The organism is Pseudomonas tremae (genome assembly GCF_023278125.1).
Taxonomy (GTDB): Bacteria; Pseudomonadota; Gammaproteobacteria; order Pseudomonadales; family Pseudomonadaceae; genus Aquipseudomonas; species Aquipseudomonas tremae.
Map to the genome: position 1 here is coordinate 4749563 of NZ_CP066270.1, position 57671 is coordinate 4807233.

Annotated in this window: 43 protein-coding genes, 3 pseudogenes and 1 riboswitch (1 of these 47 cut by a window edge); of the genes and pseudogenes, 14 read left to right on the top strand and 32 right to left on the bottom strand. The window is 59.1% G+C overall.

Annotation, left to right across the window (positions count from 1 at the left end; translation table 11 throughout):
• Positions 1–19: 19 nt before the first annotated feature.
• Positions 20–1051 (top strand): small ribosomal subunit biogenesis GTPase RsgA, encoded by a 1032-nt coding sequence (gene rsgA, locus I9H09_RS21485; RefSeq protein ID WP_122347885.1) that lies wholly within the window; start codon positions 20–22, stop codon positions 1049–1051.
• Positions 1052–1112: 61 nt separating this feature from the next.
• Here rsgA and motB read toward each other — a convergent pair whose 3' ends face one another.
• Both motB and motA read right to left on the bottom strand, forming a co-directional pair.
• Positions 1113–2162 (bottom strand): flagellar motor protein MotB, encoded by a 1050-nt coding sequence (gene motB, locus I9H09_RS21490; RefSeq protein WP_122347884.1) that lies wholly within the window; start codon positions 2160–2162, stop codon positions 1113–1115.
• A gap of 3 nt (positions 2163–2165) precedes the next feature.
• Positions 2166–3017 (bottom strand): flagellar motor stator protein MotA, encoded by an 852-nt coding sequence (motA, locus tag I9H09_RS21495; RefSeq protein WP_005888494.1) that lies wholly within the window; start codon positions 3015–3017, stop codon positions 2166–2168.
• Between the two features lie 209 nt (positions 3018–3226).
• Here motA and I9H09_RS21500 point away from each other — a divergent pair, with 209 nt between their 5' ends.
• The 4 genes and pseudogenes from I9H09_RS21500 to I9H09_RS21515 all read left to right on the top strand — a co-directional run bounded on the left by I9H09_RS21500 (position 3227) and on the right by I9H09_RS21515 (position 8694).
• Complete coding sequence (locus I9H09_RS21500) at positions 3227–4762, top strand: HDOD domain-containing protein (protein ID WP_005888492.1); 1536 nt, start codon at positions 3227–3229, stop codon at positions 4760–4762.
• Positions 4763–4807: 45 nt separating this feature from the next.
• Positions 4808–5620: pseudogene (locus I9H09_RS21505) on the top strand (rhodanese-like domain-containing protein); the annotation flags it as partial.
• Positions 5621–5785: 165 nt separating this feature from the next.
• The gene (gene asd / locus I9H09_RS21510) at positions 5786–6649 is read left to right on the top strand and encodes an archaetidylserine decarboxylase (protein WP_235662989.1); all 864 of its coding nucleotides are present in this window, start codon (positions 5786–5788) and stop codon (positions 6647–6649) included.
• Positions 6650–6909: 260 nt separating this feature from the next.
• The gene (locus I9H09_RS21515) at positions 6910–8694 is read left to right on the top strand and encodes a molecular chaperone (RefSeq protein WP_122347882.1); all 1785 of its coding nucleotides are present in this window, start codon (positions 6910–6912) and stop codon (positions 8692–8694) included.
• A 45-nt stretch (positions 8695–8739) separates the two neighbouring features.
• On the opposite strand, the gene serB is transcribed toward I9H09_RS21515, so the two are convergent.
• Positions 8740–9954 carry a phosphoserine phosphatase SerB gene (gene serB, locus I9H09_RS21520; protein WP_005888487.1) on the bottom strand — a complete coding sequence of 405 codons (1215 nt, stop codon included), beginning with the start codon at positions 9952–9954 and terminating at the stop codon, positions 8740–8742.
• Positions 9955–10084: 130 nt separating this feature from the next.
• Here serB and I9H09_RS21525 point away from each other — a divergent pair, with 130 nt between their 5' ends.
• Positions 10085–11629, top strand: a complete 1545-nt coding sequence (locus tag I9H09_RS21525; protein WP_122312927.1) for a HAMP domain-containing protein — start codon at positions 10085–10087, stop codon at positions 11627–11629.
• Between the two features lie 272 nt (positions 11630–11901).
• On the opposite strand, the gene I9H09_RS21530 is transcribed toward I9H09_RS21525, so the two are convergent.
• The 14 genes and pseudogenes from I9H09_RS21530 to I9H09_RS21595 all read right to left on the bottom strand — a co-directional run bounded on the left by I9H09_RS21530 (position 11902) and on the right by I9H09_RS21595 (position 25100).
• Positions 11902–12597: a PqiC family protein gene (locus I9H09_RS21530; protein WP_024670392.1), complete on the bottom strand. Its 696-nt coding sequence runs from the start codon at positions 12595–12597 to the stop codon at positions 11902–11904.
• A gap of 183 nt (positions 12598–12780) precedes the next feature.
• The gene (gene parC, locus I9H09_RS21535; RefSeq protein WP_005888481.1) at positions 12781–15036 is read right to left on the bottom strand and encodes a DNA topoisomerase IV subunit A; all 2256 of its coding nucleotides are present in this window, start codon (positions 15034–15036) and stop codon (positions 12781–12783) included.
• 10 nt (positions 15037–15046) lie between these two features.
• Positions 15047–15526 (bottom strand): retropepsin-like aspartic protease family protein, encoded by a 480-nt coding sequence (locus tag I9H09_RS21540; RefSeq protein ID WP_162235245.1) that lies wholly within the window; start codon positions 15524–15526, stop codon positions 15047–15049.
• 38 nt (positions 15527–15564) lie between these two features.
• Complete coding sequence (locus I9H09_RS21545) at positions 15565–16539, bottom strand: esterase-like activity of phytase family protein (protein WP_183136765.1); 975 nt, start codon at positions 16537–16539, stop codon at positions 15565–15567.
• Positions 16539–18443, bottom strand: coding sequence for a DNA topoisomerase IV subunit B (gene parE / locus I9H09_RS21550; protein WP_005888477.1), 1905 nt, complete (start codon positions 18441–18443; stop codon positions 16539–16541). Before parE ends, I9H09_RS21545 begins: the two co-directional genes overlap by 1 nt.
• A 75-nt stretch (positions 18444–18518) precedes the next feature.
• A complete protein-coding gene (locus tag I9H09_RS21555) occupies positions 18519–19136 on the bottom strand; it encodes a YqiA/YcfP family alpha/beta fold hydrolase (RefSeq protein ID WP_122347251.1) in 618 nt (205 codons plus the stop codon).
• Between the two features lie 91 nt (positions 19137–19227).
• Positions 19228–20034, bottom strand: a complete 807-nt coding sequence (gene cpdA, locus I9H09_RS21560; protein WP_122347250.1) for a 3',5'-cyclic-AMP phosphodiesterase — start codon at positions 20032–20034, stop codon at positions 19228–19230.
• 87 nt (positions 20035–20121) lie between these two features.
• Positions 20122–20483: pseudogene (locus I9H09_RS21565) on the bottom strand (hypothetical protein).
• Between the two features lie 274 nt (positions 20484–20757).
• Positions 20758–21204, bottom strand: coding sequence for a hypothetical protein (locus I9H09_RS21570; RefSeq protein WP_122347249.1), 447 nt, complete (start codon positions 21202–21204; stop codon positions 20758–20760).
• Between the two features lie 351 nt (positions 21205–21555).
• Positions 21556–21753: pseudogene (locus I9H09_RS21575) on the bottom strand (DUF1249 domain-containing protein); the annotation flags it as partial.
• A gap of 201 nt (positions 21754–21954) precedes the next feature.
• Positions 21955–22404, bottom strand: a complete 450-nt coding sequence (locus I9H09_RS21580; RefSeq protein WP_005888472.1) for a hypothetical protein — start codon at positions 22402–22404, stop codon at positions 21955–21957.
• Between the two features lie 2 nt (positions 22405–22406).
• Positions 22407–23780, bottom strand: coding sequence for a polymorphic toxin type 24 domain-containing protein (locus tag I9H09_RS21585; RefSeq protein WP_122347248.1), 1374 nt, complete (start codon positions 23778–23780; stop codon positions 22407–22409).
• Between the two features lie 259 nt (positions 23781–24039).
• The gene (locus tag I9H09_RS21590; RefSeq protein WP_024670395.1) at positions 24040–24492 is read right to left on the bottom strand and encodes a DUF1249 domain-containing protein; all 453 of its coding nucleotides are present in this window, start codon (positions 24490–24492) and stop codon (positions 24040–24042) included.
• The gene (locus I9H09_RS21595; RefSeq protein WP_005888467.1) at positions 24483–25100 is read right to left on the bottom strand and encodes an NUDIX domain-containing protein; all 618 of its coding nucleotides are present in this window, start codon (positions 25098–25100) and stop codon (positions 24483–24485) included. Before I9H09_RS21595 ends, I9H09_RS21590 begins: the two co-directional genes overlap by 10 nt.
• A gap of 208 nt (positions 25101–25308) precedes the next feature.
• Here I9H09_RS21595 and I9H09_RS21600 point away from each other — a divergent pair, with 208 nt between their 5' ends.
• Positions 25309–26055, top strand: coding sequence for an RsiV family protein (locus tag I9H09_RS21600; RefSeq protein ID WP_005888466.1), 747 nt, complete (start codon positions 25309–25311; stop codon positions 26053–26055).
• Here I9H09_RS21600 and cytX read toward each other — a convergent pair.
• Positions 26024–27313, bottom strand: a complete 1290-nt coding sequence (gene cytX, locus I9H09_RS21605; protein ID WP_122347247.1) for a putative hydroxymethylpyrimidine transporter CytX — start codon at positions 27311–27313, stop codon at positions 26024–26026. The two genes, I9H09_RS21600 and cytX, sit on opposite strands and share 32 nt — an antisense overlap.
• A gap of 276 nt (positions 27314–27589) precedes the next feature.
• Positions 27590–29479: a phosphomethylpyrimidine synthase ThiC gene (thiC, locus tag I9H09_RS21610; RefSeq protein ID WP_005888462.1), complete on the bottom strand. Its 1890-nt coding sequence runs from the start codon at positions 29477–29479 to the stop codon at positions 27590–27592.
• A 156-nt stretch (positions 29480–29635) separates the two neighbouring features.
• Positions 29636–29740, bottom strand: a riboswitch (TPP riboswitch).
• Between the two features lie 162 nt (positions 29741–29902).
• Between thiC and I9H09_RS21615 the strand changes: the two genes are divergently transcribed.
• A complete protein-coding gene (locus tag I9H09_RS21615; protein ID WP_024668688.1) occupies positions 29903–31342 on the top strand; it encodes a TolC family outer membrane protein in 1440 nt (479 codons plus the stop codon).
• Positions 31343–31463: 121 nt separating this feature from the next.
• On the opposite strand, the gene waaA is transcribed toward I9H09_RS21615, so the two are convergent.
• Complete coding sequence (waaA, locus tag I9H09_RS21620) at positions 31464–32744, bottom strand: lipid IV(A) 3-deoxy-D-manno-octulosonic acid transferase (protein WP_122347246.1); 1281 nt, start codon at positions 32742–32744, stop codon at positions 31464–31466.
• Between the two features lie 68 nt (positions 32745–32812).
• Here waaA and I9H09_RS21625 point away from each other — a divergent pair, with 68 nt between their 5' ends.
• From I9H09_RS21625 to I9H09_RS21640, 4 genes are read left to right on the top strand one after another with little or no spacing between them, the layout of a single operon-like run.
• The gene (locus I9H09_RS21625) at positions 32813–33145 is read left to right on the top strand and encodes an SMR family transporter (RefSeq protein ID WP_005888457.1); all 333 of its coding nucleotides are present in this window, start codon (positions 32813–32815) and stop codon (positions 33143–33145) included.
• 48 nt (positions 33146–33193) lie between these two features.
• Positions 33194–34369: an NAD(P)/FAD-dependent oxidoreductase gene (locus tag I9H09_RS21630; protein ID WP_122347245.1), complete on the top strand. Its 1176-nt coding sequence runs from the start codon at positions 33194–33196 to the stop codon at positions 34367–34369.
• Entirely contained in the window at positions 34366–35181 is an 816-nt protein-coding gene (locus I9H09_RS21635; protein ID WP_236502251.1) for an aldo/keto reductase, read from the top strand. The genes I9H09_RS21630 and I9H09_RS21635 overlap by 4 nt, the downstream gene beginning before the upstream one ends.
• A 37-nt stretch (positions 35182–35218) precedes the next feature.
• Complete coding sequence (locus I9H09_RS21640) at positions 35219–36181, top strand: hypothetical protein (RefSeq protein WP_055002358.1); 963 nt, start codon at positions 35219–35221, stop codon at positions 36179–36181.
• 34 nt (positions 36182–36215) lie between these two features.
• On the opposite strand, the gene hldE is transcribed toward I9H09_RS21640, so the two are convergent.
• Together hldE and msbA are read right to left on the bottom strand one after the other, a co-directional pair.
• Complete coding sequence (gene hldE, locus I9H09_RS21645; RefSeq protein WP_024668649.1) at positions 36216–37637, bottom strand: bifunctional D-glycero-beta-D-manno-heptose-7-phosphate kinase/D-glycero-beta-D-manno-heptose 1-phosphate adenylyltransferase HldE; 1422 nt, start codon at positions 37635–37637, stop codon at positions 36216–36218.
• A 124-nt stretch (positions 37638–37761) separates the two neighbouring features.
• The gene (msbA, locus tag I9H09_RS21650) at positions 37762–39564 is read right to left on the bottom strand and encodes a lipid A export permease/ATP-binding protein MsbA (RefSeq protein WP_053479884.1); all 1803 of its coding nucleotides are present in this window, start codon (positions 39562–39564) and stop codon (positions 37762–37764) included.
• 211 nt (positions 39565–39775) lie between these two features.
• Here msbA and I9H09_RS21655 point away from each other — a divergent pair, with 211 nt between their 5' ends.
• Positions 39776–40414 carry a BUD32 family EKC/KEOPS complex subunit gene (locus tag I9H09_RS21655; RefSeq protein ID WP_005888443.1) on the top strand — a complete coding sequence of 213 codons (639 nt, stop codon included), beginning with the start codon at positions 39776–39778 and terminating at the stop codon, positions 40412–40414.
• 46 nt (positions 40415–40460) lie between these two features.
• On the opposite strand, the gene I9H09_RS21660 is transcribed toward I9H09_RS21655, so the two are convergent.
• The 7 genes from I9H09_RS21660 to I9H09_RS21690 are packed head-to-tail and all read right to left on the bottom strand — an operon-like array spanning position 40461 to position 48591.
• Positions 40461–41636: a membrane protein gene (locus I9H09_RS21660; RefSeq protein ID WP_024690415.1), complete on the bottom strand. Its 1176-nt coding sequence runs from the start codon at positions 41634–41636 to the stop codon at positions 40461–40463.
• Positions 41626–42399 (bottom strand): hypothetical protein, encoded by a 774-nt coding sequence (locus I9H09_RS21665; protein WP_005888439.1) that lies wholly within the window; start codon positions 42397–42399, stop codon positions 41626–41628. Before I9H09_RS21665 ends, I9H09_RS21660 begins: the two co-directional genes overlap by 11 nt.
• Before the next feature lie 31 nt (positions 42400–42430).
• Positions 42431–43387, bottom strand: a complete 957-nt coding sequence (locus tag I9H09_RS21670; protein ID WP_122347243.1) for a glycosyltransferase family protein — start codon at positions 43385–43387, stop codon at positions 42431–42433.
• 30 nt (positions 43388–43417) lie between these two features.
• Positions 43418–44827 carry a PIG-L family deacetylase gene (locus I9H09_RS21675; protein ID WP_122347242.1) on the bottom strand — a complete coding sequence of 470 codons (1410 nt, stop codon included), beginning with the start codon at positions 44825–44827 and terminating at the stop codon, positions 43418–43420.
• Positions 44824–45720, bottom strand: coding sequence for an antimicrobial resistance protein Mig-14 (locus tag I9H09_RS21680; RefSeq protein WP_024690411.1), 897 nt, complete (start codon positions 45718–45720; stop codon positions 44824–44826). Before I9H09_RS21680 ends, I9H09_RS21675 begins: the two co-directional genes overlap by 4 nt.
• Positions 45720–46850 (bottom strand): glycosyltransferase, encoded by a 1131-nt coding sequence (locus I9H09_RS21685; protein ID WP_005888429.1) that lies wholly within the window; start codon positions 46848–46850, stop codon positions 45720–45722. The genes I9H09_RS21680 and I9H09_RS21685 overlap by 1 nt, the downstream gene beginning before the upstream one ends.
• Positions 46834–48591, bottom strand: a complete 1758-nt coding sequence (locus I9H09_RS21690; RefSeq protein ID WP_005888427.1) for a carbamoyltransferase family protein — start codon at positions 48589–48591, stop codon at positions 46834–46836. The genes I9H09_RS21685 and I9H09_RS21690 overlap by 17 nt, the downstream gene beginning before the upstream one ends.
• Positions 48592–48892: 301 nt before the next feature.
• Here I9H09_RS21690 and I9H09_RS21695 point away from each other — a divergent pair, with 301 nt between their 5' ends.
• The gene (locus tag I9H09_RS21695; RefSeq protein ID WP_236502252.1) at positions 48893–55018 is read left to right on the top strand and encodes a membrane-targeted effector domain-containing toxin; all 6126 of its coding nucleotides are present in this window, start codon (positions 48893–48895) and stop codon (positions 55016–55018) included.
• A gap of 29 nt (positions 55019–55047) precedes the next feature.
• On the opposite strand, the gene I9H09_RS21700 is transcribed toward I9H09_RS21695, so the two are convergent.
• The 3 genes in view from I9H09_RS21700 to I9H09_RS21710 are tightly spaced (each overlapping or abutting the next) and all read right to left on the bottom strand, a layout consistent with a single transcriptional unit that may run on beyond the window.
• Positions 55048–56493, bottom strand: a complete 1446-nt coding sequence (locus I9H09_RS21700; protein ID WP_122347240.1) for a lipopolysaccharide kinase InaA family protein — start codon at positions 56491–56493, stop codon at positions 55048–55050.
• On the bottom strand, positions 56493–57272 hold the full coding sequence (locus I9H09_RS21705; protein ID WP_122347239.1) for a lipopolysaccharide kinase InaA family protein: 780 nt from the start codon (positions 57270–57272) through the stop codon (positions 56493–56495). Before I9H09_RS21705 ends, I9H09_RS21700 begins: the two co-directional genes overlap by 1 nt.
• Positions 57269–57671: the 3' portion of a lipopolysaccharide kinase InaA family protein gene (locus I9H09_RS21710; RefSeq protein ID WP_122347238.1), read on the bottom strand. Its footprint extends 332 nt past the window's final position; the window shows 403 of its 735 coding nt (coding positions 333–735); the start codon falls outside the window, past its right edge — the gene reads right to left on this strand; its stop codon occupies positions 57269–57271. The genes I9H09_RS21705 and I9H09_RS21710 overlap by 4 nt, the downstream gene beginning before the upstream one ends.

Below are 57671 nucleotides of genomic sequence, written 5' to 3' on the forward strand. Positions count from 1 at the left end.
ACATCACATCGGAACACCCATGGCCAAACGCCAACTCAATCGACGTCAGAACTGGCGCATCGAAAAAATTCAGGGCGAGCGTGCTGCACGTGCAGCAAAACGCGAGTCCGTTACACTCGAAACACTGGAAGGCGGCGACCTCGGTCCCGAGCAGACAGGCCTGGTCATTGCCCACTTCGGCGTACAGGTTGAAGTAGAGGCCCAGGAAAGCGAGACAGCCGGCCAGGTATTCCGCTGTCACCTGCGTGCCAACCTGCCTGCATTGGTTACTGGCGATCGCGTGGTCTGGCGGGCCGGCAATCAGGGCATCGGCGTGATCGTCGCGCAACTGCCCCGCTCCACCGAACTGCGCCGTCCGGATTCCCGCGGGCAGCTCAAGCCCGTGGCCGCCAACGTCGATCTGATTGTGATCGTCTTTGCGCCGATGCCCGAGCCGCATGCCAACCTGATTGACCGTTACCTTGTCGCCGCCGAGCATGCCGGGATTCATCCGCTGCTGCTGCTAAACAAAGCCGACCTCATCGACGAGCAGAACGCGCCGGCGCTGAATGCGCTGCTCGCGGTCTATCGCACGCTGGGCTACCCAGTGCTGGAAGTGTCCGCGCACCAAGGCGATGGCATGCAGAAGCTGCAAAGCCAGCTTGATGGCCATATCAGCGTATTCGTCGGGCAGTCCGGTGTCGGCAAGTCCTCGCTGGTCAACAGCCTGCTGCCGGAAACCGATACGCGGGTCGGGCCTTTGTCCGAGGTGTCCGGTCAGGGCACGCACACGACCACCACCGCACGCCTGTTTCACTTCCCGCGTGGTGGCGACTTGATCGACTCACCCGGTATTCGTGAGTTTGGCCTGGGCCACGTCAGCCGAGCCGACGTCGAAGCCGGTTTCATCGAGTTCAATGACCTGATCGGCACCTGCCGCTTCCGCGACTGCAAGCATGACCGCGAACCGGGTTGTGCCTTGCTCAAGGGTCTGGAAGACGGCCGCGTGCAACAGCAGCGCATGAACAGCTATCGCTCGATCATTGCCAGCCTGCCGCAAGACAGTTACTGACGGCTGAAACCGCACACACAAAAACGCCGCGATGATCGCGGCGTCTTTGTATCTGTGCGGCTCAGTTCTGGGCCGGCTCTACTCGCAGCTTGCCATCATCGAAAATGTTCAGCTTCTGCCGAATCTCGTGCGGCTGAGCATACGCCTGCGGGTCGGCCGGTGTTGCTGTGGAAGCACCCGGAATACCCGGAATACCCGGAGCAGCAGGCGCTGCGGGCGTAACCGGTGCTGCTGGCGCAGGCTTGGTTGGCGCTCCACCGGAGTTCTGATCGCCTTCGATACGGTGCTGGGCCTTTTTGGTCAGGACCACGATATCGATGCGGCGGTTGACCGGATTGGTTGGGTTCTCGTGGTCATAAAGCGCCGACGAGGCATAACCCACCACCCTTGCCACCTGTGCATCCGGGTACGTCCCGGCGACCAATGCCCGGCGTGCAGCGTTCGCGCGGTTGGCCGACAGCTCCCAGTTGCCGAAGCCGCCACTGCCCACAAAAGGCGTTGCATCTGTATGACCGCTGATACTGACCTTGTTCGGCACGCTTTTGATGGTGTCGGCCAGCGCCAGCAGAATGTCCTCGAAATACGGTTTGAGCCGGGCGCTACCCGAGTCGAACATGGGCCGATTTTCGGCATCCATGATCTGGATACGCAAGCCGTCCTGCGTGATCTCGAACAGAATCTGGTCTTTGAACTTCTGCAGTTGCGGGTTTTCCTCGACCTTGTTCTGCAGTTCCTGCAGCAGCATCTCCAGACGCTCCTGCTCGACCGCTTCGGCCTTGGTCTCGGATGTCTCTGCCTCAATGGGCACAGTGTCCGGTGAAGGCGTGGTCTGCACCTCGGGATTGAGGGTCTGGTTCGGCGACATTTCCGGCGAACCACCCAGGTCGATCACATAGGGCGAACCACTGTCCGAGAAGCCGACCGGGTCCTTGAAGTAGCCAGCGACCGCGAGCAATTGCTCGGGCGTGGCAGACGACATCAGCCACAGCACCAGAAAGAACGCCATCATCGCAGTCGCGAAGTCGGCAAAGGCGATTTTCCAGGCGCCGCCGTGATGTCCGCCACCGAAGCGCTTTACGCGCTTGATGATAATCGGCTGATTATTTTCCATGACTTAGCGACCGCGAACCGCTTGTTCCAGCTCGCTGAAGCTGGGGCGATGCAGTGGATAAAGAACCTTGCGACCGAACTCGACGGCCAGCGAAGGCGGCATGCCGGAAGCCGAAGCCACCAGCGACGCCTTGATGCTTTCATAGACGTTCATTTCTTCCTTGGCATCGTGCGCAAGGCTGGTGGCCAGCGGACCGAAGAAGCCGTAAGCCGCAAGAATACCGAAGAATGTACCGACCAGCGCCGCACCTACGTGCATACCGATCGCAGCCTTGTCGCCCGAACCCAGCGACGCCATCGTTACTACGATACCCAGTACTGCCGCCACGATACCGAAACCGGGCATGCCATCTGCGACACCGGTGACGGCATGGGATGGATGCTCGAGCTCTTCTTTCATGCTCAGCAGTTCCATGTCGAACAGGCCCTCCAGCTCGTGGGGCGCCATGTTGCCGGACGACATGATGCGCAGGTAATCGCAGATGTACGCGGTCATGCGCTCATCTTTCAGGACACCCGGGTATTTGGTGAAAATCGGGCTGGAGGCGGCGTCTTCGATATCCCCTTCAATCGCCATCATGCCTTCACGACGGCTCTTGTTGAGGATCTCGTAGACCAGACCCAGCACCTCAAGGTAATAGGCGTGAGTGAAGCGACTGCCGAACATCTTCAGCGACTTCTTGAACACGTGCATGAACATGTAGCCAGGGTTGGCCTGGAGGAATGCGCCCAGCGCAGCACCGCCGATGATCAAGACCTCATAGGGCTGGAACAGCGCCATGATCTTGCCATGGGACAGCACGTATCCGCCGAGGATGCTCGCGATTACGACAATGATGCCGATGATTTTAGCCATAGGAGAAAATACTTTACTAAGAGTCGGGTTCAGGGACAGTGCGGAAGTTCATGAATCTCTTCTTCTCCTTATCGGCCCATCTGGGCCAGACTATAGCCGGTTCTCGTGAAAAACCCATTTCGCCTGCCGAATCAACAGGTGAAAATGGCCGTTCCACCCAGCACACTGGCAGTCTTCCCGCCCGGATAATCAGTCGCACAGGCCATCCAATGCCGACAGCACATACATCGCATCATCTTGTTCCGAAGACGCTCGACGCCTGGGTCAAACAGCTTGACGGTATCGCGTTGCCAGTCCCTGCCGCCAATCACGCGCATGTGCGTTCCGCACTCAACGACAGCCGCCGTTCACTGCGTGACATTGCCGAGATGATGCAGGAAAGTCCTGCACTGGTGCTGAGCGTGATGCGCGAGGCAAACCATCACACGCACGGCATGACCGAGCAGGCCGAGAGCCTGGAAATCGCGATCAACCGTCTGGGCCTGGCGCGCACCGAAGTCCTTTTAGGCCGCCTGCCGGCCAAACCACCTGAAGAGATTCCTGCCGCTTACCGCCAACTGATACTGGTCAGCCAACACGCCACGCAACAGGCCAACGGGCTGTTTGCCAGCCGTCTTGCGCGGCTGTGGCAGGACATCCATCTGGGCAGCCTGCTATTTCTCGCGCCGCTCTGGCCAATGGCATTGGCGTACCCGAAACTGCTGGAAGAGCTTGAGTTGCGAGTTATCCACAAGGGGCACTCCAGCGTTGCAGTAGAAAAAGAGCTGTTCGGCGTCAACTTGCTGGAACTGTGTCTGGCGCTGGCCGAATTCTGGCGCCTGCCGGTGTGGGTCACACGTGGCTACAAGTTGCTGATCAACGAACGTCACGAACTGGCCAGAGCGCTGCGCATTGCGCGCGAGGGCCGCAGCCCGCTGGAACAGCAACAGCTGATGGACGCCGACCCCAATCTTCGACGCTGGCTTAATCAGCCCGCCAATACCGTGCTGCTCGGCAACGGCCTGGCGCTGGCAGCACAACAGGCCTGGAACAGTCCGCATTGCCTGCGCTGGGAGCGCCTGACCAGCCTTTATCTGCAACAACCGCTCGATGAGGTGCAGCAACAGGCGCACCAGAACGCGGCTGGCAGTGCCCGCATTCATGCGGAGAACGATCTATGGCACCCTGCCGAATCATTGATCTGGCCCTGGGATGCGCGTCGCGTGAGACGCGATAACGAGCCCGCCCCGCCGCCCTCGGCAGACGCCTTGCAATTGTGGCGCAAGAACTGCGCAGAACTGCTCCAGGAACCGACGCCGTTCATTAACGCCATGCACCTGACAACCTCGGCTCGCGATGCATTCATGGCCTGCGGCATGGAGCGCGTCATGCTGTTGATGCTGGACAAGACGTCATCAGTGCTGCGCGTCAATCAACTTGCCGGCCTGCCCCAGGAAACAGCCGCCTTGCAGCTTTTCGTCAAGGAAAGCACGGTGTTACAACGCCTGTTGACTCAGCCGACGCAACTGCGCATGACTCCTGCCAACAATGCCCAATTCGCAGCGCTGCTGCCTGCATCGCTCAAGGCATTGTTCAACGGCCAGCACTGGTTGATTCGTTCGCTGAGCAACAATGGCAAAGTCATGCTGCTGGTCGTGGCCGATCAGGGCGGCGGCGCGCTGTCGGAAATTTCCGTTCAGGCGTTCGGAAAAACCGCGCAATGTATTGAACGGGCTCTTGGCATCTTTAGTCATCGCAAAGCATGAGGCCTGGCGTACAATTCGCGTCTTTCTATTCATCGGAGGCTGCAAATGTCCGAATTCACTGGCTTGTCGCTGGTCATCGAACCCAACGATCTGCTTGAGCGTCTCGACGCCCCAGAACTGATTCTCGTGGATCTGACCAGCAGCGCTCGCTACGAAGCCGGGCATATTCGCGGTGCTCGCTTCGTCGACCCCAAACGCACCCAACTGGGCAAACCGCCCGCCCCCGGTCTGCTGCCTGACACGGCCGGGCTGGAGCAGTTGTTCGGCGAGCTGGGGCACAATCCCGATGCGGTCTATGTCGTCTACGATGACGAAGGCGGCGGCTGGGCCGGCCGTTTCATCTGGCTCCTTGATGTCATTGGCCATCATCGCTATCACTACCTGGACGGTGGCGTTCTGGCCTGGGAAGCAGAATCGCTGCCCATGAGCACCGAGACTCCGCCTGCCGCAGGCGGCCCGGTCACACTGACGCTGCACGATGAGCCAACCGCCACCCGCGAATACCTGCAGAGTCGCCTTGGTGCAGACGACCTGGCGATCTGGGACGCGCGCGCGCCCACCGAGTATTCGGGCGAAAAAGTGGTCGCAGCCAGAGGCGGCCACATACCTGGCGCAGTCAATTTTGAATGGACCGCCGGCATGGACAAGGCGCGCAACCTGCGTATTCGTCAGGACATGCCGCAAATCCTGCGTGATCTGGGCATCACTCCCGACAAGGAAGTGATTACCCATTGCCAGACCCACCACCGGTCGGGCTTTACCTATCTGGTGGCAAAAGCGCTTGGCTATCCGAGGGTCAAGGCCTACGCAGGCTCTTGGGGAGAGTGGGGCAACCTGGCAGACACGCCGGTCGAAGTGCCAAACGCGGTTTCGGCGCCCCTTGACACAATTGATCTCACCAAACCAGCGGCACCTGTGCAGCCAGCCGAAACCGTCGAGCCTGTGCGCTCCAGTGAACCGGGCCGGACCTCTCAGAAATTTTCAGGGCATTCCTCTTCAGGACACTCTTCTTCAGGGCTATCAATGAAAGACCGTTTGTTTATTCTCAGTCAGTACCTGCTGCCACATCATTTGTTGTCCCGACTGGCCGGCTGCGTTGCCGAATGCCGTGTGCGCTGGTTCAAGAATGCCTTCACCGCCTGGTTCGCCCGCCGCTATCAAGTCGACATGTCACAGACGCTGGTCGAGGACTTGACGTCGTACGAGCACTTCAATGCCTTCTTCACCCGTGCACTGAAAGCCGATGCCCGTCCACTGGACACCACACCCGGCGCGATTCTTTCCCCGGCCGACGGGGCAATCAGCCAACTGGGCCCGATCGACCACGGTCGCATCTTCCAGGCCAAGGGCCACAGCTACAGTGTCCTCGAGCTACTGGGCGGCGATCCAAAACTGTCTGCGCCTTTCATGGGCGGTGAGTTCGCCACTGTTTATCTGTCGCCGAAGGATTACCACCGCGTACACATGCCGCTGTCCGGCACGCTGCGCGAAATGATCTACGTCCCGGGCCGAATCTTTTCGGTCAACCAGACCACTGCTGAAAACGTTCCTGAGCTGTTCGCCCGTAACGAGCGCGTGGTTTGCCTGTTCGATACCGAGCGCGGGCCTATGGCTGTAGTGCTTGTGGGCGCGATGATTGTGGCATCGGTCGAAACGGTCTGGGCCGGTTTGGTGACGCCGCCCAAGCGCGAATTGAAGACATTCAGCTACGATGAAGCAGCGCGTGCACCTATCCATCTGAAGACTGGCGAAGAAATGGGCCGCTTCAAACTTGGCTCCACGGTCATCGTGCTGTTTGGACCAGACCAGGTGAAATGGGCAGAACAACTGAAGGCCACTTCCAAAGTGCAGATGGGTCAGGCACTGGCGTTCCCAAAGCAAGCCTGATACCTGGCACCTGCCTGGAACTGAAAAATACATGGGCGCTGTCTGGACGGCAGCCCCATGCAAGGTCAGACTGGAAAGGGTGGCACAAAGCCACGCCTACTGCGCGACTGCAATGATGCTGGTAAAGTCACTCATTCGGTGCTGTAGGATACCTCGCACAATTGTGGCGTACCTCTGACATATCTGTGCGGCACGATGATGTCGCTTGCCCACTTTTTGTCGCCGCCCGTTCCAGTGAGTCGTTGGAGTCAGCCTTTCACATGAGTAATTTTAGCCTCCCACTGTCGTTGCGTGCCCCCACGCCAGCGCAGTCGAGCCTGACATTCTGTGAAGCCACGCCCCGCGACCTCAAACGCTGGATATCCAGGCTGCCCAAGGCAAACCTGGGGGAAATGGCACGTCAGCTCTATCAAGGGCTGACCGAGCTGAACCAGTTGATCACACCGAGCGAGAACCGTCTGCAGTTGCTGGAGCTGCTGCGGCCCGAGGTGTATTTCGTCTGTAAACACCTCGAACGTCATTTTCTCAATCAGGCCATCGTGCTCGACGAACGGCCACGCAAGGTCGCCAACCTCTGCCAGGCCCTGCAAAACCATCTGGCCACCGGTTACAAACAGATCATCCAGCAGGTAGCGTCTCGCTACACAAAAGATCAAGCCACACTGTTCGGCACCGCGCTGCAAAGAGCACTGCACGGGCTCAACGGGCCGTTGATTCGCGCCAATCAGCTTTACTGTCCGGTTCAGGACGGCCTCTGGCTCGAGCTGCATCAGATCTACCAGATCGCTCGCCAATACCAGTTGCACAACACGCTGATCGACGAACCGCTGGCGCATCACACCAAAGCATTGAGCGTCGAGCAGACGTATGTAATCGCGCTGCTGATGGGCTGCTCGCGCTGTAATCAGATGCGCCAATTGAACATTGGCAAACTGGCCGACGCGCTGGAGGCCTGGAGCCCGCTGGTCAGGCTGCAATCGCCTGCGCAGGAAAGCAGTCTGTTCGCACTCGACCCGACGGTCGACAAGCCGCCGTTGTACCGCACCCTGTTCACGGACGAGCAATCCCAAGGGCTGCTGGGCATCAACACTCAGGCGCTGGCGGAAGCGATCAACCAGTACCTGGCCCTGCCCGACGACCAGCGCTCCCCTTCCAGGCTGCTGATCCCGACCGGTATCAATACCGACCTGTTGCAGCATCTGGCGGCGGCATGGGGTGACGTGGCAGAGCGTACGTTTCAGCGCACCGCAGGTCAGGGTACGCTCAAGCTGTGTATAGGCATGAGCGCGCTGCATTTTTATGTCGCAGGCCAAAAGTCATTCAGCGAACTGCTGCAACTGAGCAATACCACCAGTGCTGCGGACTTTTCGCTGAAGATTGTCAACGAGGCCGAGGAAGATCCCTGGTCTTCCGCTTTTGACACGCAGCGAGGCAATACCTCATCCGTCCTGTTGCCATACGAAGAGATCGAGTACCCGAAAAACGACGGCGACAGCGAATCCTCGTCCAACAGCCAGCACTCATTCCCCACGTACGACCTGAATATCGTCAACCATAGCCCGGGCGGTTATTGTCTGGCGTGGCAGAGAGAGGTGCCGCAACAGTTGCAGGCTGGCGAGCTGGTGGGTATTCAGGATGATTCGGGCCATGGCTGGAGCATCGCCATCGTGCGCTGGGTTCGCCAGGTGCGTAGCGGCGGCACGCAAATGGGCATCGAGCTGATCGCCCCGTTCGCCCAGCCATGCGGCATGCAACTGATTCGCGAGCAGCAGAACAGCCAGTACCTGCGGACCCTTATGCTGCCGGAAGTGCGCGCCATGGAAAAACCGCCCACCGTACTCGCACCGCGCCTGCCGTTTATGGAAGGCAGCAAGGTGATGATCAACGTCAACGGTGAAGAGCGCCGTGCCTCACTGAGCAACCGGCGCATCAGCAGCGCCAGTTACAACCAGTTCGAGTATCAGATTTACGAGGCGCCCAAGGCAGCCGTCAACGAGAAGTCGAAGCCCGGCCAAGAGTTCGACTCGTTATGGGGCACGCTGTAATCGTCGCAACCTGTTGCGGTGTCACGACGATCTTCGGCGCCCGACTCAGCGCCGCCCTTCGCGATCGCGAAAGCCCAGTAGGTACAGCACCCCGTCAAGCCCCAGTGTCGAGATTGCCTGCCTGGCCGACTGTTTGACCAGCGGCTTGGCCCGGAAGGCCACACCCAGCCCGGCAATCGCCAGCATAGGCAAATCATTGGCCCCGTCGCCGACCGCGATGGTCTGCTCCAGGCTCAGGCCTTCCTTGTGCGCCAGCTCGCGCAGCAAGTCTGCCTTGCGCTGGGCATCGACGATGGGCTCGATAGCAACCCCGGTGACTTTGCCGTCGACCACTTCAAGTTCGTTGGCATACACATAATCGATGCCCAGCTTCGCCTGCAATTGTTTGGCGAAGTAGGTAAACCCACCTGACAGAATCGCTGTTTTATAACCCAGACGCTTGAGCTCGGCGAACAGGGTTTCAGCGCCTTCGGTCAGCCGCAGCGAAGCGCCGATGTCATCCAGCACGCTGACATCCAGCCCCTTGAGCAGCGCCAGGCGCTCCTTGAAGCTTGCGCTGAAATCCAGCTCGCCGCGCATCGCTCGCTCGGTAATCTCGGAAACCTGTTCGCCGACGCCGGCGGCCTTGGCCAGTTCGTCGATCACTTCAGCTTCGATCAGGGTCGAGTCCATGTCGAACACCGCCAGACGGCGGTTGCGACGGAACAGGGAGTCCTGCTGGAAGGCGATATCGACGTTCAGCGCCTGTGCCACCGCCAGAAACTCAGCCTGCATGGCTTTCGGATCGGCCGGCTCGCCGCGCACCGTGAACTCGATGCAGCCCTTGCCTTTGTCGGCAGGCGTATCGAGCGGCATGCGACCGGACAGGCGATCGATCTGATCGATGTTCAGCCCGTACTTTGCCGTGATGGCGCTGACAGACTGCAATTGCTCGGCAGTCACTTTGCGGGTCAGCAGCGTCACGATATGGCGCGCCTTGCCCTGGCCGTCGACCCAGTGCTGGTAATCCTTTTCGGACACCGCGGTGAAACGCACCTGCTGATCCAGCTTGTAGGCTGTGAACAGGATGTCCTTGAGCACGGAAGAACCTTCGACGGTATCCGGAATTTCAACCAGGATGCCGAAAGACAGAGCGTCGTGGATCACCGCCTGACCAATATCGAGAATGTTCACGCCACCCTGAGCGAGGACGCCGGTAATGGCAGCGGTGAGACCGGGACGGTCTGCACCAGTGATGTTAATCAGGACGATTTCGCGCAAGGCGCACCCCCGCAGTGGAAAAAAACCGCATTCTAACCACTTTCAACGACCATCGGGCACAGGCAGCGCTTTGCCGCCACTGGGTCGCTCGTTATACTGCGCGACAACTTCACCGAAAGAGCCGTGCTCTGTGAACCGGCCCACGCCTGTTAAAACCGATAATTTCTTCCTGCTCATCTTTCGTGCCCTGCGTCATCGCCGTGTACCGATCGCTTTGCGCATTGCCAGCCATAACGTGATCCTGGTCGCTTTGGCGTTGGTGATCTACGCCGGTGTCATGGGTCTGCAGTTCAAGCAGGCCATGCATGAGCAGGCTGACGCACTGGGGCAGGCCCTGACCACGCAGACGGCCACGTCGGCTACCGAACTGCTGGTGTCAAACGACATCCTCAGTCTCAACGTGCTGCTGGGCAATCTGGTCAAAAACCCGCTGGTGGCGCATGCCGCCATCTACAGCGTGGATAACCGCATTCTTGCGGAAGCCGGCCAGCGCCCGAAAAACGGGATTCTGGGTGAGGCTCAGGGCCTGTATGAAATCAAGATCACGTTCCAGGATGTGATGGCAGGGCACCTGCGCATCAGCCTCGACATGTCGCAGTTCCAGCAGCCAATGACCATCAGCCTGCAAAGCATGGGCATTCTGGCCGGTATTCTGCTGGCACTGGCGCTGGCCCTGAGCCTGCGTCTTGGCCGTCATATCTCTACGCCATTGATGCAGATGCGTATCTGGTTGCGCAACATTGACCCGTACACGCCGGCTACCGATCGTCAGGATGAAATCGGCGATCTGGCCCGGCAGTTGCGCAGTTCGTTCGCGCCACCGGAACCCGAACCCGAACCGGTGCCTGAACCCGAGTACGACGAAGACGAAGGCGACGACCCGTATCTGGAGCCTGAAGAAAGACCTGCACCGCCAGTGACGACACGCACCTCGACAGTCAGCGAGCCAAAGCCTCGTTTGCCGGCGCCGCCCGTGCAGCGCCGCATCGTTGCCGAGGAGGATGAAGAGGACGAGGAAGACCCGTTCGCAGACCTGCGCGACACGTCCGGCAATTCGCCAACAGAGCGTCCGGCGGCTGCTCCGGTTGTTCAGCGAGAACCACATGACAGCGCCGTGCTGGCCGTGCAGCTTGGCTCACAGGATCAACTGCGCCGCCTGCCTCGTGCGCGACTGAGCGAATTGCTGCAACGTTACCGCGACTGCCTCGATCAGGCCGCCTCGGTGTATGAGGGTGAGCTGCACACCTTGAATGACGGCAGCACCTTGATGCTGTTCCACAGCCATGAAAGCGGCGACGATTACCTGACCAATGCAATCTGCTGCGGTGAGTTGCTGCGGGCACTGAGTCACGCCTTGCAGATCGAAGTGGCGGACAGCGGCATCACTCTGCAATTGCAGCTGGGCCTGACCCTGGGTGAAAACCTGAGCGACCTGAGTCAGATCGACCTGTTGCTGACCGAAACCGCGCAGGACGCATTGGCGCTGTCTCAGCACAGCCGCAATCTGCTGCTGGTCGAACGCCGCATCAACGATGACCCGCTGATCCGCCAACGCGCCCGCATCCGTCCCATCGCCAGCCCTGAAGGCGCATGCTGCGTGGAACGTCTGATGGAGCCCTACCCGTCAATGCTCGAACGCCAACTGGCGCGCATGCACGACGCCAACAAAGCCTGACACCGTCAGACGCCCACCTGCGTGGGCGTCTGAAACTCAGCGTTGTACCAAACCTGGCTGACTCTAGTGCCGCTGCTCTGCGGAGGCACGACAGCATGCGCAGATCAGCCCCCGCGCGATGTCCAACAGCCCCGCCCTTGTGGGAGCGGACTTGATGGGAGCGGACTTGTCAGCGAATGGACTGTCAGCCCCCCAAAAAAACACACATCAAAACCAAGACATGTCCCCAACAAAAAGCCCGCATCGCTGCGGGCTCTTTTGTCTGTCCGGTGCTAGAAGCGGAACACTTCAAGATCGGTACGTATCGGCGATGCCATCGGGATCCGTGGCCTGTCAGGCTCTTTGGCCTTGGCGACCGGAGCCTTTTTCGGCTCTTCGAGCGGCTGCCATGAGATCGGCTTGATCGCGGTGCTGACCTGATCGGCCAAGCGTTGCAGCAGCATGCCTTGCGCTTTGACCTGATCAGCAGAACTGCCGGCGTGAACCTGCTCGAGGTGCACCAGCCGGCTGTCGCGCACATGGCCCTTGCGATCCAGAAGGCGCCATTGCGCATCCAGAACAGCAGGCTGTTTGGCGCCGGAGTCCAGTCGGGTGATCGATAACACGACCTGGACATCCGGTGTGAAATTGGCAACCGCAGGCGCCATCACAACGCGCTGGCTGTCCAGCTTCCAGGCCAGTTGACGCAGAAGCAACTGGTCGATATCCGAAGACAGATTGCCCGCCCACCGCCCGTCGGACGATGCAGTCAGGGTGCCGTCAGGCTGGCGTTGCAGAAGGGTTTCGCGTTGCAGATAGTCGGCCACCGAAACAGGACCCAGCAATACTGCCAGACCACTACTCTGTTTCGGCTGACCAGGCTCACCGCTATCGAGCTGATAAAGCGCGGTCGGCTGGCGCATACTGCAACCAGCCAGACCCAGGACGCCTGTCATCAGCAAGATCAGGGGAAGGCGTAGAAAATTCATCATCCCATCCAAGTGGCCGCCCACGGACTGGCCACGGTATAAGTGCTTTCAAGACGCATGCAGGCACTGAGCCACGCATGCACCCCAAGACCCCATATCATCCGTGAATATGCCATCTGACTCCAGCGATTATGCATCGTACTTCATGGCAAAACGAAGAACGCTGGTGCCAGATCAATGTTTTCAGCTATTTTCCACCAATAATGCGTCGACCCGCTGGAAGCCCCTTGGCAGTTTATTACCACGACGACCGCGCTCTCCCTTGTAATGTTCAAGATCTTCGGGCTTGAGCGACAGGGTTCGTTTGCCCGCCTGGAGTACAAGCGTAGCGCCCTGCGCGATCACCGCAAGATCAGTTACATATTCCTCGCGACTGGCGACCCGCTCGCCCGGGATACCAATGATCTTGTTGCCCTTGCCTTTGCCCAGCTGCGGCAAATCACTGATCTTGAAGACCAGCAGGCGTCCCTCGGTGGTCACTGCTGCCAGCCAGTTCTGCTCGCGGTCAGGCACAGGTCGCGGCAGGATGACCTTGGCACCGGCGGGCAGGCTCAACAGCGCCTTGCCAGCCTTGTTCTTGGCTTGCAGGTCTTCGCCCTTGACCACAAAACCGTAGCCTGCGTCGGAAGCGATCACATACAGCGCGTCGTCTTCCGGCATCAATACACACTCGAATGTCGCGCCCGGCGGCGGTTGCAGCTTACCCGTCAACGGTTCGCCCTGGCCGCGTGCGGACGGCAGGGTGTGGGCAGGCACCGAATAACTGCGCCCGGTCGAGTCGATGAACACGGCAAACTGGTTGGAACGCCCTATCGATGAGGTTTTGAAACCGTCGCCCGCCTTATAGGAAAGCCCAGTGGCATCGATGTCATGGCCCTTGGCGCAGCGTACCCAGCCTTTTTCCGACAACACGACGGTCACCGGCTCGGTCGGCATCAGTTCATTTTCGGACAGCGCCTTGGCTTCGGCGCGAGCAACGATAGGCGAACGGCGATCATCGCCGTACGTTTCGGCATCAGCGATCAATTCGGCGCGCACCAGCTTGCGCAGCTTGGATTCACTGCCCAGCAGCGCCAGAAGCTTGGCTTGCTCCTTGCGCAATGCATCCTGCTCGCTGCGCAGCTTCATTTCTTCCAGACGCGCCAATTGGCGCAGTCGGGTGTCGAGGATGTAATCGGCCTGGATTTCGGTCAGGCCGAAACGCGCAATCAACTCGGCCTTTGGATGCTCGGCAGTACGGATGATATGGATCACTTCATCCAGATTCAGGTACGCCGTGAGCAAACCGTCCAACAGGTGCAGGCGATGCTCGACCTTGTCCAGACGGAACTGCAGACGCCGACGCACTGTACCGATGCGGAAGGTCAGCCACTCACTGAGCAGAGTCTTGAGGTTCTTGAGCTGCGGCTTGCCGTCCAGGCCGATGATATTGATGTTCACCCGGTAGCTGGATTCCAGCTCGGTGGTGGCGAACAGATGCTGCATCAGCTCGTCCAGTTCAACCCGGTTGGAACGCGGGATGATCACGATACGGCAAGGGTTCTCGTGGTCCGACTCGTCACGCAGGTCGGCGACCATCGGCAGTTTCTTGGCCTGCATCTGCGCTGCGATCTGCTCCAGCACCTTGGCACCGGAAACCTGATGCGGCAGAGAAGTCACGACAATATCGCCATCTTCAATGCGATACACAGCCCGCATGCGCACCGAGCCACGACCGGTTTCGTATATTTTCAGCAGGTCCGCGCGCGGCGTGATGATTTCTGCTTCAGTCGGGTAATCAGGCCCTAGAATGTGTTCGCACAGCTCTGGAATCGTGGCCTTGGGCTCATCCAGCAGGCGAACGCAGGCGCTGGCCACTTCACGCAGGTTATGCGGCGGCACATCAGTAGCCATGCCGACTGCAATGCCGGTAGTGCCGTTGAGCAGGATATTCGGCAAACGAGCAGGCAAAACTGCAGGTTCATCGAGGGTGCCGTCAAAGTTCGGCACCCAGTCAGCCGTGCCCTGGCCCAGCTCGCTGAGCAGCACTTCGGAGTAGCGCGAAAGGCGCGCCTCGGTATAACGCATGGCGGCGAAGGATTTGGGATCATCCGGCGCACCCCAGTTCCCCTGCCCGTCAACCAGTGTGTAGCGATAGCTGAACGGCTGAGCCATCAGCACCATCGCTTCATAGCAGGCGGAGTCGCCGTGCGGGTGAAACTTGCCGAGTACGTCACCGACGGTACGCGCCGACTTCTTGTGCTTGGCGTCGGCGCCCAGACCCAGTTCGCTCATCGCATAGATAATGCGTCGCTGCACTGGCTTCAGGCCGTCGCCAATGTGCGGCAAGGCACGGTCCATGATCACGTACATGGAATAGTTGAGGTAGGCCTGTTCGGTGAAGTCAGCCAGCGATCGGCGTTCTACGCCGTCCAGGCTGAGGTCAAGGGAGTCGCTCATGCGGGCCTCATCATTTCGTTGACTGGCGCAGCAGCAAGTTACCGCCACGCTGTGTGAATTCGAGTTGTTTCATTGCGCTCATGCCCAGCAGCACCTGCTCGCCATCAAGGCCAGGGGCTATCAGCGCGCGTACGTTGTTCAGGACAATATCGCCCAGCTGCAAGCGGTCCAGCGTGGTGCGAAAACCCTGGCTATTACCGTTGGCGGTACTGACCGTGACCGGCAGACCGCGCTTGAGCCCCAAGCGGTCAGCCATGTCGCCGGGTACGGCGACATCGGTCGCGCCGGTATCGATCATGAACTCCACCTCTCGGCCATTGATCTGGCCAGTACTGACGAAATGCCCTTGGCGATTGCCCATCAGCTGCACTTCGATATAGCCGTCTCCGTGTTGCGAGGTCACGACAGCATTAGGGTTTTGCTGCCTGTCTTCCCAATCGCCGAAAAAGCGTGTCGCCAGAAACAGGCCAGCCGCCCAGGCCATGATCATCAATACCTTGCCAGCGCGCTTGCCGGGCTGTATCTCGCTCACTGACCTGCGCTCCAGCCGTCCTGTGGCGCCGCGAAGCGCCAGACAATCGGGCGCTTCTCGCCATCGGCGCGGGCACCAAAATTGTTGTCTATGCCGACCCATGCGCCGGTCGCATCAACCACCAGCGCCTCCGTCAGGCCATAAGGCTGATCGTAGCGTCGAGATGGCACCATCGCTTCATCGGCGAACGACCAGCAGCGTTCGACTTGACCACTCTGAAGGTCACGCCGACAGATTCGGTACACTGCGCGCTCCAGCGTGAAAAGCTTGTCGTTGTACAGCGACAGGTCGGAAAAGTCCGTGGATACACTCTTGCCCCCCTGCTCTGCCGGCAGCCTGTCCTGGCCTGACTCGGAGAGCAACACGCAGCTCTGTCCACAGCTCCATTGCCGCCCATCAAGCCGCGTCATGAGCAAGCCGCGCTTCTCGCGTTCAGCAGCCAGCCAGATGCGGTCACCGGCAGGGCTCACGGCGATCCCTTCGAAGATGGCATTGAAATGCTGCAGCATGCCTTGAGCGCGAGCCTGTTCGATCAGATCCTCGGGCAACGGCAGCCATGACGGCGCACCGCTGACCGGTACTTTGAGGACCGTGCCATAGGCTTCGCTGACCAGGTAGCGATTACCGGCAGAGTCACAACTGACACCTTCGAAATCCAGATCGCCGCCGCGCACCAGCGCCGAAACACGAGCGAGCACGCGCAAATCCAGCGGCAGAAAGCTTTGCGGCGAAGGCACGTCGATGCTTTGCAGCTCGGCTTTCCAGGTGTTTCCAGAGACATCAAGGCTGTAAAGCAGACTGTCGTCACGGTCCGAAACGGTCCAGAGCCGACCGTTGCACATGGCCAGGCCCGAAAGGTTTCCACCCACCATGCCGTCCACGGGATGCTCGGATTGCAGCTTCAGGACTTCAAGGGGGGCGGCGAAAACCGGCGCGACCACAAGAACCAGAAGAGCGAGCCAGGCTCGCATCAAGTCAGAACCTCGGCGAGGTTGCCCTTGGATTCGAGCCAAGACTTGCGGTCACCTGCACGCTTCTTGGCCAACAGCATGTCCATCATTTCCGACGTTGCCGCGTAATCGTCCAGCGTGAGCTGCACCAGACGCCGCGTATTTGGGTCCATGGTGGTTTCGCGCAGCTGCGGCGGGTTCATTTCACCCAAGCCTTTGAATCGGGTGACCTGTGGCTTGCCGCGCTTCTTCTCGGCTACGAGACGGTCGAGAATCCCGTCGCGCTCGCTTTCGTCCAGCGCGTAGTAGATTTCCTTGCCCAGATCGATCCGGTACAACGGCGGCATGGCGACATAGACATGGCCAGCATCGACCAGCGGACGGAAGTGCTGGACGAACAGCGCGCACAGCAACGTGGCGATGTGCAGCCCGTCCGAGTCGGCGTCGGCAAGGATGCAGATCTTGCCGTAACGCAGCTGGCTGATATCGGCAGCCCCTGGGTCGACACCGATGGCGACCGCAATGTTGTGCACTTCCTGACTGGCAAGCACTTCGCCGCCGTCCACTTCCCACGTGTTCAGGATCTTGCCACGCAACGGCAGGATCGCCTGGAATTCCTTGTCGCGCGCTTGCTTGGCCGAACCGCCTGCGGAATCACCTTCGACCAGAAACAGCTCGGAGCGCGCCGGGTCCTGACCGGCACAGTCGGCCAGCTTGCCGGGCAGCGCCGGCCCTTGAGTGATGCGCTTGCGTTCGACTTTCTTGCTGGCCTTGAGGCGACGACCGGCGTTGTTGATCGCCAGATCGGCCAGTTGCAGGCCAAGTTCCGAGTGAGTGTTGAGCCACAGACTGAAGGCGTCCTTGACCACGCCCGAGACGAACGCTGCCGCTTCACGCGACGACAGACGCTCTTTGGTCTGGCCGGAAAACTGTGGCTCCTGCATCTTCATCGAGAGGACGAAGGCAATGCGCTCCCAGACGTCTTCCGGCGCGAGCTTCACGCCACGCGGCAGCAGATTGCGGAACTCGCAGAACTCGCGCATCGCATCCAGCAAGCCCTGGCGCAAACCATTGACGTGAGTACCGCCCTGCGCCGTCGGGATCAGGTTGACGTAGCTTTCCTGAACACTGTCGCCCCCTTCCGGCAGCCAGAGCAGTGCCCAGTCGACAGCTTCCTTGTTACCGGCAAAACTGCCGCAGAAAGGCTCATCCGGCAGACGCAGGAAGTCTGTGACCGAGTCCTGCAGATAAGAGCGCAGACCGTCTTCGTAATGCCACTCGACTTTCTCGCCGCTGGATTTGTCTTCGAAACTGACCAGCAGGCCCGGGCAAAGCACAGCTTTGGCCTTGAGCACGTGTTTGAGACGGCTGACCGAGAATTTCGGGGTGTCGAAATACTTGGGATCAGGCGCGAAATACACGCTGGTGCCGGTATTGCGCTTGCCGACGGTGCCGATGACTGCCAGCTCAGTGGCCTTGTAGCCATCAGCGAAAGTCATTTCGTATTCGTTGCCATCACGCTTGACCCGCACCCGGACCTGGGTGGAGAGCGCGTTGACCACCGAAATCCCCACGCCGTGCAGGCCGCCGGAGAATTGATAGTTCTTGTTGGAAAATTTGCCGCCGGCGTGAAGCTTGGTCAGGATCAGTTCAACACCGGACACGCCCTCTTCCGGGTGTATATCCACCGGCATGCCACGACCGTCGTCGGACACTTCGAGTGAATTGTCGGCATGCAGGATGACCTGCACCGAGCGCGCGTGACCGGCCAGGGCTTCGTCGACGCTGTTGTCGATGACTTCCTGAGCCAAGTGATTGGGCCGCGAGGTGTCGGTGTACATGCCCGGACGTTTACGAACCGGATCGAGGCCCGAGAGGACTTCGATGGCGTCTGCGTTATAAGAGCTAGCGCTGGGATTGGCCATGGGTTCTCGTTATCAAGCTTTCATGAAATTTCGGGATTCAATGTTCTTGCATTCATGTGACCGGGCATCGATCACCTACAGTGCCGACAGGTCGATCGTCTGCAGTAGATCGGGTGCAAAGCCGGCAAAACTCAACAGCGCAGGCAGCCGCTCGGCAAACCCCTGAAAGCTGTGGTCACCGCCCGCCTGAATGCGCAGGGCGCAGGCCCGGTAAAACTTCTCGGCGCGACGGTAATCGAGCGTCTCGTCACCGGTCTGCAGCCACACTTGAAAGCGCTGCGGGTCTTGCGGCGCCGGGACTTCCAGCTCCGCCAGCGCCTGAATATGGTCTTCGGTCAGCTGCCATTGTTCGCTGGTGTACAGGTTCTGCTGCGTGCCGAGAAACCCGTCGAACAGCTGATGCGGATTGACCGCCGGGTTGATCAGCACGGCCCTGAAGCCATGACGCTGCGCCAAGTGAGTCGCATAGTAGCCGCCGAGCGAGCTTCCGACCAGCAATGGGCGGCCCAGTGTCTTTATGGCGGACTCGAGTTGAAGCATGGCCTGAAGCGGATGGTGATGCAGTTCAGGCACTTGCAGGCGATCTGCCAAGCCCAGCGATTTCATCAGCGCCACCAGCTGGCAGGCCTTTCTCGACAGGGCCGAGCTGTTCAGGCCGTGGATATACAGCAATGAAGGTGTGTCGCTGGTCACGCTATCGCTCCAGAGTGCAGGGCAAAGCCGTGTAGTTTACAGGGAGTCACGCTACAACACCTCACCGGAAACGTGTCGACCTGCGCATTCTTCAATACCCTGTGCCGCCGTAGTCCACTTCGAACGCCATACCGGTCACGCGCGAAACTGCGGTTTCCAGGCGTCCATCGTCATGCAGCCGCAACCAGCGATAGCCCGGCGCCGAGGTATCCACCTTGAAGTCCACGCTGCCCGGCGCGAACTGAATGCAGGTAGAAGGAGATGCCAGCAGGCGCACGCCATTGCGCATCTCGTCGAACTCCTGATGCACATGCCCCCAGAGCACGGCCTTCACCTGTGCAAAGCGATCCAGCACCGCAAACAACGCATCGGCGTTGCGCAGGCCGATGGGCGCCATCCATTCACAGCCGATGGCCACCGGATGGTGATGCAGGCAGACCAGATGATGCCGGTCAGGCGCTTCGCTCAGCGATTTTTCCAGCAGCTGTAATTGTCCGGCAGCCAGAAAACCCGGCACCGAGCCAGGCACTGCCGAGTCCAGCAGTGTTATCCGCCATTGGCCGATATCAATCACAGGGTCCAGCAGGCCGTCGCGCTGTGCAACATGCTCCATCTGCGGCAATTCGTCGTGATTACCTGCGAACCACCGCGCAGGGGCAGCAATTTTCCCGCTTATCTGGCGAAACGCTTCGTAAGACTCGACGCTGCCATCCTGAGAAATATCTCCGCTGGCAACGACCAGATCAATCTGCGGCTGCTCGGCCAGCACCCGCTCAACGACTTTTTCCAGACTGTCCCGGGTACTCATACCCAGCAACGCCCCGTCCGCCTTGGCGAACAGGTGGCTGTCGGATAACTGGACCAGCAGGACTGACGATTCGGGGGCTGCGCTTGGCAAGACCGTCTCCCAGAGAGGATTCAGCGCGATTATGTGATGTGCCAGCGGGCGGGTAAACCGGGAATGTGGGTGCGAGTGATGATTGGTTCACATTTGTTGAGGTGCCCGGAGTTTAAGAGCAACACAAACAACCAGCAAAGCCGCCACTGTGCCTGCCAGTCCAGCACCCAAGAGATGACCCGGCAAGTATTCATAGGGCATATAGGGTCGGATACATCCCGCAAACACTAGAATCAAAGCCATGCTGAGAACCATTCCTGCCAACCCTGCCAAATGGACGGTCCACGGAATGAGCCTTAGCGAAAAATGCCGATGACCGTGCCAACAATGGATGCACATATAAAGTGTTCCCGCCGCAGCGCGCTGCCGATAAGGGACATCAATCCAACATAAAGGAAAAAGTTGAAAATAACGCCAGAGAGAGAGACGCTATCCGGGCCCGAAGTCACCCATCGTGATGTCACGACAAGCGAATCAAGCCGACAGCCATTCAGGTAAGTTTCCACATAATGCATAAGTGCTGCCCGACTATAAGTTCAGGATAAATATAGGCCGTGGCATTTAAAATTAAAGCTGACAAGGTAAGTGCGAGGCATTTTCAGAAACAGCCTACCTATCCGGCGCAGGGTATCTGCCATGTGTAGATGACAGACAAGGACCATATGCTGCGATCCGGCCTATTCTTTTCACTTTGAAACTCAGCCGGCAATGGGTAAAGCCGGGTTATTGCTTACACAACGTAACCCACACCTCATCCAGGTCATCCTCAAGTATAAGCCTTGCTTCGAAACCCGAGTCAGGAAACTGTCGATTCAGCTTTGTATTCCAGCAGTCACGTATTACCGCACCTAGCTCGGCTGCGTCTTCATAGCTAATATCACCTAACAAACTGGTAAGCTCAACCATATTCACCCAGAAAGCAACTCCAAGAGTACCTACCTCACCCAGCAAGGTTTCCTTTCGTTTCAAATCAGTGTAATTTTCTTCAACAAAATACTCTCCCTCTCGGCAAAACAATGTCGGATTAAACAAAGCGGCAAAGCTCATAACAAAATCATCACTCAAGCCCTCATGGACTCTGATCATGTAAAAATAATCAAACCGCGAAAGCCCATTTTTATTAACAGCCAAATAATCTTCATAACTATTCTTAGGCATGGAATCACTCACCTTGGATACTCTTCATCTGTAGAATATCGGACAATTGGGCTATTGAGAGAGCGTAGACCGTCGCTGTGCTGATTAACTTTAGTAAACTTAACATTGGGTCGTTCATATGAGCCATGCGGCTTACCCGAGCCTCGATATTGTTTGAAGGTGCCATCTTCATGAGAGAAGTGATCTGTGCGCAGTCCGAGGGGCTGAAAACAGGGGAGCGAGTCTAAGGGCTGGCGCTAAGGCGTCGAGCCTTGAAAAGTGTCGGAGTATTGCCAGACAGGCAGTTAATACGGCCCTGCTGCAATGCCACCGACGTCGGCGGCTGTCGCAAGCAATATGTGTTCAGAATGTTGCAGGGGGGTTTTAACGAACTGCTTCAAACTCATGCCCGCACGCCAGACAATGGCTCAGCCATTCGCCCAGAAACAGATTGAGCTGGGCTTTTTCGTCTGGCTGATGCATGTCGGCATTGGGGTATGGATAGATGCCGCGGAAGCGTCGTGCATGTTCGGCACCAATGACTTCGGCCATGCGTGCAATGTGATAGACCTGCACGTCGAGCCCCCTCATGAGGTCATACGAGGCAACCCGATCAAATGCACACAACGCCTCATCATGAGCAACACAATACCGATGAGCCCGCCAATGATAGATATAAAAGGAACGCCCCCAGCGCACCCTGCCAACGGTCAGAGACATGACGCCAGTGTAAAGAAGGCCGAGTTATTGCTTACAAAATACCCGACCACTCGAACGCATGCGTCATTCTGAAAAGCCAATTGTTACGAAAACCTCTCCAGCCTCATCATCGACAAGCGCTCTGGCCTGAGCGAAGGAAGATCCGAACTCGGATGCGAGTTTGGCATTCCAGCTTGCAGCTAAAGCGTTAGCAACATCGGCAGCCTCTTGGGTAGTCAGGTTTCCGAACAAACCAGTGATCTCGAGCAAATTCATCCAGAATTGATTTTTTGCCTTAGAGTTAGGGGTTTTCAACAATGATTGGTAGTAGCTTTCGTCAAAATTATCGACAATAAAAACACACTCATCCACCACTTTAAACTCAGGCCAGTACAGCCTGGCCATCCACAGCGCAAAGTCAGAAGGTAAATGCTGCGTATGATAGATGGCGTGAACGTAATCAAACCCCGTGACAGTATGTTTAGTGTTAGCGGCCCGAAAAGATTGGAAGTCAAAAATTTTAGGGTTTTCCATGTTTAGCTCCTTGGATACTCATCAGGCGTAGGTTCACGCACGCGCCCCTTATCTATATATACTTGTCCAGTATCTGGATTGACGTTAATTTCACTTGCCTTGACATTCGGCCGCTGAATCGGCCCATGTTCTTTCCCAGCCCCTCTGTACTGTTTCCAAGTCCCATCCTCATAGTAAGTTGTGTACTGGCCAAGCCTTCCTGGCTTTTCAAGAATCGTATGTGCCCGCCCTTCAGCCTCAGGGTCCTGCGATGGCGGTTTATTTCGAGACTTTATACGAGGCGCAGCTACCGGCTCTGGTACAACCCCCTTCGCCCGATCAATCACGACCGTCTGCGATCCGCTCCCAGCCCCCTCAGCATGTCCTTCTGCGTGAATACGCGCAATCTTGAGATGACGCCCCAGCTGTTCCAGCACTTCGCCAAGCTGCTTGAGTGCTGGTGATAAATGCGAGCTGACAGCAACGACACGTGCTGCCAGCCCAACACCACCGGTCAGGTAGACCAGTAGCGCGGCGAGCACGATCTCGAAAACCATACCTCCGGTCAGTTGGAGGATAGATTCGTGGTTTTGAATCTTGACGTACTCTTTGGCGAAATGCGCCAGAGCAAGCTGACTTTCATTGTCCTGAAAAATATAACTCGCGACTTCGTAGGCATGCGCCATCTTTTCGCGGCTGATCGTAGCGGGATCAAAACCCAGCGCTTCTGCCAGCTCACGGTGCTGAGCAGCAGAATATTGCTCGATAAAGGAATCGAGCCAACTGCCACCCGGTAATACTTCTGCGTTCCATGCCGACACAGCAGCACTGGAGAGCGCATCAAACGGATTGATCAGGTCTGAAAATTCTGCAACCGACTTGACAAGCCCCCATGCGCCATAAAGAAACCCCTTGCCCAACGCTGCCCCGGCATAAAAAGTATTGGCTGCGCCACTGCGTTGCTCCTGAATCGTTTTTAGCCGATCAGCCTCCAGCCTTTCCACGTTGAGAATCTCTCTCAACACTCGTTTCAGTTCTATGCGAGGCGCACTTGGCTGCTTTTTGGACTCAAACCAGGGATGCAACCGAACCTTGTGCTCATGCCCCGCGATAACCTGGCTAAGAAAGCTTTTGGAATCGAGTTCTCCCTGAATGACCTTGCCGTCAGCCTGGGTAATGCCCCAAGAGCAACCCGTCAGGCGCTCACCGTTACTCCACAGAAAACGAATGCCTATAAGGCAGCTAACCTGCGGCTCAGCACCGTGAAACGTTCTTGGTAGAGGATTTTCCCAGGTGTACTTTGATGCCCGAGGTGCAGGCCTTGGCTTGCCGGACTCTTTATGCCGACATACGCTTGGAGTGGGCGAATAATTGCCTCTGGTGTCGTAAACACCCATTACGATGATTCCCTGAATCAGCGACCTTGCATCTGTGTGCCGAGGCGTGCGGTCAAGCTCTCGCACAGCGAGAGAAGTGATCTGTGCGCAGTCCGAGGGGCTGAAAACAGGGGGCGAGTCTAATGACTGGCGCTAAGGCGTCGAGCCTTGAAAAGTGTCGGAGTATTGCCAGACAGGCTGTTGATACGACCCTGCTGCAATGCCACCGGCATCGGCGGCTGTCGCAAGCAATATGTGTTCAGAATGTTGCAGGGGGGTTTTAACGAACTGCTTCAAACTCATGCCCGCACGCTAGACAATGGCTCAGCCATTCACCCAGAAACAGATTGAGCTGGGCTTTTTCGTCTGGCTGATGCATGTCGGCATTGGGGTATGGATAGATTCCGCGGAAGCGTCGTGCATGTTCGGCACCAATGACTTCGGCCATGCGTGCATCATGATAGACCTGCACTTCGAGCACCGGCACCGGCAGCCAGGGCAGGCTGTGTTCTTGGCGGACTTGCAAGGTCGTGGTGTATGGGCAGTCAAGCAGCACTTCGACAGCCAGAACGCCCAGCATCTGGTCGCCCTGGGTGACTGCGACCCGGCGCGAACGCTGTTCGTTGCGCATGTCGGGCAGCAGGCGCATCAGGCGCGCATAGTTCGCCTCGCACGCTGCCTGCAGCCCGGCAAGATCGACACGATAGCGGTCACGCAACAGATTCAAGACCATAGCCCCCTTATCTCGGCACGGTTCAACGCCAGCCATTGCAAAGCGATGATCGTCGAAGCGTTTTTGATTCTTCCGTCCTTGACGGCTTCCAGTGCATCATCGAACGACCAGATCGTAACCCGGATGTCTTCGCCCTCGGATTCAAGGCCGTGCAATCCACCCGCCCCTTCGCTGCTGCAGCGCCCCATGAACAAGTGCACAAATTCATCACTGCCGCCCGGCGACGGAAAATATTTGGTGATCGGCCACAGTGCGTCGAACACCAGTCCAGCTTCCTCTTCTGCCTCGCGATGAGCAACTTCTTCCGGCTGTTCGTCCTTGTCTATAAGACCGGCGACCAGTTCTATCAGCCAGGGGTTTTCAGTCTTTTTCATGGCGCCGACGCGGAACTGTTCGATCAGCACCACCTCATCACGCTTGGCATCGTAAGGCAGCACGCAGACGGCATCGTGACGAACGAACAGCTCGCGGCTTATTTCCTTGCTCATGCCACCTGCAAACAGCTCATGGCGCACGTGCAACTTGTCCAGCCTGTAGAAGCCTTTGAAGCAGTTTTCACGGCTGATCGTTTCAAAAGCCGTGGGTGCAGTTCGTGTGGTCTGGGTCATGGAATTCTCGCTTGCCGCCATTTTTGACATCGGGCCATCCTAACGCGCATCGACGGTCGGATGCAGCCCCCTTGAACATGCAGGGTAGACGGTCGGGGCATAAAACAATTCTAATCTGCCACCTGGCGAACCGAAGTCGCCGTTTAGAGTCAAACCAGCCTGCACACGCACAACGCAACCGCCTTTTTTGACACTGCCAAGGATCAACATGTCGTTATTGAGGATCACTTCACTGGCTTGCCTGGCCCTGTTGCTCGGCGCCTGCCAAAGCCTCTTCACGCCCAACATGCGCACACCGCTGCAAGTCCAGCGCGATGCGTCCGAGCTGATCAAGCCGGGCTGCACAACCGCAGACTGCCCGCTGGTGAACATCGATACGGTGCATTTCCCCGATGAGCCGCGTCTGGACGCTATCGTCCAGAAGACGCTGCTGCAACTGACGGTCGGTGATACCAGCATCTCGGCGCCGCCATCAATCAAAGCCTATCAGGAGCAGTTTCTGAGCCAGGCCCAGGGTAAAAATGCCAGCTACCTGCAAGCCAAGGTACGCGAGCAGCATGACGGTATCGTGGTTGTAGAACTGTCCAGCTACCTGGATAACGGCGGCGCTCACGGCAATCCTGGTCGAGCGTTTATCAACTATTCGCGTCAGCAGCAGAAGGTCCTGACGCTGGCCGACATGATCATCCCGGGCAAGGAAAGCGAGTTCTGGCAGAAGGCCCAACTGGCCCATCAGAGCTGGCTGCTCTCGACCAAGATGAATGAAGACAGCGAGTTCATGAAGACTTGGCCTTTCAAGCGCACGCCGCATATTGCGCTGACTTATGGGGCCGTGATCCTCAAGTACCCAGTAGATACCATCGCGCCGTATTCGATGGGGCACATCGAGCTGAAGGTTCCTTATCCTCAGCTCAACGGCATCCTCAAGCCGGAACTGTTTCCCGGTCGCGGTTGATTGATAAGCCGATCAACAGCTGCAACACGCCAGCGACGATGAGCGCTGGCAGTGTTGCGCCCACCTCAGGCCAGAGATTGGCCAACAGGTGATAAGTGCTGATACCCCCCAGCCACGCCAGCAGGCTCATCCAGCGTAGCCCGTCCTTCCCGACCTGACCCGTGCGACGACACAGGATGAAATGGTCGACCAGCACCACGCCGAACAGCGGCGCAAACACCGAGCCGATCAGCAACAGGAAATTCTGGTACTGGGCCAATGGCGCCAGACAGGCGATCAGGGTGCAGGTGATGCCAATGACCAAGGCCAAATATTCGACCTTGATGCGTGACAGCAACGCACTGGATACCGCAGCCGAGTGAATATCGGCAAATGCGTTCTCGGTTTCATCCAGTAGAATCAGCAGCAAGGGGATCCCCATGCCCGCGCCAGCCAACGCCAACAACAAGGCATTGACCTCGCCACTCGGTGCGAACGCCAGGGTGTAGGCGACACCGAGGCTCATCAGCCAGAAATTGCCCATAAAAAAGCCTATTGCGGTGCCACCGAATACGCTTTTTGCGCGTCGGCCAAAACGCGAATAGTCGGCGATCAGTGGCAGCCAGGACAGCGGCATGGCGATGGCAATGTCGAACCCGGAGGCAAACGGCATCGAACCGTCACCGGACGTTGCCCACAGCGCAGCCAGATCAGCTTTGGCGAGCAGGTTCCAGGTCAGCCATGAGCAGGCTGCCAGCAGAATCCACAGGCCCCATTTGCGCAAAAACCGCCGCACGAAGGTCAATGGTCCACTGACAGCCAGGAGCGTGGCCAGTGCGCCGAAAACCAGCGTCCAGAGCAGCGGGCTGGCCCAGAGGCTGCCGTCTGCAAAGGCCCGAGCGCCCAACAGACTGGCAGCATCGCGCATGACGATGATCTCGAACGAGCCCCAGCCGATCAGTTGCAGCAGGTTCAGGACCGCTGGCAGCGATGCACCTTTGCTGCCCAGGCTGAGTTTGAGCGCTGCCATGGATGACAAACCAGTGTCGCTGCCGATCACCGCGACACTGGCGAGCAGCAGAACCCCCACCAGCGTGCCGAGAAAAATCGCCAGCATCGAGCCGGACATGCCCAACCCCGGCGCCAGCAAGGCCCCGGTTTGCAACACCATCAGGCCGATACCAAGGGAAAACCAAAGGGAAAACAGATCTCGCCCGCCGAATACCCGCTGGCTGTCGGGCACGGGAATGTCAGGTGAATAGGTGCCGGGTGTGTTCACGTTTGTGTCTCGTGTGAGGTGTTGATTCGGTGATTCGGGATCGGACGCGGAGCTTCCAGAATGGCATGCCCACGCTGGAGCATGGGCACGACCAGTGTTCCTACAGACACCTCTCGTTCCTCAAGCTCCGCGTGGGAATGCCTTGGGTGACGCTCCGCGTCACAATCTGCGCCGTATCACACATTAAGATCGGACGCAGAGCGTCCAGAACAGCGCTACCGCGCAGAGCGTGGGAGCGATAACCGCTAGCGGTGTTCTGTCTGCACCTGTCGTTCCCTACACTTTCTTGTACAACTGGCTGCCTTCCTGTTTGAAGCGCTCGGCCTGTTCGGCCAGGCCTTTGGCAACATCTACATCCACTGCTTCAATCCGCTGGTTGGCGGCGTATTCACGCACTTCCTGGGTGATTTTCATCGAGCAGAATTTCGGCCCGCACATGGAACAGAAATGCGCGACCTTGGCAGAGTCCTTGGGCAGGGTTTCATCGTGATAAGAGCGCGCGGTATCAGGGTCCAGGCCGAGGTTGAACTGGTCTTCCCAACGAAACTCGAAACGCGCCTTGCTCAGCGCGTTGTCGCGAATCTGCGCGCCCGGATGACCTTTGGCCAGGTCAGCCGCATGGGCAGCGATCTTGTAGGTGATGATCCCGGTCTTCACGTCATCCTTGTTCGGCAACCCCAGGTGTTCCTTGGGCGTGACGTAACACAGCATGGCGCAACCGAACCAGCCGATCATCGCCGCACCAATGCCCGAGGTGATGTGGTCATAACCCGGTGCAATATCGGTGGTCAGCGGGCCGAGGGTGTAAAACGGTGCTTCGTCGCAGCACTCGAGCTGCTTGTCCATGTTCTCTTTGATCAACTGCATCGGCACATGGCCCGGGCCTTCGATCATGGTCTGCACGTCATGCTTCCAGGCAATTTTGGTCAGTTCGCCGAGGGTTTCCAGTTCACCGAATTGCGCCGCATCGTTGGCGTCGGCAATCGAGCCCGGACGCAGGCCGTCGCCCAGCGAGAAGCTGACGTCGTAGGCCTTCATGATTTCGCAGATATCTTCGAAATGGGTGTACAGGAAGTTTTCCTGGTGATGCGCCAGGCACCATTTGGCCATGATCGAACCACCACGACTTACAATACCGGTCACACGCTTGGCGGTCAGCGGCACATAACGCAGCAGTACACCGGCGTGAATAGTGAAGTAATCGACACCCTGCTCGGCCTGCTCGATCAACGTGTCGCGGAACAGCTCCCAGGTCAGGTCTTCGGCGGCACCACCGACTTTTTCCAGCGCCTGATAAATCGGTACAGTGCCAATCGGCACCGGCGAATTGCGGATGATCCACTCGCGCGTTTCATGAATGTGCTTGCCGGTGGACAGGTCCATGACCGTGTCCGAACCCCAGCGAATGCCCCAGGTCAGTTTGGCGACTTCTTCTTCGATGGAAGAGCCCAGCGCACTGTTACCGATGTTGCCGTTGATCTTCACCAGGAAGTTACGGCCGATGATCATCGGCTCCAGCTCGACGTGGTTGATGTTGGCCGGGATGATCGCGCGGCCACGGGCGATCTCTTCACGTACGAACTCGGCGGTTATTTCCTTAGGAATGCTGGCTCCGAAGCTGTGCCCGGCATGCTGCTGGGTCAGCAGGCCCGCGGCGCGGGCTTCCTGAAGCTTCATGTTTTCGCGGATGGCGACGTATTCCATCTCGGCGGTGATAATTCCCTGACGCGCGTAGTGCATCTGGCTGACGTTGGCGCCGGCCTTGGCGCGGCGCGGGTTGCGCACATGTGCAAAGCGCAGCGCGGTCAGCTCGGCATCGCTCAGGCGTTGCTGACCGAAGTTGGAGCTCAGGCCAGGCAGACGCTCGGTGTCATTGCGCGAGTCGATCCAAGGCGAACGGACGTCGGCCAGACCTTTGCGCACGTCGATAATCACGTTGGGGTCGGTGTAGGGGCCTGAGGTGTCGTAGACAGTTACTGGTGCGTTGATTTCGCCACCAAAATCGGTCGGCGTGATATCCAGGGTCACTTCGCGCATCGGCACGCGGATGTCCGGGCGTGAGCCCTGAACATAGATTTTCTGCGAACGGGTAAACGGCTGTACCGATCCGGAATCGACCTGCGCCGACTCGCTCAAATGGGCTGTGTTTTTTGGTTTTGTACTCATCACGGGCTCTCCAGACATCCGGTTGCGGATTTATTGTCGGAGTAACCTGAACATGACGGACGGACGCACCAGTGCTGATGCCGAGTATCGAAAGGAGGCGAAACTGTTCATTATTTGAACAATCGACCCCGGACGATACTCAAGAGGACTCGCCGGGAGACGAGAAATCTTGTTCCCTACGCAGGCGCTAACCTGATCAGGTTCAACGGGATCCGGTTTAACCGATCTCAGCCTCATAGCAAGGCACCCCGACAAGAACGCGGCCAGTCTATGCTGGGGCGCGGTCGTAATGCCAGCCTATTTGCAAGGGGCTCGATAAATGGCGTAAATCGCCGATTGTTGAGTAAAGCGTCTGGCTCTACACTCGCTAACCCGGTTTTTCTTCAAACTGTGATTACTTTCTTCATGAACAGGGAATGCCTCATGTTGCGCAAACTTTCGTTGGTCGTGGCTGTTTCGTTTGCGTCCAGCGGGCTGACCTGGGCTGCCGACTTGCCAATGCCGACCAGGACTGGACTGTTGAACGTGTACCAGCAGGCGGTGGACAACAACGCAGACCTCGCTGCTTCTCGCGCCGACTACGACGCCCGCAAGGAAGCCGTGCCGCAGGCGCGAGCCGGTTTGCTGCCGAATATTTCCGGCAGCGTCCAGAACACCAACACCCGCACCAGTATTGACCGGCCCAGCGCCGTAGCCACTCGCAGCGGCACGGTTTACCAAGCCACCCTGAGCCAGCCGATCTTTCGCGCCGACCGCTGGTTCCAGCTGCAGGCTGCCGAAGCGGTCAACGAGCAGGCAGCGCTGGAGCTTTCGGCCACCGAACAGAACCTGATCCTGCAATCTGCGCAGAGCTATTTCAGCGTTTTGCGAGCGCAAGACAACCTTGCGTCGACCAAGGCTGAGGAAGCAGCGTTCAAACGCCAGCTGGATCAGGCCAACGAGCGTTTCGATGTTGGTCTGTCGGACAAGACCGACGTGCTGCAGGCGCAGGCCAGCTATGACACGTCACGCGCCAGCCGTTTGCTCGCCAAACGTCAGGTGGACGATGCCTTTCAGGCACTGGTGACGCTGACCAATCGCGAATACAACTCCATCGAAGGCATCGTGCATACCTTGCCGGTGCTCGCCCCCACACCCAATGACGCCAAGGCCTGGGTCGACACCGCCGCGCAGCAGAACCTCAATCTGCTGGCCAGCAACTATGCCGTCAGCGCTGCCGAAGAAACCCTGCGCCAGCGCAAGGCCGGGCATGCGCCGACACTCGATGCGGTCGCTACCTATCAGCGTGGCGACAACGATTCACTGGGTTTCAACAACCCCAACTACACCGGGCAGAATTACGGCGGTGATGTCGAGCAGCGCAGCATCGGCGTGCAGTTGAACATCCCGATCTACAGCGGCGGGCTGACCAGTTCGCAAGTGCGTGAGGCCTATTCGCGGTTGAGCCAGACTGAGCAACGCCGCGAAAGCCTGCGCCGTCAGGTAGTGGAAAACACCCGCAACCTGCACCGTGCAGTGAATACCGATGTCGAGCAGGTACAGGCTCGCAAGCAGTCGATAATCTCTAACCAGAGCGCGCTGGAAGCCACGGAAATCGGCTATCAGGTCGGCACCCGCAACATCGTCGACGTGCTGGACGCGCAGCGCCAGTTGTATGCCTCGGTGCGCGATTACAACAACACGCGCTACGACTACATCCTCGACAACCTGCGCCTGAAGCAGGCCGCAGGCACCCTCAACCCAGGCGACCTGCAGGACTTGTCACGCTACCTCAAGCCGGACTACAACCCGGACAAGGACTTCCTGCCGCCGGATTTGGCGACTGCGGCGCAGAAAAACTTCGAGCGGCCTGCACAGCGCTGACAAGATGGCGCAGAGCGTCACGGAATGCATTCCCACGCTGGAGTGAGGAATGAGAATCTCAACTATCGTGCCCATGCTCCGCGTGGGCACGCAGTTCTGGACGCTCCGCGTCCTTGCCGATTCAGCGCTTGGCCATCAAACGCCCGATCCCGTCCAGCAAGCGCTGCAAAGCGCCCTGATTGGCTTTCATCACCGCAAGCCCGGCATCGGCCATGCTGCGGGCCTGTTGTGGCTGGTCGATCAGGCGCTGCACCGCGGCGGCCAATGCGGTCGCATCGCTGACCTCTTGCAAGGCACCGGCATTGCGCAGCATTGCGGCTATCTCAAGGAAGTTGAACAGGTGCGGGCCGCTCAGTACCGGTTTGGTCAGTGCCGCAGGCTCCAACAGGTTGTGTCCGCCGTTGGGCACCAGGCTGCCGCCAACGAAGGCAATGTCGGCCAACGCATAGAGAAACAGCAATTCGCCCATGGTGTCGCCCATCAGCACCGAAACCTCCGGAGTGACAACCTGAGCGGATGAACGCCTAACGGTGACAAAACCCTGCTGGTTACACAGCGCATGTACGCTGTCGAACCGTTCGGGATGCCTTGGGACCAGAATCAGCAATGCATCGGGGTGCGTGGCCAGTAACCTACGATGCGCGGCCAAGGCAATTTCGTCTTCGCCTTCATGAGTGCTTGCCGCAATCCATACCGGACGCTGCGCTGCCTGCCATTGCTCGCGCAGTTGCGCGGCGTGTGCCAGCAATTGCGGATCGACGCTCAGGTCGAATTTGATAGAACCGGTAACAGCCACGCACTCGGGACGCGCGCCCAGATCACGAAAACGCTGTGCTTCCACTTCGGTCTGCACCGCGAACCAGGCCATTTCCGCCAGCATCGGTCGCGTCAGTTTCGCAAAACGTGCATAACCCCGCGCCGACCGCTCGGACAGCCGCGCATTGGCAAGCACTACGGGGATTCCGCGCCTGGCGCACTGATGAATATGATTGGGCCACAGTTCGGTTTCCATGATGATGCCGAGCCGGGGCTGCACATGGTCAAGGAAACGGCCGGCGGCCCACGGCAGGTCGTATGGCAGGTAACAGTGCTGAATGCGTGGCTCGCTGGCGAACATCGCCTTGATTCGCTCCGAACCTGTGGGCGTCATGCAAGTCACAGTGATCGGCAGTTGCGGATAGTGCGCCAGCAGCGCACGAATCATCGGCGCTGCAGCGATGCTTTCGCCCACCGACACCGCATGCACCCATATCCCGCCGCGCTGCATGGCAGGCAAGCCACTGGCGAAACGCTCACCGATGCGCTGGCGATACGCAGGGGCCTTGCGCGCACGCAACCAGAGGCGCAGGGCCACCAGCGGCAGGCCAAGATGAAACAGCACGGTATAAAGGGTTCTATTCATGGCGCGGAGTTTATCAGCCCGCCATCACAAGCCGCTAGAATGCGCAGCCTGACGAAAAGGAATGCACCATGAACGCTTACTACCTGTTGGCTATCGCCGTCTGCGCGGAAGTCATCGCCACCACGTCCATGAAAGCCGTCAAGGGATTCAGCACCCCCCTGCCCTTACTGTTGCTGATCACCGGCTATGCAATCGCATTCTGGATGCTGATTCTGGTGATGCGCACTATCCCGGTCGGTATCACCTACGCCATCTGGTCAGGCATGGGCATCGTCCTGGTGAGCATCGCAGCGTACTTTATCTACGGCCAGAAACTCGACCTGCCGGCCCTGCTGGGCATGGGAATGATCGTGGCTGGTGTGGCGGTCATCCAGCTGTTCTCGAAAACCGCCGGGCATTGAAAACCTGATCCTTTATAATGCTGGTACTTTTTGCTCACTGAGGTGCTCATGCCATCGGTTATTTCCACTGACGTGCTGATTGTCGGGGCTGGCGTAGCCGGTCTCTGGCTCAATGCCCGGTTGCGTCGTCAAGGGTTCTCGACAGTGCTGGTAGAAAGCGCCAGCCTGGGTGGCGGGCAAAGTCTAAAGTCGCAGGGGATCATTCACGGCGGCGCCAAATACGCCCTGCACGGCGCGCTGTCCGGTGCCTCCGAGGCCATTGCCGACATGCCCCGCCGCTGGCGTGAAGCGCTCGACGGCAAGGGCGAGCTGGACCTCTCGGGGGTGCGCCTGCTGTCCGAAGCCCATTACCTGTGGTCGCCTGGCACCCTTGCCGGCAACCTGACCAGTTTCTTCGCCAGCAAGGCAGTGCGCGGCCGCGTGGATCAGGTCAAGGGCGAGCAATTGCCGCCCGCCCTGCAAAACCCGAAATTCAAGGGCAAGGTCTATCGGCTGGCCGAACTGGTGGTCGATGTGCCCAGCCTCATCGGACGACTTGCACAGCTTGCAGATGACAGCCTGCTGGCGGGGCAGAATATCGAGCCGCTTTACGAGGCAGACGAGCTGGTCGGCCTGCGTGTCGATGGTCGCGCCATTCATGCCCAGCGCATTGTGCTCAGCGCAGGCGGAGGCACTGCCGACCTGCTGAACGCGCTTGGCGTGTCGCAGCCACAGATGCAGCGCCGTCCGCTGCACATGGTGCTGGTCAAGGGGCCCACCCTGAAACCGTTGTTCGCTCATTGCCTGGGCGGCGGCACCAAGCCACGCATCACGGTGACGACCCACCCCGCAGCCAATGGCCAATGGGTGTGGTATCTGGGTGGCGATCTGGCCGAAGCCGATGGCGTGGCCCGCGAACCGGACGCGCAGATTGTCGTCGCCCGCAAGGAGCTTGAAGCCTTGCTGCCGTGGATCGACCTGAGTCAGGCGCAATGGGCGACCCTGCGAGTGGACCGAGCAGAGCCTGCCCAGTCAGGGCTGGTCCGCCCGGACAACGCCTTTCTCGATAGCCAGCATCGTCTGATGGTGGGTTGGCCAACCAAACTGGCGCTGGCTCCGGACTTCGCTGACCGGGTTCTGTCGCAGCTGTCGAGGGACGGCATCCACCCAACGCCACAAGCACCGCTGGTGGACGTGCCACGGCCGCCAATGGCCATACCTGTCTGGGATGAACTGCTGCCATGAGCCTGAAGACCCTGCACGACCTGCATCGCCCCCTCGGCAGCACCGGCCTGAGCGTCTCGCCGCTAGGCCTGGGCACCGTCAAACTAGGGCGCGACGTGGGCGTCAAATACCCCAGCGGTTTCAAAATTCCCAATGACCAGCAGGCGCAGATGCTGTTGCGCATGGCCCGCGACATGGGCATCAACCTGATCGACACCGCACCGGCCTACGGCAACAGCGAGGAACGCCTCGGCCCTTTGCTACGTGGTCAACGCAATGACTGGGTGATCGTCAGCAAGGTTGGTGAAGAATTCGACAATGGCCAGTCCAGTCACGATTTCAGCGCGGCACACACCCGCAAGTCAGTCGAGCGCAGTCTGAAACGTCTTGAAACTGACTTTCTCGACCTGGTTCTGGTGCATTCGGACGGCAACGACCTGGCGATTCTCAATGAGGCAGAGGTGTACCAGACGCTCGCCGAACTCAAGCGCGAAGGCAAGATCCGCGGCTACGGTTTTTCTGGCAAAACGGTCGAGGGCGGCCTGCTGGCATTGCGCGAAGGCGACTGCGCGATGGTCACCTACAACCTCGCCGAACAGCACGAAAAACTGGTCCTGGACTACGCTGCCGCTCACGGCAAAGGCATTCTGGTCAAAAAGGCGCTGGCCAGCGGTCATGCCTGCCTGACGCCCGGCACCGACCCGGTGCAGGCCAGTTTTCAACTACTGTTTGAACACCCGGGAGTTGTCAGTGCTATTGTCGGGACCATCAACCCGCTGCACCTGGCGCATAACGTTGCCACCGCCGCTGCCGTAATTTGCCGTCAAGCCTGATTTAAGGCGGCCGACCCCAACGCAAGAAGGAGCCGTTATGCCGCGAACACTGATCCGGAAAAACCCCAGCAACTTCAAGACTCTGCCGCTGTTTGTCGAAGCCACTCCCGAAGGCCTGAGCTATCAGAGCGTCGGCATGCCGATGAACTTCGCTCAGACCTTGCAGCGGCGGCGCAAGATCGAAGTGCAGGACACCGAGCGCTTCTCCGCCGAACTGGCCAACCTGGGAGTTTCGGTGCGCCTGACCGTCAGTTGGCAGAATCGCGATTACTGGGTGCTGGTCCGTCAGCGTCGTCAGGACCGCGGTGACGTGGTACTCAAGCTGATTTCGGGCTACGTACCGGCCCACGAGCTGGCATTGCCTCTGCACACAGCTATTCAGGAAGTGGCCGAAGAATGCCTGATCGAAACGCCTCAAGGCTGGCTGAACGGCCTGTTCAAGGAAACCTGGCTGCCTGCGCCTTACGCTGCGGCGCTGCATTATCGTGATGCCCTGCCCTTTCGCCTGAGCCCGCTGTCCGGTGCCGCTCGCCCGGTACGCAGCGGCAACCTGACACTCATCGAACGGCCTCGGGCCTACGTGCATCTGCCCACAGCGTCACTACAGCTGATTTACGACATGCGCCTGGAAATCCCCAAAGAGGCGCGCCCGATCAGCTTGTTCCACGTCGATGAGGCGCTGGAAAACAATGAACTGGTCGCCCGCTTGAACCGCAGCAAACCGGACCTGTACCTGATGCCGCTGGAAAACGGATCGCCGCTACCCGAGTTGTACACGCTGAAACGCGACAAGCTGAGCCCTGCAGGAACTCGCGGGCTGTATCTGGCAGAGAGTTTCGCTGCCCAGGATGGCTGGGTGGTGAGAGAGGAGCGGATTCGCTGGAAAGACTGGTTGCGCCAGCAGGGCATGGCTCCGCCACCGAAGAAAACCGGCTTCAAACGCCTGACCGTCAAGGCTCGGGAACTGTTGCAGATGGCTCGGGGCAGCCTGAGCAAGTAGCTGCAAGCTTGCGGCTTGCAGCTATATATTGCCGTTACTGACTGCGTATCTTCTCGACGATGGCCGTTGTCGAGCTGTTTTCCACCAGGCCCAACACCCGCACCTCGCCGCCGTAGGCCTGAACGATATCGGCGCCGACCACCTGATCGACTCCGTAATCCCCACCTTTGACCAGCACGTCAGGCTTGACGTGAGTCAGCAGGTTCTCGGGCGTGCCCTCAGGGAAACTGATCACCCAGTCCACCGCGCCCAGCCCGGCCAATACGGCCATGCGCCGGTCAACGCTGTTGATCGGACGCCCCGGCCCTTTCAGGCGGCTGACGGAAGCGTCGTCATTGACCGCCACAATCAAGCGATCGCCCAGTGCCCGCGCCTGTTCCAGATAGGTTACGTGACCGGCATGGAGGATGTCGAAGCAGCCATTGGTGAAGACGATTCTTTCCTTGTGCGCACGCGCATCATCGACCGCCAGCAGCAACTGCTCCAGGCCCAACACGCCACGCTCGGAGCCTTCTTCGCGCTGGATGGCACGGCGCAGCTCAGGGGCACTGATTGCAGCAGTACCCAGCTTGCCGACCACGATGCCTGCCGCCAGGTTGGCCAGCGCAACGGCATGGGGCAATTCTTCGCCCGCCGCAATCGCCGCTGCCAACGTGGAAATGACGGTGTCGCCCGCGCCCGTCACGTCGAACACTTCGCGGGCTCTGGCGGGCAGGTGCAGCGCCTGTTGATCAGGACGCAGCAACGTCATGCCATGCTCGCCGCGAGTCACCAGCAAGGCGCCCAGATCGAGTTCCTGCATGAGTTGCGCCCCTTTGGTGACCAATTGGGCTTCATCGACGCAGTGACCGACAATGGCCTCAAACTCGCTCAGGTTCGGGGTGATCAGGCTGGCACCACGATAAATCGCGAAGTCCTTGCCCTTGGGGTCGGCCAGTACCGGGATGCCACGCTTGCGGGCGGCCTGAATCAGCGCCTGATGGTTTTTCAGTGCGCCCTTGCCGTAATCGGACAGGACCAGCACCTTGATGCCGTCCAGCAAACTGTAAACTTCTGCGCTCAGCGCCAGCGGGTCGGTGTTGAAGGGTTCTTCGAAGTCGATACGCAGCAACTGCTGGTGGCGACTCATGACGCGCAATTTGACGATGGTGGGCTGGTCGGCGATGCGCTGAAAACGCGCCAGAACGCCAGCTGCCTTAAGGCTGTTAGCTAGACTTTCGGCGGCCTCGTCGTCACCTGTCACACCGACCAGAGACGCCGGCGCGCCCAGCGCAGCGATGTTCAGGGCTACGTTGGCGGCACCGCCCGGACGGTCTTCGATCTGATCGACCTTGACCACAGGCACCGGCGCTTCAGGGGAAATACGCGAGGTACCACCATGCCAGTATCTGTCGAGCATGACATCACCGACCACCAGGACAGGGGCCTGATCAAAGCGCGGCATGGTTAGCTTCATGGAACAACCCGTACTAGAAAAATGGACAGGGGCGGAATCTTAGCACAGGGGTTTGCAACCGACAGGCTGTTGAGTTTCGCCGCCATAAGGCAGGCGGGCTGCATCAGCCCGCCCGATAGTGAGGTCAGACAGCGCCGACAGGAGCAGGCTCATCCAGCCCCATTGCATGCAAACGAGCGTAGTAGCCATTCTGCGCAAGCAGCTCTGCATGGGTGCCCCGCTCGACGATCTGCCCGGCGTCCATGACCAGGATCAGGTCGGCCTTTTCGATGGTCGAAAGGCGATGGGCGATGACCAGCGTGGTACGGCCCTTCATGACGTGATCCAGCGCCGCCTGGATGTGCCGCTCCGATTCGGTATCGAGGGCGGAAGTCGCCTCGTCGAGAATCAGCAGTGGCGCATTCTTGAGCAAGGCGCGAGCAATCGCCAGACGCTGCCGTTGACCACCGGACAGCAACACGCCGTTTTCGCCCACCTGGGTGTCGAACCCTTGCGGCAGTTGGTCGATGAATTCCTTGGCGTACGCATCGGCGGCAGCGGCCTCGATATCGGCACGCGGCGCCCCTGCCAGGTCGCCATAAGCGATGTTGTTGGCGATGCTGTCATTGAACAGCGTGACGTTCTGGTTGACCTGAGCAATATGCCTGCGCAGGTTGCGCAGCCGGTAATCATTGATCTCGACGCCATCGAGCAGAATATTGCCCAGATCGTGACCATAAAACCGCGGGATCAGGTTGGCCAGCGTCGACTTGCCGCTGCCAGAACGGCCTACCAGGGCGATCATCTGCCCGGGCGCCGCCGAGAAGCTGATGTCGTTCAGGACCTGACGCGCAGTTTCCGGATAGAAGAAGCTGAGGTTCTTCACCTCGAGATGGCCGGAGACACGCTCACGCTCGATAGAGCCGGTGTCGACCTCTTCTTCGACATCCAGCTGCTCGAAGATGCTTTCGGCACCTGCCACGCCCTTCTGAATGGTCGAACTGACTTCCGACAACTGACGGATCGGCTTGGGCAACAAGCCCGCAGCCGTGATGTACGCCACCAGATCGCCTGCGGTTGCATCGCCACGCAGAAACAGCACCAGAAACATCAGCACCGCCATGGCGGTGTAGATCACCAGTTGCAGCATCGGCGTATAGATTGCGCCGGTCTTGGTCATGCGCAGTTGTTTGCGGGTATTGCTGTCACTGGCCTGAGCGAAGCGCGCCTCTTCGTAGGACTCGCCGCCGAAACTGCGCACCACGCGATAGCCATGAATGGTTTCCGACGCAACGTGGGTCACGTCGCCCATCGCCACTTGAATCTTCTTGCTCTGCTTGCGGAATTTCTTGCTCGCACTGCCCACCATCACGGCAATCAGCGGCAGGATTGCCAGCATCACCAAGGTCAGCTTCCAGTTCATCATCAACAAGTAGATGAACAGGAACACCACAGTCAGGCCTTCGCGAATCACGACCTTGATAGCATCGGTGGCAGCACCGGTCACCATGGTGACGTTGAAGGTGATTCGCGAGATCAGGTGACCAGAATTGGTCGTGTCGAAATAGCGGTTGGGCAGGACCAGCAGTTTGTTGAACAACTCGACCCGCAGGTCATGCACCAGCCCCAGCGAGACCTTTGCCAGGAAATAGTTACCCAGAAACGAGCCAAGCCCCTGCCATGCAGCAATCAGAACGATCAGCAGCGGCACGGCCTGCAGCAGTTGCAGCTCCCGCAGGTAAGGCACATTGGGAAACAGCACGGCCTCGGGATTGGTCAGGCCATCGACAAAGTATTTCAGGATGCCCGCGAGCATCGGCTGGGTCGAGGCGAAAATCACGAAACCAATGATACTGAGCAGGAAAATGCCCACATACGGACGCACGTAAGACAACAGACGGAAATAGATTTTCACGCTGGAGGTTGCGGACGATTCGGAAGTTGTCATGAGAGTCCGTCGTGTTAAAAAGAGGCCGAATTGTATCACAGCAGTTTTCGCGGCTGCCTGCTGCGGTAACATAGGCGGCCCGTCCATTCCCGAGGGCTTCTGATCGCTGCCCGAAGCCTGCAAGCCTGGCTTCTGCCCGAAGGGCCAGAATCGAAGACAGGCTTATGTATGACGATCATTGGGCCCTTGGGGCGTAAAAACCGGAGTATCGATGCAAGCGCTAGACCACGCCCACTACCTTGACCTGGTTCAAGGTGCCGAAGTGCTTGAAGCCGACGGCACGGGCGATAAAGTACTACGTCTGCGTGACGGGTCGATGTTGAAATTGTTTCGGCGCAAGCGCCTGGTCAGCTCGGCAGCCTGGTATCCCTATGCCCAGCGCTTCGCAGACAACTGCGTGACACTGGCCAATCGTGATATCCCCTGCCCGCGCGTACTCACGGTCTGCCGAATTGCCGAGATAGAGCGCGACGCCGTCCATTACGAACCGCTGGCCGGTTACACCCTGCGCCAACTGCTGGGCAGCGCGCTCGCCGATGACAAGCTGCGCACGCAACTGGGCCGTTTCATTGCCAGCCTGCACGAGAAAGGGGTCTACTTTCGCTCGGCCCACCTGGGCAACGTGATTCTTACGCCAGAGGGCAACCTGGGCCTGATCGATATCGCCGACATGAAGACCTACCGCCACTCTTTGCGCAAAAGCCTGCGCCTGCGAAATTTCAAGCACATGCTGCGTTATCAGGAAGACCGTCAGTGGCTGCTGGACAATGGTAACCCGGCATTTCTGGAAGGCTACATGAGCGCTCAGACCCTGTGTCGCACTGGTGAGCTTACCCAGGCAATGATCTGAAAAAATGGCCGCTCAAAAGGCAGCCATTTTTCATCAAGCGCTGATATCAGACAGCCGCAGCACGTTCCAGTCGATACGTCTGCACCACACGTCCCAGCACCATGGTCGCCGGCAGCAACACCAGCACCCAGAGTTCGTCGGGGTTGCCCACCAGCTGGCCGCCGTCGAAATTGAGCATCACCAGCGCGCACGCCAGGTAGAGGCCCCAAGCGTCGCCTTTGCGCAAGGCGTTCCACAGCGTCATTGCCATCACCACCAGAAACATCACCAGCGAAGCGGCGCCGGTATAAAGCCCCAGCGACACAAAGATGTTGTGCGGGTGCTGAATCGGTATGCCGCCAGTCAGTGTCTGAGTGGTATAGAAATCGACACCACAGCCTAGCAGCCAACCGCAGCGACGCCATTCGCCGGTCATGATTTCAAACAGCTCGATGCGGTAGGAGTCGCCTCTGACCATCAACAAGGTCACCCACTGCTCATCCTTCACGAACCAGAAGCCTGCCGCCGCGACGATACCCAGCACCACCAGGGCCGCGACGGTGCGCAACGGGAATCGGTAGATCGAATACACAGTGCAGGCAAAAAACAGGAACCCGGCACCCACCAGAGCGGTGCGCGTCTGGACGACGAACGCCGTTATCACCAGCGTAAAAATGACGCCGCAGACCGCCTCGGCCCAGCGTTGCTCTCTGGCCCAGAGTGGCAGGGCCAGTGCAAGACTGCACACCAGCCAGGCGCTGGCGTAAATCACGTTTTCCATGCGCCCCGGCAGGATCGCCACGCGCTGGCCGAAGATGAACTGCCCGGTCACCCAGCTGTGAATCGAGCTGAGCAGGATGTACAGACCGACGGCCCAGAACATGCCGCGCACGAAAAGCCCGCGCCGGAAGAAGCCGTTGTCTGCGATACCGGCAACGACGAAGACAAACAGGCTGACGTATATGATGTGCTTGTAGTACTGAAACTCCTGCGCCTGCAGCGCCGGGACCAGAAAGCACGCCATGAACACAACCCAGGCAATGCCCAGCGGTTTGGCAAATACATCCGCGCCACGGTACTTGATCAAAAAGAACAAGCCCGGCAAGGCCGTGAGTGCATAGAACAGGTTATTGGTGATCTTGGCTGACGAGTTGAGGATAAAACTCAGCAGAAAGACAACAATCGCTGCGGTGAAATACGCTTGTACTTTGCTGCTGGGGATTCTGATACGGTCAACTGACATTATTGAGCAACCAACCTGCTACGAGACCTGCGAACACCGCCACGATCAGCTTGACGCGATCCCGGCGCTTGCGACGCTGTTTATCCAGCCGCTCCTGCGGCACCACCACATGCTCACCGAAACCGGTGTGCAACACGGCATCATTTTCCAGAATCAGAGCGTAACGGTTTTGCGAAGCGAATAATTGTGAAAGTTTCTTCTCTCCACCGTGGCCAGAATAAGGCGCATGCTGCCGGTAATCGGCCAGCCGACGCAACCCGGGGTTGAATGAAAACCCCTGCCACTCGGGCTTGCTCGAACCGAGCCGGTAAAACGGAATACCATCGACCACTTCGCGCTCATTCAGGTAGACATAAGGGCTGTGAATGCGCAGGTCGTGATTGTAGCTGCGCAACCAGACCTGCAGCGCCTGCGGGTCATGGGTGAGCAGGGTCATCGACTCTTCGATGAAATGCGGACGGTAGAAATCCCAGTCATCTTCGCAATGGAAAACCCATGACGTCTCGACCATCGAATAGGCGCTATCGACCGAGCGCATCTGCCCCAGCTTCGGGTTGTTGATGATGAACCGAGTGTGAGGACGCCAGTGTTCCGGAATGCACGCCTCGACCTGAACATCACCCGAGTCTTCGGTAATCAGCACCTGGCGTATGGGCGCAGTGTTGAAACGGTCGAACGTCTCCAGAGTGCGCTTCAACAAGTCGAAGCGACCACAACTGGTTACGACCAGTGTGATGTCGCTGTTTTCGCTGAAAACCATCATTCGTTCCCGCTCATTGAATATTCATAAAACATCACCAGCCCCAACGTGACCGCAAGCGATCAACCCAGCTGGCGGCTGGCATGCCGCGCAATGGCGCACGCATGGCCTCCACAATCGCATTGCCAAGGGCATGGAATGTAAAGCGTTCCTGAACCAAAGTCTGCCCGTTACGCGAGATTTCGCTGGCAAGTTCGGCGTTATCCCGCAATTGTGCCAGTTTTTCACGCAGTTCGGGAATGTCGCGGTAGAGCACGATATTGCGCATATCCTCAAAACCCAGTGCGCGGTTTTCTTCAGCACCCTGGTCAAAAGCGAACAGCACACACCCGCAGGCCATGGCTTCGAAATTCTTGATCATGTATTCGCCCATGCCGACATCGGCACTGACGAAAAAACGGATCCGGTTCAGGGTGTCGCAATATTCTTCCCCGGACTTGGTGCGCGTTACCAGCAGGTTTTCGACCTGTCCCAACTCATCCAGCAGAGCCTTGCGGCCACTGTAGGCGACGCTGTTGGTGCTGCCGACAAACGCCAGCTCGATGTCGCGCTCGCGGCTTTGCAACTGCAGCAGGCTCTGGTCATAGCCCTTAGGCACAAAGACTGCGTCGAAGCCCTCTTCACGCAGGCGTTCGCTGACCATGAACCCCGAGCAGATAACTCTGGCCCACGGCAGCTTGCGGTAGTGCGCGCTGAACTTGCCGGTGTATTTGCAAGGGATGTAGTTCTGGTAAGCGTCGTGCTCGAGGATGACCAGATTGGGAATCGTGCGGATGAACGCGACCTGGCGCACTTCCTGTTTGAAACGCAGAAAAAACACGATCCGGTCGTAACGGCCGACGTCCACTTCGCGACGGAAATAGCTGCGCAGGTTGCGCTGTTCGTCGGAACTCAGCCAGCGCACATCGCATTCGCAATGGGCGGCGATGCCCTCGTAAAGACGGTCCAGAATGGCACGCTGCTCTTTCTGGACCAGAAGTAGGACTTTCATGGTTTTCCTTGCAGTACTGCGCCTGCTGAATCAGATATCACGGCTGCACCAGAACAGCTCGTGTCGTCGCACAGCTTTACGGAAGAATTCGTTTTCACCTTCGGCCGGCCAGCGCCGCCCCGCCAGAACGCGCTGTAATGCACGGCGCATGCGGCGCTTGAAAGGCATGCGCGGCAGCAGGTCATGCATCATGCCCAGCGCCATCGCCTTGTCCCGTTGCGTCGCCACCGACAGCTGAAGGCTGTAAGGCACCAGCGGCAATCGGGCATCGAACACCGGGGGCAGGCTGATACCTGTGTACGCATCGCCCATCGGCCAGCGGTCATTGTCATGCAGGTGGTTGGCGTAACCGAGTATCAGCTGCGGCTGCCACTCAAGGCCGACCAGCGCCTCACGCACTGCTGCCTGGGCGCAGATATGATCGGGGTGTGGATCAATGGCCGGATGCGGCATGACAATTACTTCGGGACGGGCCTTGAGGATCAGCGCGCGCAGGTCGGCGAGCAGGTTGTTCCAGGTCGGCTGGCCGTCGTCGCCGGGCAATGGCAGTGTGTTGAATTGGCGGAATAACCGGGTATCGGTCAGATCAGCCTCTCGCGAGCCGACAGGCACATCCGGCGCCGCCTGCATGGCAGGCAGTTGCAGGCAGAAATAGCCCAGTTGCACACACTGCGATTCCGGCACGCCACCCCAACGGGCAACGGCGATACTGTCCCATGCCCGCAAGCGGCCTTTCATGCGCGCAGCCTCGGCGCGCTCCATACCCATCTGCTGATAATGTTCGGCTTCAATTTCACCGGCAGTCAGCGTGACAATCCACGCTTCCTCGGCTTGGCTGTACAACCCGAAAGCGGCAAGTTCGGCATCGTCGGCGTGCGGCGCGATGACCATGACACGCTGTTCGCGTGCATCCGGCTGGCGAAACAGCCAGAGACGCGGCGTGCCGGTCAAACGGCAGAAACGCCCACGCAGGTGCAGCGCACCGGCAGCCAGTGAATCCCCCAGACCAGTCAGGTTCAGGTACCGAACGCCGCCGACGCCGCGCTCGAAAGCCTGCCGGTCCTGCACATCAAACCCGCGAAGCTCGACGAACGGATCGAGAAAACGGCCCAGCCACGTACTGTCGATTGTCAGCGCCAGCACCAGCGTCTCGTCGCCGGTCAGTGACAGCGGCGCTTCCAGCAACAGCTTGCCACCCTGCAGGCGTAAACCGGGCACTTCGGCATCGGCCGGAAAATTGTACTGATAGTCATCGGCTGGCGAATAAAACAGATGGTCGGCGAACCACGCCTCGTGTGCGACCCATGCGCAAACGGCCAGAAGCGGCACCAGCCACCAGGCCACCAGTGCGCCAAGCACGATAAGCGCCAACAGCCCACCCAGCAGCACCAGCCGTTTGTTACGGCGATGGCGCTTGAGCAATTGCTGCTTGCGGCTCAAATCTGGAACACCGGAACGGGATTGCACCATCGATCCTTATACTCGCGGTCGGCACGGCCAAAGGAAAAACGTAGCGACTTGCCCAAGGCGCGAGCGTCTTCCCAGGCGGACTGGGTGTTGACGAAGCTCAGCACGCTGCCCGGACTGAAATCCCGGGTTTCAGGATCTACGCCGCCATTGACGTACTCGACGCTGACCCACTGCGGCGCTTCAACGCGATACACCAGTTGAATGGCGACCGGGGCATCGTTGAGAAACACCACAGAGCCGATCAGCAGTTCGCGCAGCAGTTCGATAACCTCGGCCTTGTGCCGGGCGCCAGTGGCCGCAAAGCCCCAGCGACGCTGAAACAGATCGCAATACATGCTTGCCAGTTCGGCACTGCCGAACTCGCTGACCGGCCGCACCGTACCACCCGCCTCTTCCAGCAAACGCAGTTCGCGACGCTGGTTGTAACGAAACTTTTTGGACAACTCTTCAGGCGTACGCGCCATCGCCAGCGATTCGGCCTGCGGCTTGAAGGTGCTGACCCGGCCTTCGTTAAGCGCGGAGACGTAGCGAGCCTGGTGGCGAACCGGCACCTGAACGTCTTCAGCCATCGGCAGAATCAGCTCGGCATTGCCCAGATCGAACAGACCTTTCTTGCCGTGACGTTTCAGCTCGTCCTTGGACAGCGCCATTGAGCGCCCCCAGGTAGCAATTGCTGCCTTCAACTCACCGCCCTGCTCCCACGCCAGATAGCGCACGGGTATACCGGCAAGCCCTGAAAGGCGCGCAACCACCAGCGGGTGCGTGGCGACACTGCCGCCAAAGCGTTGCCATGCCTGCTCGTAGGCGGCAGCATCGATTTGCACCCAGCCACGTTCACGCCAGCCTCTGAACCGGTTGAGCATCAGACCCCCGCCGTCAGGCTGGAGACTTGCGGCAAGCGCCAGAACACGTCGCGCACGGCATGGTCGGAAAACCGCTCGCGCAGACGCAGCAACATGCGTTCGGCACAATCCTGACGCTGCTCGGCATCCAGGCCCGCCATATGTACCAGGCCGTTTGCCAGGCTATGAATATCGCCGAGCGGGAACAACAGGCCGACATCCTCGACCACTTCCTTCGCGCCGCCGCACGAGGTCGCCACCAGTGGTACACCGGCGACCATCGCCTCCAGCAAAACCATGCCGAACGGTTCGTGATCCGAGCTCAGGGCGAAGACGTCGAACGCCTTGAAGTAACGGCGCGCGTCAGCCACCTGTCCGAGAAACAGCACCTGCGCGCCGATGCCCAGCTCCAGGGCGAGTGCCTTGAGGTCTTCTTCAAGACGACCCTTGCCGAGAATCACCAGCTGGCTGTTCTCGGGAAGATTGGGCAACGCCTCGGCAAAACCGCGCAACAGCGTGGCCTGATCCTTGTCGGGATGCAGACGGCCGACGTTGGCCACGATCCACGCAGAAGGTGAAAGCCCCAGCTCGGCACGCGCATCTTCCGGGGAAAACTGGCTGCCTTGCAGTTGCTCGATATCAATACGGTTGTACAAGGTCTGAATACGCTCGGCCGGCCATTTGGGCAGGCTGCTGCGCATGTCGTCACGAACGGCATCAGACACCCCGAGCAGGCTCAGGCGCTTGCGAAACAGCGTGGCGAACAGCTTGCGCGAACGGCGCTTGTAGTCGCCAAACGCATGGTGCACGCCGATCACCGGCAGACTCGTGGCCAGCAGTGCGATGTAGACCGGCTTGAAGCGATGCGCAATGCAAAAGCTGAAGCTGCGCGTGGCGGCGATCTTGCGCAAGTCACGGATGGCGCCCAGCTTCAGGCCACGAATGGCACTGGAGCTGTACTCCATGAACAGCACTTCGTCCGAACCGCAATCAGCGACCACATCGGGGTCGGCGGCACCGGTCAGAAATACCGTTGTGACCCGATATCCCTTGCCGGCGAACAGGCTGGCGTATTGCCGTGCGCAGTCCAGAAAAGGCCCGTCATAGCCATGACAGAACTGCAGTACGTGACGTTCAGCCGAGCGTGTCATAGGTTTCGACGCCCTCTTTGACCACCAGGATGTCTTCCATGATCAGGTACTCGAGGTCCGAGCCGAAGAACATGTTCAGGGCATCGGTGGGCGAGCAGATCATTGGCTCTCCTCGGCGGTTGAGCGAGGTGTTCAGCGACACGCCGTTACCGGTCAGGCCTTCCAGCGCCTTCATCATGTCGTAGTAGCGCGGGTTGTACTCGCGCTTGAGCACCTGAGCGCGAGAAGTCCCGTCTTCGTGGACGACTTCCGGCACGCGGGTCTTCCATTCTTCGGCGACTTCGAAGGTGAAGGTCATGAACGGCGCAGGGTGATCGATCTTGATCATCTGCGGCGCAACGGTGTCGAGCATCGACGGGCAGAAAGGCCTCCAGCGCTCGCGGAACTTGATCTGATGGTTGATGCGGTCGGCCACACCGGTCACGCTCGGGCAACCGATGATCGAACGACCGCCCAGCGCGCGCGGGCCGAACTCCATGCGCCCCTGGAACCAGGCAACCGGGTTGCCCTTGACCATGATCTCGGCAATACGCTCTGGCGTATTGTCGATCTGACGCCAGACCGGCTTGCTCGGGTGACGGGCGCAGGCCGCGATCACGTCCTCGTTGCTGTACGAGGGGCCGAGGTAGACGTGTTCCATCTTCTCGACCGGCACACCACGGGCATGCGACACATAGGCTGCAGCGCCCACTGCCGTACCGGCATCGCCCGAGGCTGGCTGAACGAACAGCTCCTTGACCTCGGGACGGGCAATGATGCGCTGGTTCAACTTGACGTTCAGCGCACAGCCACCAGCGAAAGCGATCTTGCCGGTTTCTTTGAGGATGTCACCCAGGTAGTGGTCCATCATCTGCAACGCCAGCTTTTCGAACAGCGCCTGCATGCTGGCGGCGTAGTGGATATACGGCTCATCAGCCACATCGCCGACACGCTTGGGGCCAAGCCATTCGATCAGCTTCGGCGAGAAGTAGAAGCCCTTGCCGTTCTCTTTATAGCGACGCAGACCGATGACGTTGGCCAGCTCGGTATTGATGATCAGCTCGCCGTTTTCGAAGGTAGCCAGACGCGAGAAGTCGTACTTGCTGGCATCGCCATACGGCGCCATGCCCATCACCTTGAATTCGCCGTCGAGCATTTCGAAGCCGAGAAATTCGGTGATCGCGCCGTACAGCCCGCCCAGCGAATCCGGATCGAAGAATTCCTTGATCTTGTGGATCTTGCCGTTTTCGCCGTAGCCGAAGAAGGTCGTGGCGTATTCACCCTTGCCATCGATGCCCATGATCGCGGTTTTCTCGGTAAAACCGGAGCAGTGGTAAGCGCTGGAGGCGTGGGCCAAGTGGTGTTCGACCGGCTCGATCTTGATCTTTTTCGGATCGAAACCCAGTTGCTCCAGGCACCAGACGATCTTGTTGCGATAACGCTTGTAGCGGCGGTTGCCCATCAGCAGCGCATCAAGTGCGCGATCCGGGGCGTACCAGTAACGCTTGGCGTAGTGCCAGCGTGCCTTGCCGAACAGGCTGATAGGGGCGAAGGGAATAGCCACCACATCGACGTCCGACGGCTTGATGCCTGCCTGTTCCAGACAGAACTTCGCCGACTCGTAGGGCATGCGGTTCTTTGCATGTTTATCACGAACGAAACGCTCTTCCTCGGCCGCTGCTATCAGCTTGCCGTCGATGTAAAGCGCTGCGGAAGGATCATGGCTAAGGGCGCCGGACAGGCCAAGGATCGTCAATGCCACTAGGGTCTAGCCTCTTTGTCTGCACACAGGCGCATCGCGCCCGAGAAAAGGTGTGCCCCCGCACAGCGGGCTGAGGGCAGCTAAAGGGCGGGATTATAACGTAATGGCCGAGGATTGGCTCGGCGGCCTGAAATGTCGCCGCTGACTCCCGCCAGGCGGTGTACGAAACGTCTCTTTCACTGCACTCAATATTTATCTACGACGTGCCGCCGCTTGCTTCTGATTAATTGAGGCCTTTAGTCGCTGGCCACGAAGGCCGCGCATCAAACCTCAGCGCATCAAGCGCAATGGAAAGCCTGTCATGACGCAAACGCTGCCCCTCTCATTCCCCGATCCATCTCCCCTGACGCCCGTTCCGCTTAAGCCCGCCGGCACCTGGCCTGCTGCTGCCGCTGCACTGCAAAGGCTCGATGAGCTGCGCACCGTTCTGGCCGGCGAACTGCAAGCGCTGCCCACACCTGCCGACTCCTTGCTGATCACCCTGGAGGGGTCTGACGTTTCGGAGCGCGAGCTGGAAATCTTCAGCCTGCTGCAACAGGTCGATGACTACTGGACAGCCTCTGGCGAAACCGGTGAAAGCCGCCGAGAGCGGCTTGTACCTGCCTTACAGCGAGCCCTGCGCGATGAAGCCTGTGTGCGCATCCACGAGCGCGATATCGAGAGCGGCTACCTTGTCTGCCTGCCCGACTCGCCCGATAACCCGCAAGGCGCAGCGCTCACCTATTCCTCACTGCGGCTGCAGTTGCATGATGACGAACAGGTCGAAATGGCTGGTGTGCTGGTAATATCCCAAGAGCAGGGGCTTACGCTGCTCATGCTGCCAGGCCTTGGCATCATGGGGTTTGCCACGCAACCCATGATGCTCGCACCCCTCGCACGCTGGCTTAACACGCCGACCCTGCGGGATGCGCTGCTGAACAATCTGGAGAAACATCATCAGGATCGACTGGCCGAGATAAACCAGGACGCCGACCTGTTTCTGGAACCGTTCACTGCCGACGACGTGCATTTACAGCCCATTACAAACGCACCCTTCACTCATGCTTTCGACAGGCTGCTCGACAAACAGCGCAACGACATCCGTTACGCCTGCGAACAGCCAGGCATCGCAGATAGCCAGACGCGCCAGTCGCTGATCAACGAGGCTATCAGCATGCCTGGCCTTTTTGGCCCTGCAGCAATGCTCGAACTGCGGGAGCTGACCAACACACAGCGTCAGTACCATCGGGCCATGCCGGAATGGATGAAGATTGCCAGCGAGGCCGACCTGCAGACTTATGCCGCACACCTGCAACGCTATGACGAAGCTCATACAGCGATGCTCAGTGTAATGGCCGGCGCTGCGTCCCCAGAGCAGTTTGCCGACATGCAATTGCGTGCGCGAATTGCCGATGACCTGGGCCATGACCTGGACCCACATGCGTTGACCATCGATACACTTCGCACAATACCGGCAACGAGCGAGACCTACAGCGTGAAACTCACGCTGGTCAAACTGGCACTCTACGGCCTGCATCCGGGTGACGAGGTTGCAGGCTCGAACTTCCTCGATCAGACCGTCATCACCCTCAATAGCCAACCGCTGGACACCGCGTACTCGTCCTTGAGCCCGGCCTACCTTGCAGAATTGATCGATGAACTCGACCTGCGGGCAAGTTTTGGCGATTTTCAGCGCACTGTCTGTCAGCAAGAGCACAGCCGGAAGACTCTACGCGCACTGGCGCGCTCCCGACTGACCACGCTTGGCTGGGCGGCCAGGATGCAGGGGCATATCCAGCCTGCTGATTTCACCATTGTCGCAGCGCTGACAAACCCGACAGAGCGGGCTTCTGATCCCGCATTAAGTGTGCAGCAGATCCGATTGAACGACAGCAGCTTGATGGCCAGGTTATTGGTGTTTCGCAAGCAGGACGCCCAAGGCCAGACGCAGCGGCTGATCCTGGTCGCAACCGATGCACCCGGACAGCAGTATTTCAAGGCCTTCGACACTGAAACCCAATTGCTCCACGAAGTGGTCGGCTGGACCGCATCGCCCTCAATGACGACCTATCTGCTCGATCAGGTAGAGGTCGCTGCCCGACCAGCCTTGGCAGAGCGGCTGACGGCCCTTGCGCTCAAGCCCCAGCCTTCGACAAATTTCATCCGGTTCATCGATCATGCCGACTGCGACTCGGCCCTGCTCGGTTTCATCGACGAACAAACTCGCGTGCTGCTCTCCGAAACCGCCCGCCACACCCCGGACTGGTATCTGCACGCCAGTCGCGCTCAGCGCCGTGAACTGCTGGCGCTCGAGCAAGCCATCGGCGGCGCACTCTACAACTATCAGGCCCAGCCGCACACACAGGTTCAGCCGTTCAAGGACTATGTACACCAGCGTGCCAGCCAGCAGATCGGCACCCTGTTGAACGTGCCTTCAGGCACAGTAGATCCTGACCTGATCGTGATCACCAGCGAGCGCGAAACACTGACTTACACACAAATGCTGCTCAATGGTTATGACGACAGCATCGACCCCATCCGCGCTGGCGCGGCCACCCACGCGACCTTCAGTGGCCCGACAGGCATCGACCTGAGCGCGCTGTCACCAGCAGCCGTAGCAGGTTCGGTACGCGGCCAGTGGCTGGCCGACGACTACATTGCCTTGATCAGAGGCACACTGCTAAACAGTGAAAGCGCTGGCTATGCCTACCGGCGGCAGTTCAGCGTGTTGATCACCCAGCTGCAGATGAAGGCTGCGGCACTGCGTAGCGTACTGAAGGGCCATATCGAAGCGGCGCACTATGCCTGGCTGAAACAATCGCTGGATAACGCCCACCTGAGCGACCCGGCATCACGCGAGCAATATCCGCTCTACCCCTTGCAAGTGCATGTAGATAAACCCCTTATTGGCTCGGGATTGAGCGATATAGACCAACTGGTTATCCCCAGCCCGTTACTCACTCACATAGAAACCGTTCAGGGCTGCCTGATAATCCTCCCGACCCGGATCCGACACGCTGCACTGCTCCACACGCCGCAGGCGCCTGACGGGATCGAGTTTCGTCTGTTCAGCGACTTCGTACGCTCGCTGGGCAGCGGAGGCATGATCGATTACTACAAGGACCGCTGCCGGATCAAGGCACGCAGGACGCTGGCGTTCTTCCTGCGCGACATGCAGCAAGGCAATGCCAACAAACCACCGGTCATTCCCAAGGCATTCATTTCAGACGTGGCCGACACCTGCTTCAACCGGCCGCTGGAGCGCCGGTTGCGTGACGTGGAAGAGACCACCACTGGCCGCAACGACATGCTGGCCAGGCTGATATGGATCAGTGTCGAAATCATCGCCACCGCCCTGACACTGCCCTTCCCGCCAGCAAGCTTTGCGGTTGGCAGTGTGCTTTCACTGCATGACAGCGGGCGGGCAATTGCCGCGCTGGCCGCCGGCGACCAGGAGCGCGCCACAACCTACATCCTGTCGGCACTGTTCAACGGCATCGGCGCGGGCAGCGATTTGCTGGTTGGCCTGAAAGGCTTTGGCGGCGTGCTGCATCAGCTTGAGCGCGGTAAGGGGCCGGCGCCGACAAAACGCGCGATCCAGCGGCGGCCTTCTCTGCCGCGTTACGAGGACTTGTACCCGGCAGAGCTGCAAGAACAGGTATTTCTGATCGGCAAGCCCAACACCAACGGGCACGCGGCTGTTTTCCACATACCCCACGTCACTTCGGCACCCCCGATTGCGACAGGCCAGTTCGCCTTGCGAGAGGCTGGTGGTGCCTGGCAGCCCCTTCTCCCCATCGCTGACGCCAGGCCTCGTGCGCCATCCGGGCTGCGCATCGAGCGGGCCGTGAATGTCTCACTGGATAACGTGCCACGCATCGCCGACGGCCACGCGAAAGGCCTGTATGCACTAGAAGGCAAACGCTACATCAGGTTGTCAGACAGGACCTTTCAGGTTCAATACGATGCGCAGCTGCGCTGCTGGCAAGTCATCGACCCGGCCAACCCATTCGCGTTTTTCGGCAAACAGCCGGTCAGGCTGGGTGATCAGGGGGAGTGGCTGCTCGTCGAGCGGCAGCGTCTGCCTGGCGGGGGCCTGGACGGGCCGGCGAGCTACCGGCCACTGCCTGAAGAGCCTGCTGGAAACTCGATCGATCTGCTAAGCGATTACGAGATGCCACGCGCCATGCGGGCACATCTGGACATCATTATCAGCAAGGACGTTTTTGACCCGACCGGCGTAGGCCTAGAAGCCTATTTCGAGAGCTATTTCACGCAAGTGCGTGAGACTTTCGCAGCACGTCGGGAAAAACTCTATCAGGACGCTCAGGCATTTTTTGCCCGATTCTCCCCGCCGCCCAAGCCACCACTGCCCGCCTATGACCTGCCCGGTAGCGTCGACACACTGATCAAACACGTGTTCGCCCACAACAACGGGCTGATCTTCAGCGAGGCACCTAAATCGGTGTCCAGCAAGCGTTTGCTCCTGTTGAACATGCCTTTGCTGGCAGAGCAGCGTGTCGAGATCCTGTACATCGAACACCTGCTGACAGACAAGCACATGCCCAAACTGGCTCGATACCGTCAACTGGGCAAGAAGAGTCGCTCAGGCTCCCATGAGCTCAAGTACTACCTGCACGACACCAATCGCGGAGCCCTGAATAATTCAAGCACCGAGTACGATTACTACCATCTGGTCAAGGAAGCCCATCGTTGCGGCATTGAGGTGCGTCCGTTCAGTTCGTCGATCAGCTACCCGTTTCTCGGCCACACGGTGCAGGCTGCTGCTGATGATTCAGCGGCCACCATAAAGATGAGCAACTTCTTTGGGCATAGACTCATCAGCCACGACATCCCGCCCGGCGCCTCGAAGCGCTGGGTGGCATTGCTTGACCAGAAAATAGCCACAACGCATGATCATGTGCCCGGCATTGCCGAAATGCACGGCGCAGTCAGTGTGCACGTACAGGACATCCCGGCAGGACGCCCGACCCGCATCAGGCAGGACGCTGGCTTGCTGCAGAGCGAAAACACCCCGAATCGCTGCGACTTCACCATTGCATTTGCCGACCCGGCGCTTACCGCCCCCCTGCCGTCGCCTGCCACCCCTCTGGACAACATGCTCATGCGCGAGCTTGGTAGCCCGACCGCTATCGCCGAAGGTGAGCAATGGGCAGGCGAGTACGGGTTCATCCTGAACGAAAACAATGCCTGGCAGCGCGTGGACCCGGAAGACTGGAGTGCCGACCGGCCAATGACAGCGATCCAGCAATCGTTGACTGACGCAACTTACGACATGCCACCGGATACCCGAACAACACTGCATACACTGGCGAACTTCGAAAAGAAGGGCCTCGATATGGAGTACTTCTTTGAAAACACCAAATTCGACACCGTTCGCCACACGTTCGGTCTGCGTCGCAAGAACCTGCAACAGGCCGCAGCGAACATCAGCGCAACAGCACTGCCACCTCGCCCGACATTGCCAGTTATACAGCCTCGGATAACCACTGCGGGGCTGCTTGAAACGCTCTTTCAGCACACCGATGGAGTTGTGGTAGGCGAGTCGCATTTTTCGGTGGCCAGTAAGAAGCTGATCATCGACAACCTGCCTTTGCTGTCGCAACAAAACGTCAAGACGCTGTACATGGAGCATCTGCTGACCGACCTTCATCAGGCGGACCTGGACCGTTTCCTCGAAACCGGGCAGATGAGCAAAACCCTGCTGCATGACCTGAAAACCCTGGACCGGGGGCATCTTACCGATCCGGACAAGGTGTATACCTTCGAACAGCTGATCATCAAGGCGCGGCAGCAAGGCCTGGAGATTCGGGCAATCGACTGCGCCAGCAGTTACCACCTCAAAGGCATAGCCAGTGAGGAATCCATCACCCGCCAGCAAATGATGAACTACTTTGCATCGCGCACGATGCGCAAGCATCAGGAGGTCATGGGGTCACACAAGTGGATCGCCTTGGTTGGCAATAGCCACTCCAACACCTATCAGGGCGTCGTGCCCGGTATTGCGGAACTGGAAGGCGGCATCGGCTTGCGGGTCGTGGACGTAGTGCCTGGGCAGTCCAAGGGCGTGATGGTAGACCCTGGAGAACTTGTTTCAGGGGATATCGCGACTTCCAACGTGTATCTAAAAGCCGATTATCGGGTGGAGATGGAGGTGCTACGCACTCGGACGACCAGACCGCAGAGCATCGAACAACGCCTGTTCAAACCGGGAATGTTCATGGTGCAGCAAGGCGAAGACAACCTGCAGACCATCCTGCATCGTGCACGCGACACGTGGGTTCACCGCACGCCGGTACACATCAATGCGGAGGGCAAACTGTATATCGAGCGTGTGCGCTGGCCGCGCCTGCATCTCAAGCCCTTCGAGGACATGGATGCACTGGTGAAAGCACTCGAGGCGATGAACCTCACCCGGGTCGACTGAGGTAGCACGCCGCCCGGAATGGGGCAGGCTCAGTCCGGTGCGATCTTCGGCAAGCGCTGCTCCAGCATCTGGTGCAGCGCGCTCTGCGCCGACCAGTTGCGCATGAAGCGCGCCCGGTCACGGGCATAGGCCGAAGCGAATGAAGATTGCGACCCGTGCTGCTGCATGGCATCCAGGTCTATCAGTGCCCAGCGATCGTTGTGCCAGAACAGGTTGTGCCCCTTAAGATCACCGTGACTGATGCGCTCCTCGATGAGCTGTGCGAACAGTTGATCCAGCGCCAGCAACTCGACCTCCGGGACATCGGCGGTGTCTACCCAGGGAGCAAAACGCTCGATGATGTCTGGCCCGTCGAGAAACTCGGTCACCAGCAAGGCCTTGCTGCGCAAACCAAGAAAGCGTTGCTCCTGCACCGCCAGCGGTTTTGGTGTGGCGATGCCGAGGAACATCAGACGATTGCCTTCACGCCATGAATGCCAGGCACGGCTGGGGCGCCAGAAGCGCTTGAGCCAGTGGCTGAAATTCTTGATATTGTAACGCTTGATGACCAACGCACGACCATTGACGTCGATACGGCCGACACTCGCGGCGCCACCCGTCTTGTACAGGTGCCCTTTGTCGAGCAGGGCATCAGCCTGAGTCAGCACAGGCAGCATGGCGGCCTCTTCCTCGCGGCGACTGGCGCGAAACACCGAAGCGTCAGCCTTGACGCTGAACAGGCTGCAGTCACGCACGGTCTTGCCCATGAAGTCTTTGAGCCGCCAACTGCGAACGCGGTCGATCTGCTTTTGCAGCGCCTCCATCGGCAGGCCATGCTCGCCATTGCTCAGGAGGTAATACACCAGCAGTTCTTCGGTGAAGGGCGCATAAGACCGTGGCAACTGGGCAAAGAAAACGCCCAGATTTTCCAGCACCTTCTGCCGGGACAGCGGTTGTCCGGCTTGTTCGGCACGAATGCCCGCACCGTCGATCAGGTACAGCTGGCCCTTGTGACGCAGCAGGTTGTCCAGGTGCAGGTCTTCCTGCCACAAGCCCTTGGCATGCTGCAGGGCGATGGCGGTCAATGCTTCGCCCAGCACCGCCTGCTGCTCATCTGCCAGAGGGGGCAGGTCCTTGACCGCATTCCAGGCATCGCCAAGACTCGACGACTGCTCCAGATATTCGAACAGCAGCCAGCCACCCTCACCTTCCTGCAAACCGTCGGCCAGTAATAGCGGCGTGGTCAGACCTTGCTCGGCAAGCAGACGTACCCCGGCCAGCTCACGTTGAAAGTGCCGTGCAGCCTTGTCGCCCACCAGCAGTTTCGCCAGCACCGTCCGCCCTCGCCATACGCCTGCGCCCACATACCGCTGCCCCGGCAGTACGCGCAGCAAGGTCAGCAATTGCAGCTCGGCCAGACCAGCAGCATCGGCCAGCGTCAGGCTGATCGGCAACTCGGGGTTACGACCGACGTTCTTGAGTTCAGACAAGCGCATCAACGAGTCTCTTTATCATTGCGGTGTTGAAGGTCACGTTTATGGTCGCTGCGCCTGCCCAGCCGTACGCTCCAGGCATCGACCAGAGCGCTTTCCGGGCTGGCTTGCAGGTAGGCGGCCAGCAGCTCGCGCCGCTCGCTTTCATTCCATACCTGCGCACGCCGCAGCAGCGGCTCCAGATCGCGGGCAAGGTCACGCTTGCCGAAGATCACCGGCCGGGTTTTTTCCAGGTCGATCAGTTGCGCCTGATAGCCCGCGCCGCCCGGCCGGAGGAAGATATGCTTGGGGTAGAAGCAACCGTGCACCTGGCCTGCACCGTGCAGCGTATGCGCCAGTCGGCCGCAGGTCTGAAGGATCGCCAGGCGCTCACCCGCCTCAAGGCTGCTCCATTGCAACAGCAGCTCATCGAGATCGGTCCAGCCGTCCAGCGCCCGGGTCATCAGAATGGCGCGGTGCTCGCCTTCGACCTTTTGCTCGCCGTAGAACACCGCTTGCAGGGCCGGAATGCCCAGCTTGCGATAGCGGCTAATGTTACGAAACTCGCGAGAGAATGACGGCTCGCCAAAAGGGTGATGCAACGTATGCGTCAGGTAGTTGCTCTGGCGTTTGAGGTAAAAACCCTGACCGTCCAGGTCAAGGCGAAACACACTGCTCCACCCGCCCCGCCCGGTGTTCGGCTCATCGACTGCATCGAGCCTGATGTTCCAAAGCGATTCAAAATCCGCCAGATGATGACGCGCCAGTAACGGCTGGTCGGCACTGGCAATAAAAACGCTCATTCACGGCCCTCGAAAAAGCTGACGATATGTCGAATACGTTTTTTGTCGGAGGCATTCAAACGCGTTCGCTGACGGTAAAGCAGATAGAAGCGCAGGCGCTGGGTGGCCGACAGGTGATACTTGGCAACCTTGTCCAGGCACGCCAGGTCCTTAGTGATCCGGTAGCGCAGCATGAAGCTCCACCAGAACGCACCGTTGGGGCAATCGATGAAGAACAGCCTGCCCTCGTCATCGACCAGCAAATTGCGCCATTTCAAATCGTTATGGGTGAAATGGTGGTCATGCATGATTCGGGTATAAGCAGCCAGCTGGCGGCTGATGCCTTCGACCCAATGCCTGTCGGCCAACCGGGAGTCCTTGCGCTGCGCAAGCGCGGACAGGTCTTCGGTGTTCGCCAAC

Bases quoted from the DNA above. Each gene is read 5' to 3' on its own strand.
- rsgA (WP_122347885.1), top strand. From the start codon at position 20: ATGGCCAAACGCCAACTCAATCGACGTCAGAACTGGCGCATCGAAAAA.
- motB (WP_122347884.1), bottom strand. From the start codon at position 2,162: ATGGAAAATAATCAGCCGATTATCATCAAGCGCGTAAAGCGCTTCGGT.
- motA (WP_005888494.1), bottom strand. From the start codon at position 3,017: ATGGCTAAAATCATCGGCATCATTGTCGTAATCGCGAGCATCCTCGGC.
- I9H09_RS21500 (WP_005888492.1), top strand. From the start codon at position 3,227: ATGCCGACAGCACATACATCGCATCATCTTGTTCCGAAGACGCTCGAC.
- asd (WP_235662989.1), top strand. From the start codon at position 5,786: ATGAAAGACCGTTTGTTTATTCTCAGTCAGTACCTGCTGCCACATCAT.
- I9H09_RS21515 (WP_122347882.1), top strand. From the start codon at position 6,910: ATGAGTAATTTTAGCCTCCCACTGTCGTTGCGTGCCCCCACGCCAGCG.
- I9H09_RS21530 (WP_024670392.1), bottom strand. From the start codon at position 12,597: ATGAATTTTCTACGCCTTCCCCTGATCTTGCTGATGACAGGCGTCCTG.
- parC (WP_005888481.1), bottom strand. From the start codon at position 15,036: ATGAGCGACTCCCTTGACCTCAGCCTGGACGGCGTAGAACGCCGATCG.
- I9H09_RS21540 (WP_162235245.1), bottom strand. From the start codon at position 15,526: ATGATCATGGCCTGGGCGGCTGGCCTGTTTCTGGCGACACGCTTTTTC.
- I9H09_RS21545 (WP_183136765.1), bottom strand. From the start codon at position 16,539: ATGCGAGCCTGGCTCGCTCTTCTGGTTCTTGTGGTCGCGCCGGTTTTC.
- parE (WP_005888477.1), bottom strand. From the start codon at position 18,443: ATGGCCAATCCCAGCGCTAGCTCTTATAACGCAGACGCCATCGAAGTC.
- I9H09_RS21580 (WP_005888472.1), bottom strand. From the start codon at position 22,404: ATGGAAAACCCTAAAATTTTTGACTTCCAATCTTTTCGGGCCGCTAAC.
- I9H09_RS21585 (WP_122347248.1), bottom strand. From the start codon at position 23,780: ATGGGTGTTTACGACACCAGAGGCAATTATTCGCCCACTCCAAGCGTA.
- I9H09_RS21590 (WP_024670395.1), bottom strand. From the start codon at position 24,492: ATGGTCTTGAATCTGTTGCGTGACCGCTATCGTGTCGATCTTGCCGGG.
- I9H09_RS21595 (WP_005888467.1), bottom strand. From the start codon at position 25,100: ATGACCCAGACCACACGAACTGCACCCACGGCTTTTGAAACGATCAGC.
- I9H09_RS21600 (WP_005888466.1), top strand. From the start codon at position 25,309: ATGTCGTTATTGAGGATCACTTCACTGGCTTGCCTGGCCCTGTTGCTC.
- thiC (WP_005888462.1), bottom strand. From the start codon at position 29,479: ATGAGTACAAAACCAAAAAACACAGCCCATTTGAGCGAGTCGGCGCAG.
- I9H09_RS21615 (WP_024668688.1), top strand. From the start codon at position 29,903: ATGTTGCGCAAACTTTCGTTGGTCGTGGCTGTTTCGTTTGCGTCCAGC.
- waaA (WP_122347246.1), bottom strand. From the start codon at position 32,744: ATGAATAGAACCCTTTATACCGTGCTGTTTCATCTTGGCCTGCCGCTG.
- I9H09_RS21625 (WP_005888457.1), top strand. From the start codon at position 32,813: ATGAACGCTTACTACCTGTTGGCTATCGCCGTCTGCGCGGAAGTCATC.
- I9H09_RS21630 (WP_122347245.1), top strand. From the start codon at position 33,194: ATGCCATCGGTTATTTCCACTGACGTGCTGATTGTCGGGGCTGGCGTA.
- I9H09_RS21635 (WP_236502251.1), top strand. From the start codon at position 34,366: ATGAGCCTGAAGACCCTGCACGACCTGCATCGCCCCCTCGGCAGCACC.
- I9H09_RS21640 (WP_055002358.1), top strand. From the start codon at position 35,219: ATGCCGCGAACACTGATCCGGAAAAACCCCAGCAACTTCAAGACTCTG.
- hldE (WP_024668649.1), bottom strand. From the start codon at position 37,637: ATGAAGCTAACCATGCCGCGCTTTGATCAGGCCCCTGTCCTGGTGGTC.
- msbA (WP_053479884.1), bottom strand. From the start codon at position 39,564: ATGACAACTTCCGAATCGTCCGCAACCTCCAGCGTGAAAATCTATTTC.
- I9H09_RS21655 (WP_005888443.1), top strand. From the start codon at position 39,776: ATGCAAGCGCTAGACCACGCCCACTACCTTGACCTGGTTCAAGGTGCC.
- I9H09_RS21660 (WP_024690415.1), bottom strand. From the start codon at position 41,636: ATGTCAGTTGACCGTATCAGAATCCCCAGCAGCAAAGTACAAGCGTAT.
- I9H09_RS21665 (WP_005888439.1), bottom strand. From the start codon at position 42,399: ATGATGGTTTTCAGCGAAAACAGCGACATCACACTGGTCGTAACCAGT.
- I9H09_RS21670 (WP_122347243.1), bottom strand. From the start codon at position 43,387: ATGAAAGTCCTACTTCTGGTCCAGAAAGAGCAGCGTGCCATTCTGGAC.
- I9H09_RS21680 (WP_024690411.1), bottom strand. From the start codon at position 45,720: ATGCTCAACCGGTTCAGAGGCTGGCGTGAACGTGGCTGGGTGCAAATC.
- I9H09_RS21685 (WP_005888429.1), bottom strand. From the start codon at position 46,850: ATGACACGCTCGGCTGAACGTCACGTACTGCAGTTCTGTCATGGCTAT.
- I9H09_RS21695 (WP_236502252.1), top strand. From the start codon at position 48,893: ATGACGCAAACGCTGCCCCTCTCATTCCCCGATCCATCTCCCCTGACG.
- I9H09_RS21700 (WP_122347240.1), bottom strand. From the start codon at position 56,493: ATGCGCTTGTCTGAACTCAAGAACGTCGGTCGTAACCCCGAGTTGCCG.
- I9H09_RS21705 (WP_122347239.1), bottom strand. From the start codon at position 57,272: ATGAGCGTTTTTATTGCCAGTGCCGACCAGCCGTTACTGGCGCGTCAT.